The organism is Ectobacillus sp. (genome assembly GCF_056992975.1).
The window spans coordinates 1-57,671 of the sequence record NZ_JBXKMX010000057.1 but is presented as its reverse complement, the minus strand read 5'-3'; the positions used below and the strand labels follow the sequence as shown (position 1 = coordinate 57,671).

51 protein-coding genes, 1 pseudogene and 1 other annotated feature (1 of these 53 running past the window's edge) are annotated in these 57,671 nt (G+C 37.9%); of the genes and pseudogenes, 41 read left to right on the top strand and 11 right to left on the bottom strand.

What is annotated here, in order from left to right; translation table 11 throughout:
- From ytxJ to ccpA, 3 genes are all read left to right on the top strand, one after another.
- Positions 1-190, top strand: partial view of a bacillithiol system redox-active protein YtxJ gene (ytxJ, locus tag AC11ZT_RS02880; protein WP_484058165.1) — the 3' portion only. The gene continues 128 nt to the left of window position 1, outside the view; only the last 190 of its 318 coding nucleotides appear in the window; its start codon lies beyond the left edge, outside the window; the stop codon is at positions 188-190.
- A 61-nt stretch (positions 191-251) separates the two neighbouring features.
- Positions 252-1,319: a bifunctional 3-deoxy-7-phosphoheptulonate synthase/chorismate mutase gene (locus tag AC11ZT_RS02875; RefSeq protein WP_484058164.1), complete on the top strand. Its 1,068-nt coding sequence runs from the start codon at positions 252-254 to the stop codon at positions 1,317-1,319.
- A 361-nt stretch (positions 1,320-1,680) separates the two neighbouring features.
- Positions 1,681-2,679, top strand: coding sequence for a catabolite control protein A (gene ccpA, locus AC11ZT_RS02870; RefSeq protein ID WP_484058163.1), 999 nt, complete (start codon positions 1,681-1,683; stop codon positions 2,677-2,679).
- A gap of 350 nt (positions 2,680-3,029) precedes the next feature.
- Here the strand turns inward: ccpA and AC11ZT_RS02865 are convergent, their stop codons facing one another.
- The 3 genes from AC11ZT_RS02865 to AC11ZT_RS02855 are packed head-to-tail and all read right to left on the bottom strand — an operon-like array spanning position 3,030 to position 5,482.
- Positions 3,030-4,196 carry an acetoin utilization protein AcuC gene (locus AC11ZT_RS02865; protein ID WP_484058162.1) on the bottom strand — a complete coding sequence of 389 codons (1,167 nt, stop codon included), beginning with the start codon at positions 4,194-4,196 and terminating at the stop codon, positions 3,030-3,032.
- The gene (locus AC11ZT_RS02860; protein WP_484058161.1) at positions 4,196-4,834 is read right to left on the bottom strand and encodes an acetoin utilization AcuB family protein; all 639 of its coding nucleotides are present in this window, start codon (positions 4,832-4,834) and stop codon (positions 4,196-4,198) included. Before AC11ZT_RS02860 ends, AC11ZT_RS02865 begins: the two co-directional genes overlap by 1 nt.
- A gap of 15 nt (positions 4,835-4,849) precedes the next feature.
- Complete coding sequence (locus AC11ZT_RS02855) at positions 4,850-5,482, bottom strand: GNAT family N-acetyltransferase (RefSeq protein WP_484058160.1); 633 nt, start codon at positions 5,480-5,482, stop codon at positions 4,850-4,852.
- Positions 5,483-5,661: 179 nt separating this feature from the next.
- On the opposite strand from AC11ZT_RS02855, the gene acsA reads away from it, so the two are divergent.
- The 3 genes from acsA to tyrS all read left to right on the top strand — a co-directional run bounded on the left by acsA (position 5,662) and on the right by tyrS (position 9,502).
- Positions 5,662-7,380 carry an acetate--CoA ligase gene (gene acsA / locus AC11ZT_RS02850; RefSeq protein ID WP_484058159.1) on the top strand — a complete coding sequence of 573 codons (1,719 nt, stop codon included), beginning with the start codon at positions 5,662-5,664 and terminating at the stop codon, positions 7,378-7,380.
- A 140-nt stretch (positions 7,381-7,520) separates the two neighbouring features.
- Positions 7,521-7,751, top strand: coding sequence for a hypothetical protein (locus AC11ZT_RS02845; RefSeq protein WP_484058158.1), 231 nt, complete (start codon positions 7,521-7,523; stop codon positions 7,749-7,751).
- 216 nt (positions 7,752-7,967) lie between these two features.
- Positions 7,968-8,192: a binding site (T-box leader), on the top strand.
- 41 nt (positions 8,193-8,233) lie between these two features.
- Positions 8,234-9,502, top strand: coding sequence for a tyrosine--tRNA ligase (gene tyrS, locus AC11ZT_RS02840; RefSeq protein ID WP_484058157.1), 1,269 nt, complete (start codon positions 8,234-8,236; stop codon positions 9,500-9,502).
- A gap of 125 nt (positions 9,503-9,627) precedes the next feature.
- Here tyrS and rpsD read toward each other — a convergent pair whose 3' ends face one another.
- Both rpsD and AC11ZT_RS02830 read right to left on the bottom strand, forming a co-directional pair.
- Positions 9,628-10,230, bottom strand: a complete 603-nt coding sequence (gene rpsD / locus AC11ZT_RS02835; protein ID WP_484058156.1) for a 30S ribosomal protein S4 — start codon at positions 10,228-10,230, stop codon at positions 9,628-9,630.
- Positions 10,231-10,467: 237 nt separating this feature from the next.
- Positions 10,468-10,947, bottom strand: a complete 480-nt coding sequence (locus AC11ZT_RS02830; protein ID WP_484058155.1) for a GAF domain-containing protein — start codon at positions 10,945-10,947, stop codon at positions 10,468-10,470.
- A gap of 116 nt (positions 10,948-11,063) precedes the next feature.
- Between AC11ZT_RS02830 and refZ the strand changes: the two genes are divergently transcribed.
- From refZ to AC11ZT_RS02775, 11 genes are all read left to right on the top strand, one after another.
- On the top strand, positions 11,064-11,699 hold the full coding sequence (gene refZ, locus AC11ZT_RS02825; protein ID WP_484058154.1) for a forespore capture DNA-binding protein RefZ: 636 nt from the start codon (positions 11,064-11,066) through the stop codon (positions 11,697-11,699).
- 239 nt (positions 11,700-11,938) lie between these two features.
- Positions 11,939-13,648, top strand: coding sequence for a septation ring formation regulator EzrA (gene ezrA, locus AC11ZT_RS02820; protein ID WP_484058153.1), 1,710 nt, complete (start codon positions 11,939-11,941; stop codon positions 13,646-13,648).
- Positions 13,649-13,935: 287 nt separating this feature from the next.
- Positions 13,936-14,121 carry an alpha/beta-type small acid-soluble spore protein gene (locus AC11ZT_RS02815; RefSeq protein WP_484058152.1) on the top strand — a complete coding sequence of 62 codons (186 nt, stop codon included), beginning with the start codon at positions 13,936-13,938 and terminating at the stop codon, positions 14,119-14,121.
- A gap of 183 nt (positions 14,122-14,304) precedes the next feature.
- Entirely contained in the window at positions 14,305-15,888 is a 1,584-nt protein-coding gene (gene mbcS / locus AC11ZT_RS02810) for an acyl-CoA synthetase MbcS (RefSeq protein WP_484058151.1), read from the top strand.
- Between the two features lie 106 nt (positions 15,889-15,994).
- Positions 15,995-17,554, top strand: coding sequence for an amidohydrolase (locus tag AC11ZT_RS02805; protein ID WP_484058176.1), 1,560 nt, complete (start codon positions 15,995-15,997; stop codon positions 17,552-17,554).
- A 99-nt stretch (positions 17,555-17,653) separates the two neighbouring features.
- On the top strand, positions 17,654-18,292 hold the full coding sequence (locus tag AC11ZT_RS02800) for a DUF2953 domain-containing protein (RefSeq protein WP_484058150.1): 639 nt from the start codon (positions 17,654-17,656) through the stop codon (positions 18,290-18,292).
- 51 nt (positions 18,293-18,343) lie between these two features.
- Entirely contained in the window at positions 18,344-18,751 is a 408-nt protein-coding gene (gene ytfJ / locus AC11ZT_RS02795; protein WP_484058149.1) for a GerW family sporulation protein, read from the top strand.
- 149 nt (positions 18,752-18,900) lie between these two features.
- A complete protein-coding gene (gene tpx / locus AC11ZT_RS02790; RefSeq protein ID WP_484058148.1) occupies positions 18,901-19,401 on the top strand; it encodes a thiol peroxidase in 501 nt (166 codons plus the stop codon).
- A 136-nt stretch (positions 19,402-19,537) separates the two neighbouring features.
- Positions 19,538-20,533, top strand: coding sequence for a class I SAM-dependent methyltransferase (locus AC11ZT_RS02785; RefSeq protein WP_484058147.1), 996 nt, complete (start codon positions 19,538-19,540; stop codon positions 20,531-20,533).
- A 248-nt stretch (positions 20,534-20,781) separates the two neighbouring features.
- Positions 20,782-21,975, top strand: a complete 1,194-nt coding sequence (locus AC11ZT_RS02780) for an acetate kinase (protein ID WP_484058146.1) — start codon at positions 20,782-20,784, stop codon at positions 21,973-21,975.
- 72 nt (positions 21,976-22,047) lie between these two features.
- Entirely contained in the window at positions 22,048-22,884 is an 837-nt protein-coding gene (locus AC11ZT_RS02775) for an EcsC family protein (protein WP_484058145.1), read from the top strand.
- Positions 22,885-23,018: 134 nt separating this feature from the next.
- Here AC11ZT_RS02775 and AC11ZT_RS02770 read toward each other — a convergent pair whose 3' ends face one another.
- A complete protein-coding gene (locus tag AC11ZT_RS02770; RefSeq protein WP_484058144.1) occupies positions 23,019-23,336 on the bottom strand; it encodes a radical SAM protein in 318 nt (105 codons plus the stop codon).
- A 176-nt stretch (positions 23,337-23,512) separates the two neighbouring features.
- On the opposite strand from AC11ZT_RS02770, the gene AC11ZT_RS02765 reads away from it, so the two are divergent.
- Together AC11ZT_RS02765 and argH are read left to right on the top strand one after the other, a co-directional pair.
- Positions 23,513-24,721 carry an argininosuccinate synthase gene (locus AC11ZT_RS02765; protein WP_484058143.1) on the top strand — a complete coding sequence of 403 codons (1,209 nt, stop codon included), beginning with the start codon at positions 23,513-23,515 and terminating at the stop codon, positions 24,719-24,721.
- Positions 24,718-26,112 (top strand): argininosuccinate lyase, encoded by a 1,395-nt coding sequence (gene argH, locus AC11ZT_RS02760; RefSeq protein WP_484058142.1) that lies wholly within the window; start codon positions 24,718-24,720, stop codon positions 26,110-26,112. The genes AC11ZT_RS02765 and argH overlap by 4 nt, the downstream gene beginning before the upstream one ends.
- Before the next feature lie 73 nt (positions 26,113-26,185).
- On the opposite strand, the gene AC11ZT_RS02755 is transcribed toward argH, so the two are convergent.
- Positions 26,186-26,644: a universal stress protein gene (locus AC11ZT_RS02755; RefSeq protein WP_484058141.1), complete on the bottom strand. Its 459-nt coding sequence runs from the start codon at positions 26,642-26,644 to the stop codon at positions 26,186-26,188.
- A gap of 181 nt (positions 26,645-26,825) precedes the next feature.
- Here AC11ZT_RS02755 and AC11ZT_RS02750 point away from each other — a divergent pair, with 181 nt between their 5' ends.
- Both AC11ZT_RS02750 and ald read left to right on the top strand, forming a co-directional pair.
- On the top strand, positions 26,826-27,584 hold the full coding sequence (locus tag AC11ZT_RS02750; RefSeq protein WP_484058140.1) for an SDR family oxidoreductase: 759 nt from the start codon (positions 26,826-26,828) through the stop codon (positions 27,582-27,584).
- A gap of 151 nt (positions 27,585-27,735) precedes the next feature.
- On the top strand, positions 27,736-28,869 hold the full coding sequence (gene ald, locus AC11ZT_RS02745; protein WP_484058139.1) for an alanine dehydrogenase: 1,134 nt from the start codon (positions 27,736-27,738) through the stop codon (positions 28,867-28,869).
- Between the two features lie 63 nt (positions 28,870-28,932).
- Here the strand turns inward: ald and AC11ZT_RS02740 are convergent, their stop codons facing one another.
- The gene (locus tag AC11ZT_RS02740) at positions 28,933-30,030 is read right to left on the bottom strand and encodes a M24 family metallopeptidase (protein ID WP_484058138.1); all 1,098 of its coding nucleotides are present in this window, start codon (positions 30,028-30,030) and stop codon (positions 28,933-28,935) included.
- 128 nt (positions 30,031-30,158) lie between these two features.
- Between AC11ZT_RS02740 and AC11ZT_RS02735 the strand changes: the two genes are divergently transcribed.
- The 3 genes from AC11ZT_RS02735 (at position 30,159) to AC11ZT_RS02725 (ending at position 33,391) form a co-directional block, all read left to right on the top strand.
- Positions 30,159-30,842: a metal-dependent hydrolase gene (locus tag AC11ZT_RS02735; protein WP_484058137.1), complete on the top strand. Its 684-nt coding sequence runs from the start codon at positions 30,159-30,161 to the stop codon at positions 30,840-30,842.
- Between the two features lie 249 nt (positions 30,843-31,091).
- Positions 31,092-32,405 (top strand): DRTGG domain-containing protein, encoded by a 1,314-nt coding sequence (locus AC11ZT_RS02730; protein ID WP_484058136.1) that lies wholly within the window; start codon positions 31,092-31,094, stop codon positions 32,403-32,405.
- Between the two features lie 53 nt (positions 32,406-32,458).
- Positions 32,459-33,391, top strand: coding sequence for a DHH family phosphoesterase (locus tag AC11ZT_RS02725; protein ID WP_484058135.1), 933 nt, complete (start codon positions 32,459-32,461; stop codon positions 33,389-33,391).
- A 40-nt stretch (positions 33,392-33,431) separates the two neighbouring features.
- Here AC11ZT_RS02725 and ytrI read toward each other — a convergent pair whose 3' ends face one another.
- Complete coding sequence (gene ytrI / locus AC11ZT_RS02720; RefSeq protein WP_484058134.1) at positions 33,432-33,932, bottom strand: sporulation membrane protein YtrI; 501 nt, start codon at positions 33,930-33,932, stop codon at positions 33,432-33,434.
- Positions 33,929-34,264: a sporulation membrane protein YtrH gene (ytrH, locus tag AC11ZT_RS02715; protein WP_484058133.1), complete on the bottom strand. Its 336-nt coding sequence runs from the start codon at positions 34,262-34,264 to the stop codon at positions 33,929-33,931. The genes ytrI and ytrH overlap by 4 nt, the downstream gene beginning before the upstream one ends.
- A 121-nt stretch (positions 34,265-34,385) precedes the next feature.
- Here ytrH and dnaE point away from each other — a divergent pair, with 121 nt between their 5' ends.
- The 8 genes from dnaE to AC11ZT_RS02675 all read left to right on the top strand — a co-directional run bounded on the left by dnaE (position 34,386) and on the right by AC11ZT_RS02675 (position 45,525).
- Positions 34,386-37,730, top strand: a complete 3,345-nt coding sequence (gene dnaE / locus AC11ZT_RS02710) for a DNA polymerase III subunit alpha (protein ID WP_484058132.1) — start codon at positions 34,386-34,388, stop codon at positions 37,728-37,730.
- Between the two features lie 109 nt (positions 37,731-37,839).
- Positions 37,840-39,087: an NADP-dependent malic enzyme gene (gene ystJ, locus AC11ZT_RS02705; protein WP_484058131.1), complete on the top strand. Its 1,248-nt coding sequence runs from the start codon at positions 37,840-37,842 to the stop codon at positions 39,085-39,087.
- Between the two features lie 3 nt (positions 39,088-39,090).
- Positions 39,091-39,711 carry a FadR/GntR family transcriptional regulator gene (locus AC11ZT_RS02700; protein WP_484058130.1) on the top strand — a complete coding sequence of 207 codons (621 nt, stop codon included), beginning with the start codon at positions 39,091-39,093 and terminating at the stop codon, positions 39,709-39,711.
- 134 nt (positions 39,712-39,845) lie between these two features.
- Entirely contained in the window at positions 39,846-40,715 is an 870-nt protein-coding gene (gene accD / locus AC11ZT_RS02695) for an acetyl-CoA carboxylase, carboxyltransferase subunit beta (RefSeq protein WP_379965470.1), read from the top strand.
- Positions 40,703-41,677, top strand: coding sequence for an acetyl-CoA carboxylase carboxyl transferase subunit alpha (accA, locus tag AC11ZT_RS02690; protein WP_484058129.1), 975 nt, complete (start codon positions 40,703-40,705; stop codon positions 41,675-41,677). The genes accD and accA overlap by 13 nt, the downstream gene beginning before the upstream one ends.
- Positions 41,678-42,247: 570 nt before the next feature.
- Positions 42,248-43,207, top strand: coding sequence for a 6-phosphofructokinase (gene pfkA / locus AC11ZT_RS02685; protein ID WP_484058128.1), 960 nt, complete (start codon positions 42,248-42,250; stop codon positions 43,205-43,207).
- A gap of 48 nt (positions 43,208-43,255) precedes the next feature.
- Positions 43,256-45,010 (top strand): pyruvate kinase, encoded by a 1,755-nt coding sequence (pyk, locus tag AC11ZT_RS02680; protein WP_484058127.1) that lies wholly within the window; start codon positions 43,256-43,258, stop codon positions 45,008-45,010.
- A gap of 122 nt (positions 45,011-45,132) precedes the next feature.
- Positions 45,133-45,525, top strand: a complete 393-nt coding sequence (locus tag AC11ZT_RS02675) for an FxsA family protein (RefSeq protein ID WP_484058126.1) — start codon at positions 45,133-45,135, stop codon at positions 45,523-45,525.
- A 40-nt stretch (positions 45,526-45,565) separates the two neighbouring features.
- Here the strand turns inward: AC11ZT_RS02675 and ytvI are convergent, their stop codons facing one another.
- The gene (gene ytvI, locus AC11ZT_RS02670; protein ID WP_484058175.1) at positions 45,566-46,657 is read right to left on the bottom strand and encodes a sporulation integral membrane protein YtvI; all 1,092 of its coding nucleotides are present in this window, start codon (positions 46,655-46,657) and stop codon (positions 45,566-45,568) included.
- Positions 46,658-46,829: 172 nt separating this feature from the next.
- Between ytvI and AC11ZT_RS02665 the strand changes: the two genes are divergently transcribed.
- From AC11ZT_RS02665 to AC11ZT_RS02625, 9 genes and pseudogenes are all read left to right on the top strand, one after another.
- Complete coding sequence (locus AC11ZT_RS02665) at positions 46,830-47,288, top strand: DUF441 domain-containing protein (RefSeq protein WP_484058174.1); 459 nt, start codon at positions 46,830-46,832, stop codon at positions 47,286-47,288.
- A 238-nt stretch (positions 47,289-47,526) separates the two neighbouring features.
- On the top strand, positions 47,527-48,645 hold the full coding sequence (citZ, locus tag AC11ZT_RS02660) for a citrate synthase (protein ID WP_484058125.1): 1,119 nt from the start codon (positions 47,527-47,529) through the stop codon (positions 48,643-48,645).
- 121 nt (positions 48,646-48,766) lie between these two features.
- Positions 48,767-50,056: an NADP-dependent isocitrate dehydrogenase gene (gene icd, locus AC11ZT_RS02655; protein ID WP_484058124.1), complete on the top strand. Its 1,290-nt coding sequence runs from the start codon at positions 48,767-48,769 to the stop codon at positions 50,054-50,056.
- A 13-nt stretch (positions 50,057-50,069) separates the two neighbouring features.
- A complete protein-coding gene (gene mdh, locus AC11ZT_RS02650) occupies positions 50,070-51,008 on the top strand; it encodes a malate dehydrogenase (RefSeq protein WP_484058123.1) in 939 nt (312 codons plus the stop codon).
- A 272-nt stretch (positions 51,009-51,280) separates the two neighbouring features.
- Entirely contained in the window at positions 51,281-51,997 is a 717-nt protein-coding gene (locus tag AC11ZT_RS02645; protein WP_484058122.1) for a winged helix-turn-helix domain-containing protein, read from the top strand.
- Positions 51,990-53,750 (top strand): two-component system histidine kinase PnpS, encoded by a 1,761-nt coding sequence (pnpS, locus tag AC11ZT_RS02640; RefSeq protein ID WP_484058121.1) that lies wholly within the window; start codon positions 51,990-51,992, stop codon positions 53,748-53,750. Before AC11ZT_RS02645 ends, pnpS begins: the two co-directional genes overlap by 8 nt.
- A 280-nt stretch (positions 53,751-54,030) precedes the next feature.
- On the top strand, positions 54,031-56,664 hold the full coding sequence (polA, locus tag AC11ZT_RS02635; RefSeq protein WP_484058120.1) for a DNA polymerase I: 2,634 nt from the start codon (positions 54,031-54,033) through the stop codon (positions 56,662-56,664).
- Positions 56,665-56,676: 12 nt separating this feature from the next.
- Entirely contained in the window at positions 56,677-57,513 is an 837-nt protein-coding gene (gene mutM, locus AC11ZT_RS02630; protein WP_484058119.1) for a DNA-formamidopyrimidine glycosylase, read from the top strand.
- Between the two features lie 60 nt (positions 57,514-57,573).
- A pseudogene (locus AC11ZT_RS02625) lies at positions 57,574-57,671 on the top strand (sporulation membrane protein YtaF); the annotation flags it as partial.

Genomic DNA, 57,671 nt, shown 5'->3' with positions numbered 1-57,671 from the left:
AGAACAACAAACGATTCCCGCCTATTATTTGTATATTCAAGAAGCAAGACCGTTATCCAATCAAATTGCGGAACAATTTGGCATTCGTCATGAATCTCCGCAAGTATTATTTCTTAAGGATGGCAAGGTAGTTTGGAGCGAATCGCACTGGAATATTACCAAGAAATCCATGCAGGAGCATATTGGATAATTCGATACGATTAGATGATTAAAATGGGAAAACAATCTATCCAAGTAAGGGAGGGCTTTTTATGGCATCTAACAATTTAGAAACACTCCGTAATCAAATTGATGAAGTAAACTTGGAAATTTTAAAATTATTAAATAAACGAGGTAATCTTGTTCAAGAAATTGGAAAATTAAAAGAAGTACAAGGCGTAAAACGATTTGACCCGCTTCGGGAACGCGTGATGCTTGATTTAGTAGCAGAGCACAACAAAGGGCCTTTTGAAACTTCAACTTTGCAGCATATTTTTAAAACCATTTTTAAAACTGGTTTGGAATTACAGGAAGATGACAATCGGAAAGCACTCCTTGTTTCTCGTAAAAAGAAGCCAGAAGATACGGTAGTGGATATTAAGGGAGAAAAAATTGGCGATGGTGCGATGCACTTTATCATGGGACCATGTGCAGTTGAAAGCTATGAGCAAGTAAAGCTCGTTGCACAAGCAATGAAAGAGCAAGGATTACACGTAATGCGCGGTGGGGCTTATAAGCCAAGAACGTCGCCGTATGACTTTCAGGGGCTAGGTGAGGAAGGATTACATATACTTCGCCAAGTAGCTGACGAATTCGATATGGCGATAGTTAGTGAAATTTTAAATCCCAAGGATATTGAAATGGCGCTTAATTATGTAGATGTAATTCAAATAGGAGCTCGTAATATGCAAAATTTTGAGCTGTTAAAGGCTGCAGGTGCTGTAAAGAAACCAGTTCTGCTAAAGAGAGGGATTGCTGCCACCATTGAAGAGTTTATTTATGCAGCGGAATACATTATGGCGCAGGGAAATGACCAAATCATATTGTGTGAGAGAGGTATTCGCACGTATGAAAAAGCAACGCGCAATACACTTGACATATCTGCCGTACCTATTTTAAAAAAGGAAACCCATTTGCCGGTCGTTGTGGATGTGACACACTCAACAGGACGTCGTGATTTGTTACTTCCAGCTGCAAAAGCAGCTATTGCTATTGGGGCAGATGCTGTAATGGCCGAAGTGCATCCTGATCCTGCAGTTGCACTTTCTGATTCTGAACAGCAGATGAGCATACCGCAGTTTCATGAATTTATGAATGAATTGAAAACGTTTTTACAATAGTACTTCTTTATAGGCGCGATGATGTGCTTTATAAATATAAAATTGCCCGGCTTCCATTGTCTGCATTCTAGTTTTTGAAGGGGGAGGATAAGCTCATTGTAAAGAGCAAGAAAAATCTGAGTCTTCCATTCAATATAACGGAGAAAAGATAGCTTGGAAAGCTAGGCAATTTTATTATACAGATGGAAAAGAAAGAATTTTTTTCATACTTTAGTGGGAACATATTGTCTGAATACACATTTGTATCGTATGATAAAGAAGGCATGTAATATTTAATGACATCTTCATCCACTTGATGGTTTTTTCTATATATACATATTTTATACATAATTTTAGAATAAACAAAAGGAGCGAACAAACCATGAATATAACAATATATGATGTAGCACGTGAAGCCAATGTTTCCATGGCAACCGTTTCCCGTGTAGTGAACGGAAATCCAAATGTAAAGCCAACAACTAGAAAGAAAGTACTAGAGGCGATTGAACAACTAGGTTATCGTCCAAATGCAGTGGCGCGAGGACTTGCCAGTAAAAAAACGACGACTGTCGGTGTTATTATTCCTGATATTTCAAGTATTTTCTATGCGGAGCTTGCACGGGGAATTGAAGACATTGCAACTATGTATAAATATAATATTATTTTAAGTAACTCTGATCAAAATAAGGAAAAAGAAATGCATTTATTGAATACTATGCTTGGCAAACAAGTAGATGGTATTGTGTTTATGAGTGAAAATATTACTGAAGAACATGTGAAAGAGTTTGAAAAGTCACCTGTTCCTATTGTGTTAGCATCTTCTTTCGATGAACAAGGTGCTATTCCGTCCGTTAATATAGATTATGAACAAGCAGCCTATGATGCCGTATCTTATTTATTAGAAAAAGGACATCAAAATGTTGCGTTCGTCTCTGGTTCTGTGGATCATGCAAAAGCTGAAAATAAAAAATTAGACGGTTATAAACATGCGCTTCAAAAAAATGGGGTACTCTATAATCCTGACTTAGTCATTGAAGGAGATTTCACCTATGATTCAGGCATGGAAGCATTTGAAAAACTATGGGAAAATAATCAAAAACCGACTGCAATTTTCGTTTCTTCAGATGAAATGGCTCTAGGTGTAATTCACGGCGCGCAGGACAATGGTATTCGTATTCCAGAAGAAGTGGAAGTAATCGGATTTGATAATACTCGTTTAGCAACTATGGTACGTCCGCAGCTTACGACTGTTGTACAGCCTATGTACGATATTGGTGCGGTATCTATGAGATTGTTAACGAAGTTTATGAATAAGGAAATGGTAGAGGATCATACCGTTATCCTTCCACATCGTATTCAATTCCGTAAAACAACAAAATAACAATATTGTGAAAGAAATAAATTGTACGTAAAAAAAGGAAGCCTTATTGAGGCTTCCTTTTTTTATGAGAACTTCTGCCCTGAGTAAGCCGATTCCGCTTTTCGGGTAATCCAGCTTTTTCGGCTAGCTCCTCCGGTCAGAAAACCTCCGCACATAAAGGCAAAAAGCGCCTTTTTGTGCGGAGAACTTCTGCCCTATGGAGCTGAACAGCCGAAAAAGCTTTTTGTGTGATCTAGCTACATCGGCTAGCCCCTCCGGCCGGAGAACCCTCACACATAAAGGCAAAAAGCGCCTTTTTGTGTGAGGAACCTTCCGTCCTACGTGGCTGAACAAGCCGATTCCGCTTTTCGTTAATACACCGAGGTTTTCATGTTGTTTCTTATTATGGATAGTGATTTTGCTACGGTTAGGTAGTTTTTTTCTTCAATTTCTTTTTTTCTTGGTATGGGTGTGTACATATCTTTTGGATCTTCCCATGTGGTTGAGAGGGGGAGGCCCGATTTGTCCTTCCATTCTTCTATCCATTCGTTTGGAAGGGTTCCGGTTAGATTACGGATGTTGTTCATTTCGAGCCATACGAGAGACCAGGCTCTTGGGACGACACGCCAAATATCATAACCGCCTCCGCCTACTGCAATCCAGCGACCGTCACAAAACTCATGGGCAATTTCGTGTGCAATTTTAGGGATTTCTTTATAAATGTCGATTGTAGAGCAAAGATGTGTAAGTGGATCATAGTAATGTGCATCCGCTCCATTTTGCGTTACAATCACATCAGGTTTAAAATAGGCAGCAACTTCTCGTAACATATTCCGATAGGCATATAAAAAGGATTCATCCTCTGTAAACGCATCCAATGGAATGTTAAATGAATAGCCGTAGCCTGCACCCTGTCCTCGTTCGTTGACAGCACCTGTACCGGGAAATAAATAACGTCCTGTTTCGTGTAAGGAAAGGGTACATACGTTAGGATCGTCATAGAAGGACCATTGCACACCATCTCCATGATGTGCATCTGTATCTACATACAGAACGCGCAGTCCGTATTTCTTCTGAATATATTTGATAGCGATGGCGCTATCATTGTAAATACAAAAACCAGAAGCTTTTCCTTTAAAGCCATGATGCAAGCCGCCCCCTAAATTGAGCGCATGGGTTGCCTTTCCCTCAAGTACATAATCTACCGCTGTTAATGTACCTCCGACAAGAAGTGCACTTGCTTCATGCATATGTTTAAATACAGGTGTATCTTCTGTACCGATACTGTACTGCATTCCTTCTTGCTCTCCCAGTTTTCCTTCCCCAGCTCGCTTAACTGCGTCAATATATTTTTCATCGTGAATGAGTGCAATTTCTTCATCCGTAGCGATACGCGGTGGACGAATTTGTGATTCACTAATGAATCCCCCTTTAGTTAATAAATCAAACACAAGTTTTACGCGTAGCTGGTTGAAGGGATGCTCCCGGTTAAAGCGATAACCTTGAAACTTCTCTGTATAAATAAATACAGAGTCCATTAGGAAATACCTGCTACACTTGGCCACAGTACTTCATAGCCTGCTTCTCGAATGACTTGAATAATTCTAAGGGGATTCATCGTTTGAATTCGAAATACTAAGACCTTATGTTCATCTTTGTCTGGATAGACAAGGATTGTAATTATATTGATTCCTTCTTTAGCAAAAATGGCTACAACTTTACTTAAGACGCCAGGTTCATTGGATACTCGTACTTCAATTTGTGAGCCGGGTTGATAGGCCCCTGTTAATTTAACAAGTGTATGCAGTACGTTTGTTTCAGTAATGATACCAACGAGCTTTCCTTCTTTTGTAACAGGAAGGCAGCCGATTTTATTATCATAAAATATCGTTGCAATTTCCTCGACAAAATCAAGAGGATGACAGGTAATGACATACTTTGTCATAACCCGCTCAATAGGCTGTTGAAGTGAATCCATTGAAACAGGCTTGTCGAGAATTGAAGGACAAGCATCCCGAACGTCACGATCTGAAATAATCCCAACTACTTCGTGCTCGTTATTCACGATAGGGATGTGACGAATACCTTTTTCAGCTAGTGTTCTAAGTGCCGTTTCAATTGTGTCTTTTGGCGACAATGCAGTTGTGTTACGATTCATAATTTCTTCAACAATCATTTGGTTACCTCCTCATTAATACATAAAGCGATTCTGAAAGCGAATTCTATCAAATGCGCTAATGGAGTCTTGGTCTACACGTTTCCCAATCCGAACCATTAGACAGTTCGCAGGATGGGAGCAAATTTCAGGATCATCTGTTGCCATCCAAATTAAATCACCAGCACTCATCATCTTTTCCATGATTTTTCGGTACTCCCATACATTTAAACCCGATCCTTGTAAATCCCAATGCCAATAATACTCAGTTGTTATAATAATATAGTCTTCCATATTATCGTCTAGCATAGAAATTTGAAGCATTGTTTTCCCAACAGAACAGCCTCGAAATTCTGGTATTACTTCAATTGCTCCTAGTTCAATTAAATTTTCCATATTTCCTTCTGACCATCGTTCTAGCGGATCTGGGTATAGATACGTTGTATAGCCTATAATTGTTTGTTCAAAGCGTGCAATAATGAGACGTGCTTCTGGAAGTTTAGATATTTCGATAATTGCTTCTTGTTGTTGATCTGGAGGTCGAAATGCTACCAAATTCTTATGAAACTCATATGTTTCTAGCTCTTGTGTAGGCACAGGCCCTTCTATGATGAGAGTTCCTTTCGGGGTATGGAGTGTCCTGGAATGATAAACCTTGTTATGAATCAAATCGTTTCACCACCTCAATCGGGATTTCTCAATCTTACCTCAATAGTAGCTTATATTTTGCGTACTGTGAATGAAAACGCTTCTAAAAATTTGCAAAAATATATGAAAAGTTACTGAAAATTATAAATAGTGAAGTATAATAAGGTGTAGAGTTATATATAAGGAGGGAGAAGATTACAATGAAATTGGAAGCGCTTCCCGTTGTAAGTACAAATAATAACCTGGAAAACTACGAAGAGATGTATCAAACGTTTGATTGGAAAGAGGTAGAGAAACAGTTCTCCTGGTATGAAACGGGACGAGTGAATATGGCTTATGAAGCAATTGATAAGCATGCAAAGTCACATTTAAAAGATAAAATTGCATTGTATTATCAAGATGGGTCTCGAAAGGAAACTTATACGTTTGCAGAAATGATGGATTTATCAAATAAGGCTGGAAATGTGTTGAAGGAATCTGGAGATGTTAGCAAGGGTGACCGTGTGTTTATTTTCATGCCTCGTTCTCCAGAACTATACTTTACACTTCTTGGTGCATTAAAGCTAGGAGCAATTGTCGGGCCCTTATTCGAAGCCTTTATGGAAGGGGCTGTCCGTGATCGTTTGCTAGACAGTGAAGCAAAAGTACTTATTACAACCCCCGAACTTCTCTCGCGCGTTCCCATAAAAGAATTACCAAATTTACAAACCATTTTCTTAGTCGGTGAACCAATAGAAGAAAGTGAAAAAATCGTAGCATTTCTCCCACTTTTTGAACGTGCATCCTCTGAGCTTGAAATACAATGGCTAGACCGAGAAGATGGATTGATTCTTCATTATACTTCTGGATCGACTGGAAAGCCAAAAGGTGTGTTGCATGTTCAGAATGCAATGTTGCAACATTATCAAACAGCGAAATGGGTACTTGATTTGAAGGAAAATGATATATATTGGTGTACAGCTGATCCAGGCTGGGTTACAGGGACATCTTACGGTATATTTGCACCTTGGCTAACAGGTACATCCAATGTTATTTTAGGCGGACGATTCAGCCCTGATACATGGTATAAAACATTACAGGAATATGGTGTAACTGTATGGTATAGTGCGCCAACTGCCTTCCGCATGCTAATGGGTGCGGGACAGGATATTATAAAACAGTACGATTTGTCTAAGCTTCGTCATGTGTTAAGTGTAGGGGAACCTTTAAATCCAGAAGTAGTTCGCTGGGGAATGAACGTATTCCAAAAGCGAATTCATGACACATGGTGGATGACAGAAACAGGTGCGCAAGTAATTTGTAACTATCCATGTATGGATATTCGTCCTGGTTCGATGGGGAAACCAATTCCTGGTGTGGAGGCTGCAATTGTCGATAACGAGGGAAAGGAAGTTCCTCCTAATACAATGGGGAATCTTGCTATTAAGCAAGGTTGGCCATCGATGATGAAGACCATTTGGAACAATCAAGCTAAATATGAATCCTACTTTATGCCAAATGGATGGTATGTATCAGGTGATTCTGCGTTTATGGATGAAGATGGATATTATTGGTTCCAAGGACGCATTGATGATGTGATTATGACTGCAGGTGAACGCGTAGGTCCATTTGAAGTAGAAAGTAAAATAATCGAACATCCAGCTGTAGCAGAAGCTGGAGTCATCGGAATTCCTGACCCTGTTCGTGGGGAAATTATTAAAGCATTTATTGCACTTCGAGATGGGTATACACCGTCTGATGAATTAAAGGAAGATATTCGTCAGTTTGTAAAGAAAGGGTTAGCTGCTCATGCAGCGCCGCGTCAAATTGAATTTCGTGATAAGCTTCCAAAAACGAGAAGTGGTAAAATCATGCGCCGCGTATTAAAATCTTGGGAATTGAACCTACCAACAGGAGATTTATCCACATTAGAAGATTAAGAATAAGATGGTGAAAAGGCTTGAACGAATCGTTCAAGCCTTTTTTTTTCGAAATTAGTAAAAAGAATATCATTTGTTGTGCAATTTTCGTAATTTCTGCTTCTACATTTGATAGAATGAAAGAAAAGGGAGGGAATAGTATGAGAGGCGAAGATAAAGAATCATTAGTTGAAACAATGGATAAGTATGAAAAAATTATGAAAAAAATTGCTATAAATCGAGCAGCTCCTTCCAAACGAACTGAAATTAAAATCGAAGGAACCGTTTATACGCATTTAAGCCCAGAAGAATTTTTACGGGAATTTACTGAATGGCTTGAAAAGGACGAACAAAGTTCGCGTTTTATCGGAGAGATTCGTGAAAAAGAATGAATGGACATATCTTAGCCCAGAGTTCTTACCTTAGACTGTACGTCAAATAAAGATATTGTGATGATATTCCATTATGGACAATCTAATAGGCATCCTCTTCTTACATAACCATTTTATTTCTTCCTCACTATTTTAGTATGAATAAGACGCTTTCTCCTAACTCGATGGCATTGACATGGGGAGTATATTAATGTTATAAAGAATATTATATGAATACGTTGAGCTTGGAAAGGCTTTAGTAATGATCACTTCACTGTTTATAGAGAGCTGATGGTTGGTGGAAATCAGTACATATTTGATCGTGAAATACAACCTGGAGCATCTTTTTTCGATTGAGCAGTTGCTTGAAAGGGGAAAGACGGTGATGAGCCGTTAGCAAAATGAAGTGGTGAATACGATTCACAACTAGGGTGGTACCGCGAGCATTCCATCGTCCCTTTTTTAGGGGACGATTTTTTTATTTTTTCGAAGGGGTGAAACATATGGACATTTTAGAAGACTTACAATTTCGAGGGTTAATTAATCAACAAACAGATGAAGAAGGATTACGTGAACTACTTTCAAAAGAAATCGTGAAATTATATTGCGGATTTGATCCTACTGCAGATAGCCTTCATATTGGACATTTACTACCGATATTAATCTTGCGTCGTTTTCAGCAAGCTGGTCATCAGCCAATTGCACTTGTTGGAGGGGGAACGGGATTAATCGGCGACCCAAGTGGAAAAAAGGCAGAACGAACATTGAATGAAAAGGAAACGGTTGCAATGTTTAGTTCTCGTATTAAAGAACAGCTTTCCCGCTTTCTTGAATTCGATGAAAAAGTAAATCCGAATCCAGCTATTCTTGCAAACAACTATGATTGGATTGGTTCACTAGATGTCATTACTTTTTTACGTGATATTGGAAAAAACTTTGGTTTAAACTATATGCTCGCGAAGGATTCAGTTGCAACCCGTCTTGAAGCAGGTATTTCCTTTACGGAGTTTAGCTATATGATTTTACAATCTTACGACTTTTTAAATTTATATCAAACATACGGTTGTAAACTTCAAGTAGGTGGAAGTGACCAATGGGGCAATATTACAGCTGGACTAGAATTGATTCGTAAATCGGAAGAAAATGCAAAGGCCTATGGTTTAACGGTTCCGTTAGTAACAAAGGCAGATGGGACGAAATTTGGTAAAACAGAGGGCGGCGCTATCTGGCTTGATGCAGCGAAGACATCTCCATATGAGTTCTACCAATTTTGGATCAATACCGATGACCGCGATGCAGTAAAGTATTTAAAAATCTTTACGTTCTTATCTCATGATGAAATTAATGAGTTAGAAAAACAAACCGAAGAAGCACCTGAAAAACGTGCAGCTCAAAAAGCGCTAGCGGAAGAAGTTACAAAGCTTGTACATGGTGAAGAAGCATTGCAGCAAGCAATTCGTATTTCGCAAGCGCTATTTAGTGGATCGGTAGCGGATTTGTCAGCAGAAGAAATTAAGCAAGGATTTAAGGATGTTCCTTCTTTTTCAGCTGAGGATGAAGACGTTGCGCTTCTTGATTTGCTTGTAACAAGCAAAATTTCTCCGTCGAAACGGCAAGCGCGTGAAGATATTACGAACGGTGCCATTTATGTTAACGGTGAACGCGTTCAAGATTTAGATCGCGTGTTAACTAAGATAGACCGTATTGAAGGACAATTTACGATTATTCGCCGAGGAAAGAAAAAATATTTCTTAATTCAATACGAAGCGTAAGAATAGTGCGGTTTTTTTATACAAAAGGGAAGGAGCTGAAGAAATTTTCAGCACCTTCGCTTTATGTACAAATTTTCTTGGGGTATAAAAAAAGAGCTAATCGATTGATTAGCTCTTTTTTGCTATTAACGAGAATAGAATTCTACGATTAGAGATTCGTTAATTTCAGCAGGTAATTCAGAACGTTCAGGAAGACGAGTGAATGTGCCTGATAATGCTTCAGCATTGAAGTCTAAGTATTCAGGTACGAAGTTGTTAATTTCAAGAGATTCTTTAACAACAGTAAGGTTTAGAGATTTTTCACGAACACTAATTGTTTGACCTGGTTTTACGCGGTAAGATGGAATATCTAAGCGGCTGCCATCAACAAGAATGTGACCGTGGTTTACCAATTGGCGAGCAGCACGACGAGTGCGAGCAAGACCTAAACGATAAACTAGGTTATCAAGACGAGTTTCAAGAAGAATCATGAAGTTTTCACCGTGTTTACCGCTAAGTTTACCAGCGATATCAAATGTGTTACGGAATTGACGTTCATTTACTCCGTACATGTGGCGAAGCTTTTGTTTTTCTTGAAGTTGAAGACCGTATTCAGATAATTTCTTACGTTGGTTAGGACCGTGTTGTCCAGGTGCGTAAGGGCGTTTTTCTAATTCTTTTCCTGTACCGTTTAGGGAAATACCAAGACGGCGAGAAAGTTTCCAAGATGGACCAGTATAACGAGCCATGATGACTCCTCCTTGTGTTTTTATTTTTGTAAAATAAAAACAGACGTGAGTTGTTTTTTTATGAGTATTTTGTTTTCATGTATCCTCGCTCCAGCAGCAAGGAGTTACTCGATACACCTCGGTATGAGGAACAAAATACAAACATAAACTCATTCTCATAGGCTGCATATTTTACACAAATGCTATTATAACTTTTTATACATGTTAGGTCAAGAAAATATAAATTACTTTTAACTTTTACATTTGGCACATGAGTGCATCAACGAATAATTCTAAGTAATATTGATCGATCTCATCGAATCGTGCTAGGTCCGGGCTATCGATGTCAAGTACACCTATAACTTTCCCGTTTTTAATCATCGGGACTACGATTTCAGAGTTAGACGCAGCGTCGCAAGCAATATGACCAGGAAATTGGTGTACATCATTTACAACAAGTGTTTCTTTTGATTGGGCTGCTGCTCCGCAGACCCCTCTTCCGAGTGGAATTCGAATGCAGGCAGGTAATCCTTGAAAAGGTCCGAGAACAAGCTCTTGCTCTTCTAACATATAAAAGCCGACCCAGTTAATATGTTCTAGAAATTGATTCAACAATGCAGAAGCATTTGCCATATTTGCAATGACATTTTTTTCATCCTGAATAAGTGCCTTTAATTGATCAATGACTAGCTCGTAATTTTTCTCACGTGTCCCTTTATATCCTTGTGATGTAAACATGAACTTCCTCCTTATTATTGTAGAATCAGACCTATCTTTGTCGATAGAAAACTAAAGGGATTTCTGAGAAATGTCAAGAAATTAGTAATAAGAGCCTCTTTGAAAGGGTGAAAAATGTGACCTCAACCAAACAAAAAATCATTGATGCTGCAGTATTTTTATTTAATACACAAGGGTTTGATGGTACTTCTGTTCGAGATATTGCTAGGAAAGCTGATGTGAACGCAGCAAATATTTCGTATTATTTCTCAGGAAAACAAGGATTGCGCGAGTTTTTGGTCACTAATTTTCTGGAAAATTATATTCGTGTGTTAGAAGCTGGGTTCGAAAGGTTGTCTACATTATCCCCTAAGGAAACTTTATTCGTAATCGTAGATAACATTTTACAATATCAATCAGATAATCGTCATCTGTCTCGTTTTTTTTATCGAGAAATTTCACTTGATAGCATACTTATTCGTGAAATTATGACGACGTATTTTATTCGTGAAAAATATTATTTTTATACGATTATTCAAAGTGGAATTGAACAACGGAAATTTCGAAAGCTTCCTTTTCCTATTTTTATGGCACAGTTGAAAGGGATGATAAGTGTTCCTTACTTGTATTCGCAATATGTTTCGGAAGTATTGCATACCTTCCCTTCTGAAAGGTATTTTGTAGAGACCTATAGAAAAGAGGTGAAAGAATGGTTAGATCAAACGATTACAGTAGGTGAAGTAGTACAATCCAAAGCAGGGACTTTTTTTTAAATATATAGTAAAAGTACGATTGGATAAAAGTGGCTTATCAAACATACTATGAGTTGTTGAGCCACTTTTTTGTTTGGAAAAACGGGAATAATACTGGAAAAATTCAAAAAAATTAGGTTAAAAATAATGAATTACATGGTATCATAGATACATTGAGAACACCTATTTCTACACACTTATATAGATTACGCCTTCCACAAAGCGGAACGGATAATAAACGAGAATGAGGAGGGTACAGAATGGATTCATTTTTGACGATTATCATCATTGTTGTGAGCATTGTTATTGCGTTGCTCATGATACAACTTTTGATAAAAAATCGTTTATATAAGGAAATTGATCAATTACAGGTATGGAAAGAAGAAATTAAGAATAAACCGGTAGCTGATGAATTGAAACGGGTAAAGGATTTAAATTTAACCGGTCAAACAGAAGAACTGTTTGAAAAGTGGCGGAATGAATGGGATGAAACAGTTTCGAATGTCATTCCACAGGCTGAAAAGGAATTGCAAAATGCTGAGTCTGGTACGGCACAGTTTTCATTTCGAAAAGCGCGCTTTTCCATACAGCAAGCTGGAACTACCTTAGCAGAAGCTGAGAAAAGTATTGAAGCCATTCTTGCTGAATTGCAGGAGCTAATGGAAAGCTTCGAGAAAAACAGTACAGAAATTGAACAGCTTCGTAATACATATAGGGAATTAAAGAAGAACGTACTCGCGTATCGACATACGTTTACACTGGCAGAGCAAAAGTTAGAAGAACTTCTAGATGAAGAACAAAAGAAGTTTCAATTATTTGATGAAGCAACAGACAAAGGAAATTATTTAGAGGCTAGAGATATTGTAAAAAATTTAGAACAAGGAATTTCATATTTACAAGAATTACTGAAGCAGATACCAATTCTTCAAACCGAGTGTCAAACAAATATGCCAACGCAGCTGGAAGATTTATTGCAAGGCTATGAACAAATGAAAAAGCAGGGATATGTACTCAATCATTTGGAAATTCCAAGAGAGGTAAGGGAATTACGAACGCAATTGCAGCATTGTCTTGATGATATTAAAAATGTGAAAATCGAAGATGCGAAGCAGCATATCGAATTAATAAAGAGCAAGATGGATACCCTTTATGATCAGCTTGAAAATGAAGTGACGGCAAAGTATTACGTTGAAAAAGATATTGATTCAATGAATGAAGAGTTACACAAAATTCGTGAGCAATCCTTAAAAACGAAGGAAGAAACACAGTTTGTCAAACAAAGCTATCAATTAAGTGATGAAGATGTGGAAGTACAAAAGTACGTAGAAAAACAAGTGAATATACTTACAAAGCGTTTCGATACGTTGCAACTTAAAATCGCAGATGAAGATGTTGCATTTTCAGTTATTCGTGAACAACTTGAAAGCATTCGCCGTCAAATGGACGAGTTGCAAGAGCTTCATAGCCAATATAAGGATATGATGCAAACATTGCGAAAAGAAGAATTTGAAGCACGTGAGAGTCTACAACGAATGAGAAAAATGATCATGGAAACAAAGCGTGTTATTCAAAAATCAAATTTACCTGGTTTACCAGAAGAAACGTTAGAAAGTTTAAAGAGCGCACAGCAAGCTGTTCAACAAGTATATGAGGAGTTAGAGCAAAAACCATTAAATATGGGCACAGTAAATCGTATACTGGGTGAGGCAGAGACTCTTGTAACGAATATGTATGAATATACAAACGAAATGATTGAACAAGCGAACCTAGTGGAACGATTAATACAATATGGTAATAGATATCGTAGTCAACACAATGAGATAGCATCAGGTTTATTTAGTGCTGAAAAGCTATTTCGTGAATACCAGTATAAAGCTTCTTTAGAGATGGCAGCTTCTGTATTAGAAAAAGTGGAACCAGGCGTTGTACAAAGAATAGAGGAATTTACAAAAGAAGAACAACAGATATGAAGACAAGAGAGAATGATTGGATTAGAGGAGAGAAAACTTATCCAATCATTTTTTTTTCGTTAAAATATAAATGTTTTAACATATTTCTTCCTTTTTGGGTAATAATGAAATTTGTGAATGTAAGTAATCAGGTATTCCTTTATTAAACTTCAATAACATGTGGCTTTTTCGTTTTCATTTTTAAAAAGCGTATAGATCAAGTAATATAAGGTATAAATTACCATGAAAACATATGTATGATGCAATGTGTTTCGTCACATTCTATAGTCACAAGGAGGTGATTACACATGGCAAATACAAATAATTTAGTAGTACCAGGATCAGAATCAGCAATCGATCAAATGAAATATGAAATTGCTTCTGAATTTGGTGTCACTCTTGGACCTGAAGCAACATCTCGTGCAAATGGTTCTGTAGGTGGCGAAATTACAAAGCGTCTTGTTTCAATGGCGCTTGGTGGATATACAAAATAATGAAATATATATGGATATGAGGACGGGACTTCTCCCCGTCCTCTTTTAGTTGTTAAAAATACGTTGCATAGTTCAATGTCGAAATATAAAGATGTTTGTTGTAAAAAAAAGGGTATTTTCTAAAGGATTATGACTTATATATACAGAATATTCCTAATTATGAAAAGTAAAGGGGGATGAGGAATGAATCGTGAACAATTGATAGCACCTATGCAGTATAATCTTGTGGAAGAATTTGAAAAATATGCTGTGCAAAAGAATAAGCTTGCTCTAATTTGGAGAGATGAAACAGGGGAAACAAAGCAGGTAACGTATGAAGAGTTAATACATGGTGCAAATAAAATTGGAAACGCTTTAGTAAAGGAAGGTCTAAAGCAAGGAGACACAATTTTAATTATGGTACCGCGTCTTATTGAAGCATATATGATTTATATTGGAGCACTTAAAGCTGGGCTTGTTGTCATTCCTAGTTCAGAAATGCTTCGGAAAAAGGATATTGAATATCGAATTGCCCATGGTGAGGTAAAAGCAATTGTCAGCTATGCTCCTTATGTAGGACAATTTGAAGGTATTGAGGCATTATCTACTATACGTACATTTGTTGTAGGTGACGATCCAATAGATGGATGGATTAGCATAAAGGAAAAGCTTCAAACAGAAAGTGAGATTTTAGTTGCTGCACCGACAAAACGCGATGACATGGCGTTCTTGTCATATACTTCTGGTACGACAGGGAATCCCAAAGGCGTTGTACACACTCATGGTTGGGCGTTTGCGCATTTACGTACGAGTGCACCAAATTGGCTTGCTATTGAAGAAAACGACATTGTATGGGCGACTGCTAGCCCAGGTTGGCAGAAATGGATATGGAGTCCGTTCCTAGCTACCCTCGGTTCAGGCGCAACGGGATTTGTATATTTTGGTAGATTTGAGCCGAAAACGTATCTAACTTTATTAAGTGAATATAATATTAATGTCTTATGCTGTACTCCAACTGAATATCGCTTGATGGCGAAGGTTGAGAACCTTGAAACCTATCAGCTTCCTGCTCTTCATAGTGCTGTTTCGGCAGGAGAGCCATTAAATAGAGAAGTTATTGACACATTCCGACATCATTTTGGGGTGAGTGTGCGTGATGGATATGGTCAAACAGAAAATACATTACTGGTGGGTGCATTGAAAGGAATGGAAATTAGACCGGGATCTATGGGTAAACCGACGCCTGGTAATAAAGTACAAATCGTAGATGAGGATGGACAGCCTGTAGGTGTTGGAGAAGTTGGAGATATTGCAGTACATGTTAGTACGCCGGCTTTATTTAAGCATTACTATAAAGATGCAGAACGAACTGCTATGCAATTCCGCGGGGATTATTACATTACGGGAGATAAAGCAAAAATGGATGAGGATGGTTACTTTTGGTTTGAAGGGCGTGGGGATGATATTATTATTTCCTCCGGATATACAATCGGGCCATTTGAGGTTGAAGATGCCCTTGTAAAACATCCGTATGTAAGGGAATGTGCGGTTGTTGCAAGTCCGGATGAAGTAAGAGGGCATGTGGTAAAAGCGTTCATCGTATTACAGGAAAATATTACTGAAAATGAAGAACTAATTCTTTTGCTGCAAAATCATGTTAAAGAATTGACAGCACCATATAAGTACCCGCGCAAAATTCAGTTTGTCAATGAACTACCGAAAACAACATCGGGGAAAATACGCCGAATTGAGCTTCGTAAACGTGAATTAGAGCCAGCTGCAGAGTAAGGCAATATAAATAGAAAATTATCAAGATGAAAAGGTAAACAGGAAAATATTTCTTTCCTGTTTACCTTTTCTTTTTTATACTGGGAAAAAAAGAGGAGGGCGTATGATGGGAGAATTGTGGTATGGGGGAACGATTTATACGATGCGGGCAGAACGAGAAACGGTAGAAGCTGTATATGTAAATAATGGAAGGATTATAGACATAGGGACGAAGGAAAGATTATGCAAAATCTATCATATTGACACCTATCACGATATACAAGGAAATACGATGTTTCCGGGTTTTGTAGATAGTCATCTACATCTCATTGGTCATGGTGAGCGTTTATTACGACTTGATTTAACAGACTGTACATCCTATGCCGAGATGGTAGCGCTTGTAGAAGAGAGAGTGAAAGAAACGCCAGAAGGAGAATGGATTATTGGAGAGGGCTGGAATGAAAATAGATTTGTGGATACGAAAATCATTCATAAAAAAGACATAGATGCCATATCGCATAAGCATTTTATTGTATTAAAACGAGTATGTAGGCATGCTATGCTTGTAAATTCAAATGTGCTAAAGCAAGCGGAAATCACGTTCGTGACAGACACAAAGGGCGGAGTCATTGCCAGAGATGAGCAAGGATTAACTGGTGTATTACATGATAATGCACAGCAATTGGTATACAATATACTTCCGAAAAATAGTCAACAATATGTTAGACATGCCCTGCAGATAGCTATTCAGGATTGTTATGAAAAGGGGCTTGTAGGAGGACATACGGAGGATTTGCACTATTACGATGGATTTGAAAATACGTATGAAGCGTATCGTCGTTGTATGAAGAACACACCGTTTAAAGCTCATTTGCTCGTTCATTATGCTGAAATGGCACATCTCCACGACCATTCAGATGAACATTATATTGAATTCGGAGCAATTAAAATGTTTGTAGACGGCTCTTTAGGAGGACGAACTGCACTTTTAAGTAAACCGTATTCTGATATGCCTAACACCCAAGGCATCGCTGTATTGGAGCGGGAAGAAGTAGCGATGCTTGTAAAACAGGCACGACAAGTCAATAGAACGGTAGCCATACATGCAATTGGGGATTTAGCATTCCAATACGTGGTAGAAGCAATAGAGGCGTATCCACCTCCATACGGTATGCGTGATCGAATTATCCATTGTCAAGTGCTGCGTAGTGATTTAATACAACGGGCTAAACATCTTTCCGTTGTATTAGACATTCAACCGATTTTCGTCAGCTCGGATTTTCCATCTGCTATTGAAAAACTAGGATCTGAGCGTTTGCGCTATTCGTACGCGTGGAAAACATTGTTGCAGGAGGGATTGGAATGTGCAGGGGGATCGGATGCACCCATTTCTGATGTAAGTCCGATCGCCTCTATTCATGCAGCGGTTACACGACTAGATGCAGAGGGAAGATGCTATCAACCAGAGGAATGCTTATCCTCATTTGAAGCAATCTCACTCTATACAAAGGGAAGTGCTAAGGCTATCCATAAAGAAAAGGTAAGAGGAATCATTGGCTTAGGATATGAGGCTGACTTTACAATTGTAGATAGCGATCTAGTCACGATGCCGCCGAATAATATTGCAAATGCCAAGGTTACAATGACGGTAATTGATGGAATGATTGTATATAATAAATTACAGTAAATGGCATATGAGTTTGTTCTTGAAACCATGATGCACGAATGAGGTTTATTTCGAATAGAATCAGTCAATAATGGGAACGGAGTGAAAGGGTGAGCGGATATGCATTGGTTTGTACTCGTACTTATACTGTTACTTACACTTTTTCTAGTTCTATTAATTACGACCATTTCCATCAAATTGATGGCATTCTATTCGGAAGAAAAACAACAGCTACACGTACAAGTGAGAATTTTGTTCATTCGTTATACATTTGATGTAATTGCACTTGTGAAAAAATTTCAAAAGAAAGAAACGGAATCCAGGGAAAATGATACGAAACAAGATATGCCTCATGAACCTTTCTTATTGTATACCATTGAAAAAATATCAGACCTGATAAAAAGCATGGTAGATATCCATACTATAAGCAAAGACTTCTTTCGCAAAGTCAAAGTGAAACAATTTTCATGGTGTTCTCATATTGGAACAGGGGATGCAGCTAGCACGGGACTGTATTCAGGATTCATATGGTCTGTAAAGGGGCTGATGGTTGGAATTCTTAGTACGTACACAAAGGTGAAAACATTGCCTAAGCTTGCAGTTACTCCTGTATATGATAGAACGCTAACCATTTCAGAGCTAACGTGCATTCTTTCTTTTCGCACATTTCATCTGCTCTATTTTGTACTTTGCCTATTTCGTTATATGCATAAACGGCATACAATCGTTGTTCATGCAAATGAAAATAAAAATATTTGAAATTGAAAATAAAGTGGTCTGTGTAATGGAAAGGTAGAAGGAGGTAATGGTATGACAGTACATCCTATTCAAGGGTTAATGACAACTGCCATGGAACATGTAAAACAAATGGTTGATGTGAATACAATACTTAGCGAGCCGATTCTATCTCCGGATGGAAGTGTTATTATCACCGTTTCAAAGGCAAGCTTCGGATTTGCAGCTGGTGGAAGTGAATTTGGAAAGCAGGATGAAGAAGGCGATTTTGCATTTGGTGGTGGGAGTGGTGGCGGTGTTTCTATCTCACCGGTTGCTTTTCTAATTCTAACTGGACAAGGAATAAAATTGTTACATCTAGATGAACATTCCCATTTACTAGATAAAATAGTTGAATACGCTCCCGAGGCTATTGAAAAAGTACAAGAGCTTTTTCAAAAACGTGGAGATGTATCCAAAAGTGTGGATGACACTTTACTTTAAAAATAACGAACAAGGATGGAGAAACTCGCTTCATCCTTGTTCGTGTGCTTGCTTTCTAATTATAAAAATGAAGCTGTTTTATTTGCATTCTATTTATAATATCTCTATCATTTATAATGTACATATTTGTTTATAAGGAGGATGTCGAGATGGCAACAGTTACGTTTAAAAAGAATCCAGTTACATTACTTGGTACAGAAGTAAAAGTAGGGGACAAAGCACCTAATTTTACAGTTTTAGCAAATGATTTATCTCCCGTTACATTGGATTCATACAAGGGTGCAGTAAAATTAATTAGTGTAGTTCCTTCAATTGATACAGGAGTATGTGACGCACAAACTCGTCGTTTCAATGAAGAAGCTTCTAAAATTGGTAACGTTAAAGTATTAACTATCAGCAATGACCTACCATTTGCACAAAAACGTTGGTGCGCAAATAGTGGCTTAGAAAACGTTGTAACTCTTTCAGATCACCGTGATTTATCATTTGGTGAAGCATATGGAACTGTTATGAAAGAACTTCGTTTATTAGCTCGTGCTGTATTCGTTGTAGATAGTGAAGATAAAGTAACTTACGTAGAATATGTAAGTGAAGGCACAACTCATCCTAATTATGAAGCTGCGATTGAAGCTGCAAAAGCTGCAAAATAATCGTACTTTGATTGAGAACGTCCTCTTCTAGGAGGGCGTTTTTTTGTCTAGTAATTCATCTGCATCTATTCTGTTGCTGGTTGTATCGTGATATGATATAACCTATGTGTATGATTTGGACAGGGAGGTTTATGTAATGAGTACAGCGGTAGAAACGCTTTTTTCAATCTTTGATACATCATCGATTTTACTTCGTAAAGAACTCGATGTGACATATTTAGAAGCATTAATTGAAACGGGAGACAATCTGTTTGAAGGGTCCATTCTCCAACATGGACTGCATACGTCTACCAGTGAACGATTACAAACGGAGTACAATACATATCAAAACAGTTCCTATACGAGTGAGGATATTCGAAAGGCATTTCAGCTTTGCTTGCTAAAAGGAATGAAAGAAGGCATACAAGCTCATCATGAAATGACACCAGATGCAGTTGGGTTATTCATAAGCTATTTGTTTTCTCGGTTTTTTGAAGGAAAGAAACAGATTTCAATCTTAGATCCGGCAGCAGGAACGGCAAATTTACTGACAACTATTTTTAATACACGTGATCAGGAAACATCCGTTTCGGGATATGCAGTAGAAGTGGATGATGTATTATTACGCCTTGCTTATGTAAATGCCAATTTACAAAAGCATGCCATTGAATTTTTTAACCAGGATGGATTAGCTCCGCTATATATTGATCCAGTAGATGCAGTCGTGTGTGACTTACCTATAGGGTATTATCCAAACGAAGAACGGGCGAAAGAATTTTCTTTACGCGCAGAAAATGGTATGTCCTTTTCTCATCATCTATTTATGGAGCAAAGTATGAAATATACGAAAGAGGGAGGATATTTGTTCTTTCTCATTCCAAACTCTTTATTTGAGAGTGAGCAAGCTCAAAAATTACACACATTCTTACAGGAAACGTGCTATGTACAAGGTGTGATGCAATTGCCGGTATCCATGTTTGCAAATGAAAAGCAGGCGAAAAGTATTTTTATACTGCAAAAGAAAGGGGATTATGTAAATCCTCCGAAACAAGCGATGCTAGCGGAATTGCCAAAGTTTACGAACCGAACTGGAATGGAACAAATCATGGCGCAAATTACTGCTTGGTTTCAAGATAATAAGCAAGCAAAATAATGAAGTCGTGTATATAAAAAACAGATTTCATACGTTCAGTATAGAAATGAGATAAGGTGAAACTCGAGAATTTGTGTAGTTTCACCTTTCTTTATACCCTTCACAAATCTAACATATGTGTATATTTTGTTTTGATTTCGTAATCATGATTGAATTAAAAGGATTACGATGTTTATATTTTAATAGGGATGTTTTTTAAGGGTAGATTGTTTCAATAAAGACATGGAAAAGAAGGGGATGAAACAAGTATGTCAAAAATTATTGCGATAAATTCTGGAAGTTCTTCTTTAAAGTTTCAGTTATTTGAAATGCCTAGTGAGAATGTTATTACAAAAGGTTTGATTGAACGAATCGGCATGAAGGATAGTATTTTTAAAATGACGATAAATGGAAATGAAACGACTGCGGTCTTTGATATAGCTAACCATGGTGAGGCTGTACAAGTGTTAGTAAACGCTTTAACAAGTTCTCATATTATTCAGTCGCTAGATGAAATTCGCGGTATTGGCCATCGTGTTGTCCATGGCGGAGAAATATTTCAGGATTCTGCTTTGATCACAGACGAGGTTATTCATGAGATTGAGGTGTTAGGCGAACTAGCTCCTTTGCATAATCCAGCGAATATTACAGGTATTGTAGCATTTAGGAAGGTACTACCTCATGTTCCTTCTGTCGCAGTTTTTGATACTGCCTTTCATCAAACAATGAAGGAAGAGGCATTTTTATATAGCGTGCCTTATGAATATTATGAAGACTTTCGTGTTCGTAAATACGGTTTTCATGGTATTTCTCATAAATATGTTACGCAGCAGGCGGCATTATTCTTACATAAGCCATTAAAAAGTTTGCGGCTTTTATCATGCCATGTAGGGAGTGGTGTGAGTATCGCGGCGGTAGAAGATGGAAAATCCATTAATACATCGATGGGGTTCACTCCACTTGCAGGAGTACCGATGGGAACGCGTTCAGGGAATATTGATCCGGCATTAATCCCTTATATCATGAAAAAAACAAACCAATCAGTTGAAAAAGTGGTAGAAGTGTTAAATACGAAAAGTGGTTTACTTGGAATTTCGGGTATTTCAAGTGATTTAAGGGATATTATTGAAGCAGAGAAACAAGGAAGTAGACGAGCGAAATATGCAATCGATATATTTGTTAATCGTATTCATCAGTATGTAGGTTCCTATGCAGCTAGAATGAAAGGGATGGATGCAATTATTTTTACTGCAGGTATTGGAGAAAACAGTGCAATGATACGTGAACGTATTCTCGAAGGGTTAGAATTTATGGGAGTATATTGTGATCAGAAACGAAATTACTATGTGAATGGGGAAGAAGCATGCATTTCATATCCACACTCACCTGTAAAAATACTTGTGATTCCAACGAATGAAGAAGTAATGATTGCACGGGATGTGATGCGAGTAGCTAATGTATAACTGGACTATCTCCTCTATTTTTCTCTATGGTATAATATAGAAAAATGTCTTCGTGACAAGGGGTGGTTTCTTGTGGGGCTTTCTTTGCGTGAACAGAAACTTTGGAATGAAATCCAGCATTGGGAAAACCAGTTGGAAGAACAAGAGGTAACAGACTTTCAACTCGCGTTTGATAAATGGCTAAACCGTACTTTCTCTCAGCTTTCAAGTAATCAGCAAAATGAATTTTTTGCAAGGATAGATGGATGGCTTTTCCATCTCCATGCATTGATTCATAGCTCACAATCCCAACTAGATGCGCGAAATAGAATTCTTTCTAGCGCTCGCCTTTTTGATGAAACGATAGAATATATTGAGGATTTACGCAAACTATCTATCGACCAACTTATGTATATTGCTGAGAATCAAATTGCTCGGCATCGTTTGTACTCGTTTGTACAGGGCGGGGCAACTGGTGCAGGGGGCTTTCTATTTCTATCTATTGATTTTCCTGTTATGATTGCTATTAACCTAAAGGCTGTTCAAATTATTGCAACTTCATATGGGTATAATGTAAATCGACCGTATGAAATGATGCTTGCTCTTAAAGTATTTCATGCATCCATTTTACCACTACGTATGCAACAAGCTGCATGGTATGACTTAGTGCATGATATAAAGCACTATGAAGAAGAGCCGTTTTTCTATGAAGGAGTCGATGAAGTTATCGACAGTGGATCTTTATTAGTAGTATTAAAACAAAGTATAAAAATGTTTGTCATTCATTCTGCAAGAAGAAAACTTATCCAAGGAATTCCAATGATTGGCGTTGCTGTAGGATCAATTTTTAATTATAGACTGACACGAAATGTAACAGATTTTGCTCATCGTTTTTATCAGATGCGTTATTTATATGAAAAACAATCTTAAGCGGTATCATACAATGAAAAAGGCTCCACGGTAGCTTACTGTAAGCTACTAGGGAAGCCTTTTTCATTATTTTTAAATGGGTAGTAAGCATTGGTAGCTTCCTGTGAAACGATTATCGTTCTAATTATGTGTTTCTATGCATGTGTTTTCCCAGTTGATATATCCTGGTTCGTTCGATACCAAAGCCATAGGTCATTAATGATAGAAGCAAGTTCTGCAATTTCGCTATTTAACATACAAGAAATTTTGAAATTTTCTTCGTTATCTAGCTGGTTTTGCTTCGAGCGGATGTTGTTTTCTAAATCTGCAATTCGATCCGGTATTCTTCCTCGTATCATTTCCCATTTCAGCAAAATCCCTTGTTGTGTATACACAGAAATCTCGTCCCAATCTTCAACAATGTGAGGTGTTGCAATTCCAAGTCGTTCATTGAATATGAAATAATGTTCCATGATTTCTCCCCCTTGCTTCTTTTATTCTATACGATGTTAGGAAAAACTTCGAAGGAATTGTTTAAAATTCTCAAAAATAATTGTTGCATCTTAAGTTGAAAGTTGTTAAAGTATGATTATGAATTTAAATAACATTTAATGAATATTTATTCTTTTTTATAGAGGAGGATTTATAAATGGAAAATAAAAAAGTCGTGTTAGCATACTCTGGAGGCTTGGATACCTCCGTTGCAATTAAATGGTTACAAGACAAAGGATACGACGTAATTGCATGTTGTCTTGATTTAGGTGAAGGAAAAGATTTAGCCTTTGTACAGGAGAAAGCCCTTTCTGTCGGAGCAATTAAATCTGTTGTTTTAGATGTACAAGAGGAATTTTCAAATGATTATGCACTTATCTCTTTGCAAGCTCACACATTGTATGAAGGAACATACCCACTAGTTTCTGCTCTATCCCGTCCGTTAATTTCTAAAAAATTAGTTGAAATTGCTGAACAAGAAGGAGCAGATGCAGTAGCACATGGTTGTACAGGAAAAGGAAACGACCAAGTACGATTTGAAGTTTCTATTACAGCATTAAATCCTTATTTAGAAATTATTGCTCCAGTACGTGAATGGAAATGGTCTCGTGAAGAAGAAATCGAATATGCAAAACAAAACAATGTGCCTATTCCAATCAATTTAGACAGCCCATTCTCTATCGACCAAAACTTATGGGGACGTGCAAATGAATGTGGAATTCTAGAAGATCCATGGGCAGCTCCTCCTGCAGATGCATATGAAATGACAGCAGCTCTTGAAGATACTCCTGATACACCAGAAATGGTTGAAATTGGTTATGAAGCTGGTGTTCCAGTATCATTAAATGGTACTTCTTACACAGTTGCTGAAATGATTAAACAGTTAAACACGATTGCTGGAAAACATGGAATTGGACGTATTGACCATGTTGAAAACCGTCTTGTTGGAATTAAATCTCGTGAAGTGTATGAATGTCCAGGGGCAATGACATTAATTACAGCTCACAAAGAACTTGAAGATTTAACACTTGTAAAAGAAGTTGCTCACTTTAAACCAATTGTTGAAAAACAATTAACAGAACTTATTTATAATGGATTATGGTTCTCTCCTCTTCGTACGGCTCTTGTTGCATTTTTGAAAGAAACACAAAAAAATGTTACAGGTACAGTACGTGTAAAATTGTTTAAAGGTCATGCTATTGTAGAAGGCAGAAAATCAGAGTTCTCTCTTTATGATAAAAACTTAGCTACGTATACAAAAGAAGATCAATTTGATCATGCTGCTGCTGTTGGTTTCATTTCATTGTACGGTCTGCCAACAAAAGTATACAGTCAAGTAAATAGTAACAAGAAGGTGGAAGCGTGAAAAAACTTTGGGGTGGCCGATTCACTGAAACTGCAGAGGCGTGGGTAGATGAATTCGGCGCCTCTATCTCCTTTGATAAAGCCCTTGTTATCGAGGATATTGAAGGAAGTATAGCTCATGTGACAATGCTTGGGAAATGCGGCATACTGCCCTCTGAAGACGTTGAAACAATTAAAATAGGTCTTCAGGAGCTTCTAGAAGAAGCAAAGCAAAATAAGCTAACGTTCACCGTAGAAAATGAGGATATTCATTTAAATTTAGAAAAAATGCTAATTGAAAAAGTTGGGGAAGTCGGCGGGAAGCTACATACTGCTCGTAGTCGTAATGACCAAGTGGCTACCGATATGCATTTGTATTTACGTAAAGAAGTAAGAAATACGATTCCCCAAATTGAAGCATTTCAACAAGTTCTCGTTGAAAAAGCAGAGAAGCATATTGAAACAATTATGCCAGGATATACGCATTTGCAGCGTGCACAGCCTGTATCCTTTGCACACCATCTTCTAGCTTACTTCTGGATGCTAGAACGTGATAAGGAACGCTTAGAAGATTCATTAAAACGGATTAATGTTTCTCCGTTAGGAGCGGGTGCGCTCGCTGGTACGACATTTCCTATTGATCGGTCTTATAGCGCCTCACTACTAGAATTTGATGGCATTTACGAAAATAGTATGGATGCAGTAAGTGATCGTGATTTTATTCTAGAATTTCTAAGTCATTCATCGATTCTTATGATGCACTTATCCCGTTTCTGTGAAGAATTAATTTTATGGAGCAGTCAGGAATTTCAATTTATTGAAATGAGCGATCAGTATTCAACGGGAAGTAGTATTATGCCGCAAAAGAAAAACCCTGATATGGCTGAGCTCATTCGTGGTAAGTCTGGACGTGTATATGGAAATCTGTTCGGCTTGCTAACGATTATGAAGGGTCTTCCACTGGCTTACAATAAAGATTTACAAGAAGATAAAGAAGGCATGTTTGATACGGTGAAAACGATACAAACAAGCCTACACATTATGTCTGGTATGATTGAAACGATGCAAGTAAAAGAAGAACATATGAAACAAACGGTTCAGAAGGATTTTTCAAATGCTACTGAAATTGCAGACTATTTAGCAAATAAAGGTTTGCCGTTTCGTCAGGCACATGAAATTGTTGGACGACTTGTTTTACTTTGTATCGAAAAAGGTATCTATTTACTTGATCTCCCTCTTGAAACGTATCAAGACATTTGTCCATTGTTTGATTCGGATTTATATGAGGTGCTATCACCTTATGCAGCCGTTCAGCGTCGTAATAGCGAAGGTGGAACTGGCTTCGCACAAGTAGAGGCAGCTTTACAAAAAGTAAAAATGATCTTGAAACAAAGCAATACGAAAAAAGCGTGACGCATACGTCACGCTTTTTTCGTATTGAGCGAATAAGAAAGCGGGGCTAATAAATCAGCTCCGCTTTTTGTAATTACAATTCGCCTTTTCCATCTTCTCCTCTTACGACAAGGACATCGCAAGATGCGTAGCGAATAATATGTTCAGATACACTACCGATTAAGAAGCGTTCTACTGCATTTAATCCTGTAGCACCGCAAACGATTAAATCTACTTTGTTGTTTGGCGCGATTTCTTTAGAAATTTTAGATTTTGGATTTCCGAATTCTAGAACGGTTTCTACGGATTGAACTCCTGCTTCTACGGCAATTTTTTCATAATCTTCAAGCAAATCTTCGGCGAATACATTTGCCCGTTCTGCGATTGCTCGACTATATGCTTCAACTGCTGAATATGCTTTAACATCAACAACATGAGTGATAGTCAATTTTGAGTTATTACGTTTTGCAACTAGAATGGCCTTTCTGAATGCTTTTTCAGCTTCTTTCGAACCATCAACTGCAACCAGAATATTTTGGTATTGTGTTGACATATTGGAGTCCCCCTTATTTCACTAGAAATAACTTTCTACACTTTTATTATACAACTAAACTGACTAATTGTATTGACAGAAATGTTACAGAATTCAAAAAAAGAAAATCAAGGCATCTTATTTGTAATTTTCATGACAAATTGTTACATATGATGTATATGATAACGAGGAGGGGCTTTAGTTGAGACATGCGCTCATTACAGCCGGTTCAAAAGGATTAGGTAGAAAGGTAACGGAAGCGTTTTTAAAACAAGGATATTCCGTTACGGTTACATATCGAAGCGATCAAGAATCAGCTAATTTGCTTAAACAAGACTTTTCTAGTATGCCGCAAAATTTACAACTTATACAGGCAGATGTTACAAAAAAAGAAGACTTATATCGGGTGGTAGAGGAAACGATTAGTAAATTTGGTAGAATTGATTGTTTAATAAATAATGCAGGACCCTATGTGTTTGAAAGAAAACGACTAGTTGATTATACAGATGATGAATGGCACTCTATGATTGATGGAAATCTGCATGGGGTATTCTACTTGTTAAAAAAAGTGATCCCTATTATGCGAAAACAAAAATTTGGCCGGATTATAAACTATGGATTTCAAGATGCTGAGAGTGCACCTGGCTGGATTTATCGTTCGGCTTTTGCAGCTGCCAAGGTTGGACTTGTTTCATTAACGAAAACCATTGCCTATGAAGAGGCTGAATATGGAATTACTTCAAATATGGTCTGCCCAGGGGATATTACTGGGAAAATGAAGGAAGCGTCGATTGACATGGCGAGGCTGCAAAAGGATAGTCACACCCCAATTGGAAGATCTGGAACAGGTGAAGATATTGCACGTGCCATTCTCTTCTTATGTAATGATGACTCTGATATGATAACTGGAACTTGTATGGAAATTACAGGCGGCATTGATGTCATTCATCGACATAGATAAAAATTAGAATGTCAGAAAATCTTACGTTCAATACATGTCCAATTGATCTAAGTGTTACAATTTATAGCATATTAATTAAATGCAATTTTCTACGGTAATCTACAATGGGTGTAGAAAAAATAATATTGCACAACTTGGAGGAGGACAAAACATGCGTATTGGGGTTCCTAAGGAAATTAAAAACAATGAAAATCGTGTCGCGCTTACACCAGGTGGAGTTTTGCATATCGTTCACAGTGGGCATGAAGTATATATGGAACAAGGTGCCGGTCTCGGATCAGGTTTTAAAGATGAGGAATATGTGCAAGCAGGCGCAACGATCGTAGATTCTGCAGCAAAAGCATGGGATATGGAAATGGTGATAAAAGTAAAAGAACCTGTTCCTAGTGAGTATGGCTATTTTAGAGAAGGGTTGATTTTATTTACTTATCTTCATTTAGCCCCTGAGCCTGAGCTCACAAAAGCGCTTCTCGATAATAAAGTGGTTGGTATTGCATATGAAACGGTACAGCTTGAAAATAAAGCTCTCCCACTTCTTACACCTATGAGCGAAGTTGCTGGTCGTATGGCTGCACAAATTGGAGCTCAATACTTAGAAAAGCAAGAAGGCGGAAAAGGAATTTTACTAGGAGGAGTTTCAGGAGTAAAACGAGGAAAAGTTACAATTGTAGGCGGGGGTGTTGCAGGTACAAATGCAGCCAAGGTTGCAGTAGGTTTAGGAGCGCATGTAACAATTATCGACTTGAATGCTGCAAGATTACGTCAGCTTGATGATATGTTTGGTCATAGCGTTACAACTTTGATGTCAAGTCCTTATAATATCGCAGAAGCGGTTAAAGAATCTGACCTTGTTATTGGAGCTGTATTAATTCCGGGTGCTAAAGCTCCAAAACTTGTAACAGAAGAAATGATTGTTTCAATGGAACCTGGTTCTGTAGTGATTGATATTGCAATTGATCAAGGTGGTATTTTTGAAACAACCGATCGTATTACTACACATGATGAACCTACTTATGTAAAACATGGCGTTGTACATTATGCGGTAGCTAATATGCCTGGTGCCGTTCCACGTACGTCTACGCTTGCATTAACGAATGTTACCGTGCCTTATGCTCTTGAGATTGCAAACAAAGGGTATAAAAAGGCTTGTTTAGAAAATAGCGCTCTTTTGAAAGGTATTAACACGTTGAACGGATATGTTACATTCAAGGCTGTAGCCGATGCACATGGAGTTCCTTACTTATCTGCAACAGAAGCATTAGAGAAAATGCCAGCACTATCTTAAACAAAAAAAGTGTCCAAAAAAAACTCTTCTTTTTGGACACTTTTTTTGATTTACTCTGTAAGGTTACTTTATTATTTGCAATTCTTTTGGATACTTAGTTAGCACTTCCACACCTGTGTCAGTAATGTACACATCATCTTCAATGCGAACACCACCCACATTCGGTACGTAAATACCAGGTTCAATTGTAAAGACCATTCCCTTGCGCAACGTATTCTTATTAACATTGGTTAAGGATGGATATTCATGAATGCTAATTCCTAATCCATGACCAAGGCGGTGAGGGAAATAATCTCCATAGCCTGCATTTTCGATGAAAGAGCGTGCTGCTCGGTCGACATCAGCGATGCTAGTTCCTGGTTTACAAATGTCAATTGCATGTAATCCAGACGTAAGAACAGTATTGTAGATACGGGATTGTTCTTCTGATATGTTACCGAAAGCAACAGTACGTGTAATATCAGAACAATAGCCATCAATCACAACGCCAAGATCAAACAGTACAAAATCTCCGCGTTTAATCTTATTATCTCCGGGCTCTCCATGAGGCAACGCAGAATTGGCACCAGTTAGGACCATGGTGCTAAAGGACATTTTGGTAATGCCACGTTTCTTTACTTCGTATTCAATGGTAGATAGAATTTCCATTTCAGATTTGCCTTCAGCAATTTGACTGACACCAAGTTCCACTGCATAGTCGGCCATTTGAGCTGCTTGTCTAAGAATAGAAAGTTCTTTCTCATCTTTGATGAGACGTAATTCTTGCAATTTTTCTTCGGCTGCTGTAAAAGTAGCAGATGGAAATAAAGAGCATAAGGCTTCGTATCGTTGGACATTCATATGTTCCTTTTCAATTGCTAATGTATGAACTTGAATGCCTTGTGCGCGTATAGAATGTGATACCATTTCCCAAGGGTTGTCTGTATCATTAAATCCAATGATTTCATAGTTCCATCCTGCAGTTCTTGCCTTGCCTTCCTCCATTTTTGGACAGATGAGGATGGGTTCTTTTTCTTGGAACACGAATAAACCAAGCAATCTTTCATTTGGTTCACAATAAAATCCACTTAAGTAAAATACATTAGAAGTAGAAGTAATAAAGGCTGCTTCTTTCTCTGTTGTTTGTAACCAATTCATTACATGCTGCAAGCGTTGTTGCATAAGTAGTCCCTCCATTTCAGTGTACGTATTAACTTTACATCGTTTTTCTCTTTTGTTACAAGTAACCACTATAAAAAAAGACAAGAACGCTAAGTTTTAGGTAAAATAGAAAGTAAGGAGGGATTAGAATGTTAGTTTCGTACCATGGTCATTCGGTTGTAAAAATTCAGACAGGATTAACCACTATTTTAATTGATCCGTTTATTACAGGTAATCCTAAAACAGATTTGCACGTAGAGGATGTAAAAGTGGATGTGATTTTACTTACACATGGACATGGCGATCATGTAGGGGATACGGTGTTACTTGCCAAGCGAAATGATGCACTTGTTATTGCGCCGTTTGAACTTGCAACATTTCTTTCATGGCAAGGCGTTCGTACACATGCTATGCACATTGGCGGCAGGCACGAATTTGAATTTGGCACAGTCAAATTTACACAAGCATTCCATGGATCTAGTTACATTGATGAGACATCTAAGACAATTATGTATACAGGGATGCCGGCAGGAGTCTTATTTACAGCAGAAGGGAAAACTATCTATCATGCAGGGGATACAGCTCTGTTTTCTGATATGCAGCTTCTTGGGACTTTGCATACCATTGACATCGCATTCTTACCCATTGGTGATAATTTTACGATGGGGCCCGCAGATGCATTAGTTGCAGCAGAATGGATAAAAGCGAAGATTATAGTTCCTATTCACTACGATACATTTCCTCTTATTAAGCAAGATGCCTTTGCGTTTGTTTCAAAACTTAAGGCTGGCAATGGAAAAGTGTTAGCGCCATCGGAATTCATACAGTTATAAAAGAACAGGATATCCTGTTCTTTTATAACTGTTATACACATAATTTCGAATCTTCCCACTACAATACATGCTACATACCAATTTGTACCTTACATAGGAGTTCTAATCCTAACCAGAATGATATTCATTTGTTATAAAGAAAAATAATACAGACATAGGGAATAATAGTGTAACAGTTTAAAAAATATAGTATACTGTAAATAAGTAGTAACGGAAAATAGAGCGGAATGGAAAGAATGGTGAGGCTATTTGGCTACAAAACATGATCAAATTTTAGAATATATCAACAGCTTGCCGGTAGGAAATAAAATCTCCGTACGTCAAATTGCAAAGGATTTGACTGTAAGCGAAGGAACGGCATACCGTGCTATAAAGGATGCAGAGAATAAAGGTTATGTTAGCACAATCGAACGAGTTGGAACGATTCGTATTGAAAAAAAGAAAAAAGAAAATATAGAACGACTTACCTATGCAGAAGTTGTAAATATTGTAGATGGACAGGTACTTGGCGGACGTGAAGGATTGCATAAAACATTAAATAAATTTGTGATTGGTGCAATGAAGCTAGAAGCGATGATGCGATATACGGAAGCAGGGAATTTACTAATTATCGGCAATCGTACACAGGCGCATCAACTGGCTCTAGAAGCAGGGGCAGCCGTACTGATAACAGGTGGCTTCGATACGGAAGATTATGTGAAACATTTAGCAGATGAACTGAAATTGCCGGTTATTTCAAGTAGCTATGATACATTTACCGTAGCAACGCTGATTAATCGTGCTATTTACGATCAACTGATAAAAAAAGAAATCGTTCTTGTGGAAGATATTTTAACACCGCTTAGTAAGACGATTTATTTAAAGCCTTTCGATAAAGTAGAACAATGGCATAATCAGAGTGAACAATCTATGCACGGACGTTATCCTATCGTGGATGAGACGATGCGAGTAATTGGGATGATTACACCAAAAGATATTATTGATGTTTCAAAGGACGTTCCACTTGATAAGATTATGACGAAGAATCCAATTACTGTAGGTGGGAAAGTTTCGGTTGCATCTGCAGCAAGAATGATGGTTTGGGAAGGCATTGAATTGTTGCCGGTAGTAGATGCGGGCGGAAGATTACAAGGAATTATTAGTCGCCGTGATGTATTGCAAGCTTTGCAAATGATACAAAGACAGCCTCAGGTAGGGGAAACGATTGAAGACATTGTAACCAATCAATTTCTATCACAAAAGGAAGCAAGACCCGATAATATATACCGCTTTTCCGTTACACCACAAATGACAAATAGCATTGGTACATTGTCGTACGGTGTATTTACTACAATCTTAACGGAATCCGCGAGCCGTGCCTTACGTGCACAGAAAAAGGGCGATTTAGTTGTAGAAAGTTTAACGATTTATTTTGTAAAACCAGTTCAAATTGATTCGATTATTGAAATACATCCAAAAGTAATGGAAATTGGCCGGAAATTTGGTAAGGTCGACGTAGAGGTACAACAAGAAGGGGCGATTGTCGGAAAAGCGCTTCTTATGGTGCAATTTATTGACCGATAGAAGGAAGGAATAATTGTATTAATAAACTAACAATCTGAAGGAGAAATATGGACATGAAAGAACAAATAGTGCAAGCAATTAAAGAATATGACACAATCATTATACATCGCCATGTTCGTCCAGATCCTGATGCCATTGGGTCACAATGTGGGCTAGGAACCATCCTCCAAGAATCTTTCCCTGAAAAAAAGATTTACATGGTAGGTGCAAATGAGAAGTCTCTTTCGTTTTTACGAGACATGGATGAAATTGACGATCAAGTATATGAACAAGCTCTTGTTATTGTTTGTGATACAGCAAATGAAGAAAGAGTATGTGATCAGCGCTATAAGCAAGGAAAGAAAATAATTAAAATTGATCATCATCCGAATGAAGATCCATATGGTGACATTCTTTGGGTAGATACGACTGCAAGTTCATGCAGTGAAATGATATATGAACTTTATGAGTACGGAAAAGATAAAGGTTTTGTTCTATCTCAAGAAGCGGCACGATTACTATATGCAGGTATTGTGGCAGATACCGGAAGATTTTTATTTCCTAATACAAAGCCAAAAACCTTTCGATATGCAGCAAATCTAATCGAAACGGGTCTTGATTTTCCTAATCTTTATAATCAAATGTATAAAACAAATCCGCGCTTAGCAAGATTAAATGGTTACATTTTACAGCATTTTGAATCAACAGAAGAAGGGGCAGCATATATAAAAATCACGCCAGAAATTTTGGAACAATTTCATGTAAAGGCAAATGAAGCATCTAGCATTGTGGGTGTGTTAGGTAATATAGAAGGAATTAAAGCGTGGGTACTATTTTTAGAAGAAGAAGATTCCATTCGTGTGCGGTTACGTTCAAAAGGACCTGTTATTAATACCTTGGCAATGAAATATAACGGCGGTGGTCATCCACTTGCTTCCGGTGCGACTGTATACACTTGGGAAGAGGCAGAACAAGTCATTTCAGATTTAAGAGAGATTTGTAAGTAAGGGTACGAGATGACTCAAAGGAGAGACTATTCCTTTTGAGTCATCCTCTTTTAATTTGCAAGGTAATTTCTAATACGGTATCAAAGTAAATACTGCGAACGAGAAAATGATAGGTAACATTGTCACGTGTATACGTTTTGTTTTCGATTGCTTTAAGCAATAATTCCTTATTCTCTGAAACACTTTGTACACTTTTTGTTAGCAGGTTTTGTAAATCTTTTTTCACGTCACTTGATAAGCTATGAACCGCCAATAAATCTAAGTCGTATTGCTCATGATTGATAATATCGATTTTCACATCTTGTATCGTTAATATTTTTTTTGTCTTTTCATTTATCGCTTTTTGATCCTCTTGTAAAATATGATTTTTTCGTTTTAAATCTGTAATTTCATTTTGTTGCTGCCAGATAAGTGCACGTTGTTCTTCATGAAATACGCCATAAATATATAAGAATATAATCCAGCTTATGATTCCCCCTACTGCCATGCCGCCAAAAATTGTTTGCCAAGTCCTAGATTTATATAGGGGTGGGATTCTCATGCGCGGTCCTCAGTCAACCATTTCACGATAATGAGTCCAGTCTGCATACCACCTGTTGCAAAGACAATTAAGAGCGCTTGTTTGACGATATCCTTCGTTTCACCTTGAAAGATTCCTCGTTCTAAACTGTAGAATGTGTCAAATGTTCCGCCGATAGCAGCCACGAGAGCCCAAATTCGAAGGCTTTCTGCAAATCGTCTAATCATGGTCATAGGCGGTTGCCCTACGAGAAATGAGCCAATTCCTCCGATTAGTGATCCTCCTAGTATGACGCCAAATGCGATGAAATAGCTTGTAATGAGGAGTGAAAAAAACGTTTGCTTAACTTCCATTTCCTCAGCTCCCTTCTCATTCATATGTATATGGACAGAATATAGAGAGTATGTTTTGATTTATGATTGCTTGTTCTCATATAATAAAAAAAACAAGATTGAAAAAGGTGATGGTATACAAGTGAAGTTTGTACATTTGCAATGTCAAACCGTTTATAGTCTATTAAAAAGCACATGTACGATTGATATGCTTGTAAAGCAAGCGAAGAGTCTTGGTATGGAGGCATTGGCGATCACAGATGAAAATGTAATGTACGGGGTTATTCCGTTTTATAAAGCATGCAAACGAGAAGGAATTCAACCAATCATAGGCTTAACTGCCTCTGTACTAGAAGAAGAAGGATCCTATCCGCTCGTCCTATTGGCAGAAAATGAAATGGGTTATCGTAACCTATTAAAAATTTCTAGTACCATTATGACAAAAGCAAAAGCCGGTATACCCAGAAAATGGCTCATGCATTATACAGATGGAATTATTGCTCTATCTCCCGGACGTAAAGGAGAGCTTGAACAGTACATCTTACAAGGTGACGAAGAAAAAGCTCGCGAATCTATTCGTAAAAACAAATCTATGTTTGTTAAATTCTACATAAGTTTACAAAACCATCTCATTCCAGGTGAGGAAGAGCTTCTCACGAAACTGTTAGCTTTAAGCAAGGACGAAGGAGTACCGGTCGTAGCAACAAACGATGTACGGTACTTAAATAAAGAAGATAGTGTAGTTCATGAATGTCTTCTTTCTATTGAAAATGGCACAAAGCTAACAGATACGGGTCGTCCACGCTATGAGAGTAGTGAGTATGAGTTAGCCGCACCATGTGAGATGGTGGAGCGTTTTTCTTCTGTTCCCGAAGCAATTTCTAACAGTGTGGATATTGCTAAAAGCTGCCAAGTACATATCCCATTTCATCAAAATCGATTGCCTAGATTTCCAATTCCCACAGATGAATCGCCTGAATTGTACTTACGCCGCATATGTGAAGATGGATTAAAAAAACGATATGCTGATATTACCAAATTACATCAGCAACGTCTTGTATACGAGCTGCAAATTATTTCAAACATGGGCTTTAGCGATTATTTTTTAATTGTATGGGATTTTATGCAATATGCTCATAGTCACAACATTACGACGGGGCCGGGTCGTGGTTCGGCAGCCGGCTCACTTGTAGCGTACGTCTTAGAAATAACTGATATTGACCCGATCGCCTATGATTTGTTATTTGAACGATTTTTAAATCCGCAGCGGGTTTCTTTACCTGATATTGATATTGATTTTCCCGATGTTCGTCGTGACGATATGATTCGGTACGTTAGTGAAAAATATGGAAGTATGCATGTGGCACAAATTGTGACATTTGGAACATTAGCAGCCAAAGCTGCGATTCGTGATGTAGCTCGCGTCCATGGTCTTTTGCCAAGAGAAATCGATGAACTTGCTAAACTTATTCCCTCGCGTATCGGAATATCTTTAGAAGAAGCCTATAAAGAATCAGAACCATTGCGAAGACATATTAATAGTACACCACTCCTTGAGAAAATTTATACAATTGCTCGGAAAGTAGAAGGGCTTCCTCGGCATACGTCCGTTCATGCTGCTGGAGTTATAATGAGTGATATGCCCCTTACAGATCATGTCGCTATTCAAGAGGGGCATACGGTTTATATTACCCAATATCCTGCCGACGTATTGGAGGAGCTGGGATTGTTGAAAATGGACTTTCTAGGCTTGCGTAATTTAACCATTCTTGATCGAATTCGTAAGCTCATTCACGAAATGACTGGAGAAACGATTCGTTTTAATCATATTCCTCTTCGGGACCAGCGAACCTTTTCCCTACTAAGTAAAGGAGATACGACAGGTGTCTTTCAATTGGAATCGGCAGGAATGAGAAGCGTATTGCGTTCACTGAAGCCGACAGAATTCGAGGATATTGTTGCAGTGAATGCACTCTATCGTCCAGGTCCTATGGAGCAAATTCCATTGTTCATCGATTCAAAGCATGGAAAGCACGAGATTCATTACTTACATAAAGATTTGGAGCCTATACTGTCTAGAACGTACGGTGTAATTGTTTATCAAGAGCAAATTATGCAAATAGCCTCGGTCATGGCGGGTTTCTCCTTAGGAGAAGCAGATATGCTTCGAAGAGCAGTTAGTAAGAAAAAACGTGATCTGTTAGATAAAGAGCGAGAGCACTTCGTATTGGGCTGTATAAACAAAGGATATGAAGAAAAGATTGCACATGCTGTATATGATTATATCGTCCAGTTTGCAAATTATGGATTTAATCGCAGTCATGCGGTTGCTTACAGCATGATAGCTTATCAGCTTGCCTATGTAAAGGCCAACTACCCTCTTCCGTTTATGACAGCTTTATTGTCCAGTGTAATTGGAAGCGAGGATAAAATTGTACAATATGTACGAGAAGCAACGCAAAAGGGGATTTCCATTTTACCTCCATCTATTCATACAAGTGGCTTTCGTTTTCAAGTAGAGGGAGAAGCGATTCGATTTAGTTTATTGGCAATTCGAAATGTAGGGGTCGCCACAGTGAAAGAAATACTGCAAGAGCGTAATAAACGCCCCTTTACGGATTTGTTTGATTTTTGTATCCGACTGTCAAGCCGCGTTATAACAAGAAAGCTAGTAGAAACTCTCATTTGTTCTGGATGTTTTGATGATTTTGAGGATCGTGCAACGCTTTTAGCCAGTATTGAAACCGCACTTGCTTATGTGGAGCTAGTGAAACCAGATGATGCTAGTCAAATGGACATGTTTTTAGACGAGGATCTCGTTCCAAAGCCACAGTACGTATCAGTAGAGCCCATCCCTTTTCTTGAAAAGCTAAAGCTAGAAAAGGAAATGCTCGGATTATATGTATCTAGTTACCCTACATTTATGTACAAGGAGCTTATGGAAAAGGTACAAATACCGACGGTAGGAGAGGCGCTCCGCCAACGCGAGAAGCATGTACGATCTATTGTATATATTTCAAAGACAAGAATCATTCGGACGAAAAAAATGCAGAAAATGGCTTTTTTATCTATTTGTGATCAAGGGGAGGAAATGGAAGCAGTTATGTTTCCTGATACATATTTGCAGTTTGCACCCTTTGTTCAAGAAGATCAAATTATTCTCGTTGTAGGCACTATTTCGCTTCGAAATAATAAGAAACAATGGGTAATTGAAGGATTATATCCGCTAGACAGTATGGATAAATATAAAAAAATGGATACTTCTTCTGTATATTTAAAACTCCATTCTCAGCATGATACCGCGGTTTCTACGCAAATAATGAAGACCATTTTTAGTTATCCAGGCTTTGCAAATGTTTTCATGTATTATGAAAAAGAGCATAAAATGGTACAATTATCTTACAGATTTTCCGTGCATCCCAATGAAGAGTGCTTACAAGCGCTTATTAACATCCTAGGCCAAGAAAATGTTGTGTGTAAAATATAATGGACTTTTTCCTCCCTTATCTATTATAGTAGTAGTGGTAAGTTGTGGTCTGACCACTACAATTAACCGGTAAGGAATGGCAGGATGGTCTTCAAGGAGAGTGTATATTATGTCAACACTTCGTGAAGAAGCACTTCACATGCACCGTGTAAACCAAGGAAAGCTAGAAACCATTTCAAAAGTTAAGCTTGAGAATGCTAAAGATTTAAGTCTTGCATATTCTCCAGGAGTAGCAGAACCTTGTAAAATCATCTATGAAGACAAAAGCAAAGTATACGAATATACGATGAAGGGTAACATGGTAGCAGTCGTTACAGATGGAACCGCCGTATTAGGGTTAGGCAACATCGGTCCAGAAGCATCATTGCCGGTTATGGAAGGAAAGGCTGTTCTTTTTAAAAGTTTTGCAGGCGTAGATGCATTTCCACTAGCATTACAAACGAATGATGTAGATAAAATTGTGGAGACGGTTAAGTTACTTGAACCTTCATTTGGTGGTGTGAACTTAGAGGATATTGCATCTCCAAATTGCTTTATCATCGAAGAACGATTAAAAAAGGAATGCAATATTCCTGTATTTCATGACGATCAGCATGGAACGGCAATTGTAACAGTAGCTGGTTTACTTAATGCACTAAAGCTAGTCAATAAAAAGATGTCGCAAATAAAGATTGTTGCGAGCGGAGCAGGAGCGGCTGGAATTGCTATTATAAAGTTATTATATCGCTACGGTGTTCGCGACATCATTATGTGTGATACAAAAGGCGCTATTTATGAAGGACGTCCAGATGGAATGAATGCACTAAAGAATGAGGTTGCGAAGTTTACGAATCGTGACAAATTAGCGGGTTCATTGCACGATGCCTTGCAAGGTGCAGATGTATTTGTAGGCGTATCTGCTGAGGGTGCACTTACGAAAGAAATGGTTCGATCTATGAATCATGATCCTATTATTTTCGCAATGGCAAATCCGATGCCGGAAATTATGCCAAAAGATGCATTAGAAGCTGGAGCTGCAGTGGTTGGTACGGGTCGCTCAGATTTCCCAAATCAAGTGAATAATGTCCTTGCATTTCCTGGTATATTCCGAGGAGCGCTTGATGTATATGCGACGCAAATAAATGAAGAAATGAAACTAGCTGCTGTGGAAGCTATTGCATCCCTCGTATCAGATGAAGAATTATCGGCTACATATATTATCCCTACTCCTTTTGACTTACGTGTGGCTCCACGAGTTGCTGAATTTGTTGCAAAGGCAGCCATGGAAACAGGGGTAGCACGTCGTAATGTAGATCCGAAAGAAGTAGCAGAAAAAACAAGAAGATTAGCAACTATCGGCAAAGCGAGTGAGGAGTAAAGTGTGACGGTTCAAACGAAGGTATATCTCGAAATTGTCCAAAAAATTCGTGCTATTATTGACGAAGACCATTTGAAGGCTGGAGATCGATTGCCTTCAGAAAGAGAGCTTAGCGCACGTTTAAGTGTTGGACGTTCTTCTGTTCGTGAAGCACTTCGCTCACTAGAACTGGTTGGATTGATTGAAACGCGGCGCGGAGAAGGAACCTTTATTAAAAATATATATGAGCATAGTCTTGTAAATGTACTTGCTACATTTCTATTGCAGGATGAAAAAACGAAGAATGATTTACATCAGGTTAAGCAACTTATAGAGCAGGATGTTCTTCGTATTCTTTGTTCTTTTGATAGCCATATTGAATGCAACGATATATTGTTACAAGATGATCTTTCTATTAAAGCGTTTCACGATGTCTTTTGGAGAAAAATGACAGAAAAAACAAATAACTATTTATTGTACAGAATTTGGGTAATTTTACAAGCGTATGATTCCACAATGACATATGAGCTACAGCTTGAGAATAGAAGGTTGTACCATCATATTTGTCAGGCTGTTGAAGATAAAAATGAGACTAAGGCATTACATTATTATAATCAATTGGCCTCATGCATTATGTATTCTTAGAATTCTCATCATTGCCTTTTTTCTTAGACAAATAATTGCACATGCAATTAGCTACAATTTGAATTGTTATGCTTTTTGCTCTTGATTTATATAAATATTTCTGTGTTCTTTGCAAGTAACAAAGGAGGTCCAACATGCTAAGAGATTTATTCTCAAAGAAAAAGAAATATGCTGTAATTCCTTCAGAACAACTTCGAAAAGATGTACCTGACGGTGTAATGACAAAATGTCCTAGCTGTAAAAAAATTATGTATTCGAAAGAACTTCGAAAGAACTTAAAGGTTTGTGCGAATTGCGGCTATCATCATCAAATGAATGCGTATGAACGAATTGAAAGCTTACTAGATGAACATACATTTCTTCCCTATGATGAGGAAATGATATCTGTAAATCCCTTGCAATTTCCTGGTTATGAAAAGAAACTAGAGGGAGATCGTCAGAAAACAGGACTTAATGAGGCAATTGTAACTGGAGAAGGAACAATTGATAATATGCTTGTTGTTATAGCTGTAATGGATTCTCGCTTCCGTATGGGAAGTATGGGTTCGGTTGTAGGAGAAAAAATTGCAAGAGCTGTTGAGAAAGCGAGAGAATTAAAGGTTCCTTTTCTTATTTTTACCGCATCAGGAGGGGCCCGTATGCAAGAAGGCGTTCTTAGCCTAATGCAAATGGCAAAAACGAGCGTTGCCTTAAAACGCTTTAGTGAAGAAGGTGGGCTCATTATTTCTGTTATGACCCATCCGACTACCGGAGGAGTTTCAGCAAGCTTTGCTTCACTAGGAGATTATAATTTTGCAGAGCCGGGTGCATTAATAGGTTTTGCTGGTCGCAGAGTAATTGAACAAACTGTACGCGAGGAATTGCCGGAAAACTTCCAAACAGCTGAATTCTTATTAGAACACGGTCAGCTAGATAGCGTAATCGATCGATCGAAATTAAAGGAAACACTACGAGTGATTATAGAGATTCACCAACGGGAGGAAATAGCTCAATGGCAGAACTAGAATTTGAAAAACCAATTGTAGAGCTGCGGGGGAAGATAGATGAATTAAAGGAATACACAAAAAATAGTAGTATGGACTTTACGGATGAAATTCATATTTTAGAAGTAAAGCTAGAAAACTTACAAAAGGAAATATACAGCAATTTAAAAGTGTGGGATCGCGTACAAGTTGCACGTCATCCTCAACGTCCTACAACATTAGATTACATTGCAAATATTTTCACTGATTTTATTGAATGTCATGGTGATCGTTTCTACGGAGATGATGAGGCAATTGTCGGTGGAATTGCAAAATACCAAGGTATGCCGGTTACGGTTATAGGGCACCAACGCGGTAAGGATACGAAGGAAAATATTCGTCGTAATTTTGGAATGCCACATCCAGAAGGCTATCGCAAGGCATTACGTCTTATGAAACAAGCTGAGAAGTTTCGGCGTCCCATTATTTGCTTTATTGATACAAAGGGTGCATATCCAGGGAAGGCAGCTGAAGAACGAGGGCAGAGTGAAGCAATCGCTCGAAATTTGTTTGAAATGGCTGGCATCACTGTACCTATCGTTTGTATTGTCATTGGAGAAGGTGGTAGTGGTGGTGCATTAGGTTTAGGGGTGGGTAATTACGTACATATGTTGGAAAATGCTACGTACTCTGTTATTTCTCCTGAAGGTGCCGCTGCTATTCTTTGGAAAGATGCAAGCAAAGCAAAGGAAGCTGCAGAAGCAATGGGTATTACCGCACCGCAGTTAAAGAACTTAGATATTATTGATGAAATTATTACTGAAGTACCTGGTGGCGCTCACCTTGATGCAAAGCAACAAGCTAGGTACGTTGATCAAGTGATTGCCTCGTCCCTAGAAGCTTTAAAAGGGATGACAAAAGAACAAATCATAGAGCAGCGCTATGATAAATATATGAAAATGGGTAAAATTTCGTTTTTAGAAAATACTATAGTAAATGGATAAAACGTGCATTCTTTGCACGTTTTTTTATTAAATGATATGTGGTTTTATTGGATTATGCCCTCCGTAGCAAAGCAAGCCGGTTCCGCTTTTGGTGTCTAGCTGCACCGGCTAGCTCCTCCGGTCAGAAAACCTCCGCCCATAAAGGCAGAAAGCGCCTTTTTGTGCGGAGAACTACTGTCCTATGGAGCTAAACGAGTTGGTTCCGCTTTGTTGTCTAGCTGCACCGGCTAGCTCCTTCCGGCCGGAGAACCTTCACCTATAAAGGCAAAAAGCGCCTTTTTAGGTGAAGAACCACCGACCTCCGGAGCTAAGCGAGCCGGTTCCGCTTTTCTAGTTAATTGACACATTATCTTCATTGTTTTTTGATGGTATTTCATGTAAGGTATCTGTGTGGCATGATGTCTGATCTATTTACAAGGCGACGGGACATTAATTGCACAACTGTTAACTGTAATGATAAAATGATACTGGACAAACGTCTTTATCATGAACACTACTGCGTGTTATAGGCGTATAGAGAAAAAAGCCGCAGTTCACGAGAAGATGAATATTCTTTAGAGGTGAGTACAGATGAAACGAATTGGAGTTTTAACAAGTGGTGGAGATTCACCTGGCATGAATGCAGCAATTCGTGCGGTTGTTAGAAAAGGCATATATCATGACTTAGAAGTATACGGTATTTATCACGGATATGCAGGTTTAATTTCTGGACACATTGAAAAACTAGAATTAGGATCAGTAGGCGATATTATTCACCGTGGTGGAACGAAGTTATATACAGCAAGATGTCCTGAATTTAAAACATTAGAAGGACAAATGCAAGGAATTGCACAATTGAAAAAGTTTGGCATTGAAGCCCTAGTTGTAATTGGTGGAGATGGTTCTTATCAAGGTGCGAAAAAATTAACAGAACATGGATTCCCATGTATAGGTGTTCCAGGAACGATTGATAATGATATTCCAGGAACAGATTTTACTATTGGATTTGACACGGCATTAAATACAGTAATTGATGCAATTGATAAAATTCGGGATACTGCCACTTCACATGAACGTACATATGTAATTGAAGTTATGGGACGCCATGCAGGTGATATAGCGCTATGGACAGGTCTTGCAGACGGAGCAGAAACGATTCTTATCCCTGAAGCTAAATACGACATGGAAGAGATCATTTCGCGTTTGAAACGCGGAACTGAGCGCGGTAAGAAACATAGTATTATTGTGGTTGCCGAAGGTGTTGGAAGTGCAATTGAAATCGGTAAAGACATTCAAGATGCGACACAATTTGATACACGCGTAACCGTATTAGGCCACGTCCAACGTGGAGGTTCTCCAAGTGCGTTTGACCGCGTATTAGCGAGCCGTTTAGGAGCAAGAGCAGTTGAACTTCTTCTTGAAGGTAAAGGTGGACGTTGTGTAGGTATTCAGAACAATAAAGTAGTTGATGAAGATATTATCGAAGCATTATCTCATAAACACGAAATTGATTTAGATATGTATCAACTGTCTACAGAATTATCAATCTGATTTTCTTTAGTGAATGGGAACGTTTTCAAAAAAAAGCGGAGGTATTTTATGCGAAAAACTAAAATTGTTTGTACAATAGGTCCAGCTAGTGAAAGTATTGAAAAGTTAGTGGAATTAATACAATCTGGTATGAATGTAGCACGTTTAAATTTCTCTCACGGAAGTCATGAAGAACACGCTGCACGTATTATCAGTATTCGCGAAGCTGCAAAACGTACAGGTAAGACGGTTGCAATTTTGTTAGATACGAAGGGACCAGAAATTCGTACACATGATTTCGAAAACGGAATGGCTGAGTTAGTAACAGGTGCAGAGGTTATTATTTCGACTGAGCAAGTACTAGGGACAGCAGAAAAATTTTCTGTTTCTTATGCTGGACTTTATGATGACGTAGATCCTGGCTCAAAAATTTTAATTGATGATGGTCTAATTGAGCTTGAAGTACTAGAAAAAGCAAATGGTGAAATTCGTACGAAAGTACTAAATAGCGGAATTGTTAAAAATAAAAAAGGTGTTAACGTACCAAATGTAAGCATAAAGCTTCCTGGTATTACAGAAAAAGACGTAAGTGACATCGTATTTGGTATTGAACAAAAAGTTGATTTTATCGCAGCATCATTTGTACGTAAAGCCTCTGATATTTTAGAAATTCGCGAATTACTAGAGGGGCATGATGCACAATACATCCAAGTTATTCCTAAAATTGAAAACCAAGAAGGAATTGATAACATTGATTCTATTCTAGAAGTTTCTGATGGTTTAATGGTTGCTCGTGGTGACATGGGTGTTGAAATTCCACCAGAAGAAGTACCTCTTGTACAAAAACGTCTAATCAAAAAATGTAACGCACTTGGCAAGCCTGTTATTACTGCAACGCAAATGTTGGATTCCATGCAACGCAACCCACGTCCAACACGTGCTGAAGCAAGTGACGTTGCGAACGCTATTTTCGATGGAACAGATGCTATTATGCTTTCTGGAGAAACTGCTGCGGGATCTTACCCAGTTGAATCTGTAAAAATGATGGCTTCCATTGCAAAACGTGTGGAACAATCCTTACAATACGAAGATTTGTTCCGTAAACGTATGAAAGAAGCTAAATCTACGATTACAGATGCAATTAGTCAATCAGTAGCTCATACAGCAGTTGCTTTAGATGTTGCTGCCATCGTAACCCCAACAGAAAGTGGTTATACTGCAAAGATGATTTCGAAGTATCGTCCGAAATCTCCAATCGTAGCCGTAACATTTAATGAAATGATTTGCCGTCGCTTGGCACTTGTATGGGGCGTTCAAGCATATTTGGCAAAAGGAACGGTAAATTCAACAGATGAATTGCTTGAAACTGCTATCGATACAGGTATGGATGCAGGCATTATTAATTTTGGAGATACGGTTGTCATTACAGCAGGTGTTCCAGTTGGTGAAACAGGAACTACAAACTTAATGAAAATTCACGTTGTTGGGGAACAAGTAGCTAACGGTCAAGGAATTGGACGTAAATCAGCAACAGGTAAAGTGGTATCTGCAAAAAATGCTGCTGAAGCATTAGCAAAAATGAATAAAGGCGATGTACTTGTTACAATTGCAACAGATAAAGACATGATGGAAGCTATTCATATGGCCTCTGCATTAGTGATTGAAGAAGGCGGATTAACGAGTCATGCAGCTATCGTAGGTGTATCGATTGGAATTCCAGTTGTTGTAGGGGTACAAAACGCTACTTCTATCCTGCAAGATGGACAAGAGGTAACTGTAGATGCAGCAAGAGGAATTATTTACAACGGTCACGCTGTACTTTAATTAATATAAGTAAAAAAAGAAGAAGGATTGATTCCCTCTTCTTTTTTTTATGTTATAGTATGGGAAATTCCTATTTCTATATAGGGCATGCATGACATGATACGTATAAACGGAGGAAACATATGATAAAATTTTTGGCTATTCTATTTATTGTGGTTCCTGCAATAGAGGTAACCTTACTGGTAGCCTCCAGTCACTGGATTGGTGTATTTCCTACATTTATTATAATGATAGCAACAGGAGTAATGGGAGCTTATATAGCAAGAAAACAAGGCTTAGCTGTAGTTCGTCAAGCAAATGAACAGATGCGCCAAGGAATCCTACCAGCAGATTCAATCCTAGATGGTATTTGCATATTATTTGGGGGAATTCTCCTCATGACACCTGGCTATGTAACAGATGTACTTGGATTGATCTTATTAGTACCGATCAGCAGAAAACGAATAAAATTCATGGGAATGAAATGGATTCAGAGAAGAATGAGAGGGAACACAACAATTATTTGGAAACAATAAACACCGTCTGGTAAACGAGACGGTGTTTATTGTTTTGTATTTATTTTTCTCCTTTAACATAAGTCCATAGATCTTGAAATACGTGTGCTTTGTATAGAGTAGAAATGAGGACTAGTGTTGTTGGCCCTATAATTAAACCTAGAACTCCAAATAATTTAAAGCCAACAAATAATGCAATTAGTGTAGCAAGAGGGTCCACTCCGATGTTCGAAGAAAGAATTTTCGGTTCGATTAGCTGACGCTGTACAATAACTACTATATATAATATGAGCAGTCCAAGCGCAAAGGATGTGTCTCCGGTGAACCATACATATAAAATCCAAGGGACAAATACTGTACCCGTTCCAAGGTAAGGAAGCAAGTCTACAATTCCAGTAATTAAAGCAACTGTAATTGCATAAGGAACACGTAAAATTAAAAATCCGAGTAAAACGATAACAGTCGTCATAGATATAAGGGTAAACTGTGCTTTGATATAACCGAAGAGCGCTTTTTGAAGATCCTTAAAAATTGTTATGCCATAACCATGCATTTTTTTAGGAACAATTTTTTTAACCGTATTTCCGATTCTGTGCCAGTCATTAGCGATAAAGAAGGTTGCTAATAGGATAAAGATGAGCACGGTAACCGTTGTAGGAAGAGCGCTTATAAAATTCGTGAGCCACGTCAATATCGTTGTTAAAATATCTTTCACACTTTGTGTTAACGATGTGCCGATATTTTGGATATTCGTAGTAATGGTTTGTTGCTGAGATACGCCGAGACGATTAAATTTAGTTGATAAGTCATCATAGAGCGGCATAATATTGTGTACGAGTATGTCTTGTAAATAAGAAGCGAATTTTGGAAATTTGTCTGGTAAAATAATGAGTAAATAATTAGCTGCCGCAATCGCTTCCGTGACGAGAAGAATAACTAAGCCAATGATTGCCCCGAATACTAGAATAAGTGTAACAAATACCGCAAGAGGCCTTGGAAACCTTAACTTTCTATCTAAAAAATTTACAATTGGATTAATCATATATGCTATGATCAGTGCAATAATAAACGGATAAACAAGTCCTGAAACGTACATTAAAAGAAATATTCCAAGGTAAGCTACAGCCAGTATTAATAAAATGCGTAAACCGATAAAAATATATGTTTTGTTCAAAAAAAATCCTCCCATTCGCTACTGAACGCAATATGTAAGTGCTCCATAAAATGTGGGTAATTTCTAGCTAAACTACCTGTATTTTAACATGGAAATTAAGGGAAAAGAAAGTTACTTCCGTATGGAATTAGGAAAGGGTGATGGAAAGCGTATGAGTCAATCTAGTTTGTTTTTACTTGTTTTGCTAGTGATAGGAATTGTTGCTAAAAACCAATCGTTAACAGTTGCGGTAATGATTTTATTTGTTTTGAAACTCACATTTATAGGAGAGAAAATATTTCCTTACTTACAGCAAAAAGGAATAAATATAGGTGTTACTGTTATTACCATTGCCGTACTTGTTCCGATTGCAACAGGAGAAATTGGGTTTAAACAGCTGATTGACGCAATGAAATCTTATTATGCCTGGATTGCCCTTGGTTCTGGGATTGTTGTTGCTTTGCTTGCGAAAGGAGGTTTGCAACTTTTAACACAGGATCCGCAAATGACGGCAGCACTCGTATTAGGAACGATTTTAGCGGTTACGCTATTCAACGGTGTTGCCGTCGGACCGCTCATTGGAGCAGGGATTGCTTATGCAATTATGCAGCTTATAGAACTTATAAAATAGAGTTTTTTGTCATTAAATTCATTAAACCAATTCTTTTCATTTCCAAATATCAGATAATTGTTTATAATAGTAATTAAAGAGGTGCCAAACTACCATTTACCTAGGAATGCATTTAATGATGAGAAAAGTAACAACCACATAAAATAATACCTTTTTCCACGTTTGTTTTATGTTCTGTTGTTTTTCTATGGGCACTTCCTGTGGGCTGGGAGAATTATGAGAAAAAGGAGAGAATATTATGACAAGTACGAAAGGTCTTGAAGGGGTAGTAGCAACAACATCATCAATCAGCTCCATTATTGATGACACATTAACATATGTAGGTTATGAAATTGACGATTTAGCTGAACATGCTTCTTTTGAAGAAGTTGTGTATTTACTATGGCATCGTAAACTGCCTAACAGAGCAGAATTAGAAGAGTTAACATCTCAACTGAAGGAATTTGCAGAAGTACCAGCAGAAGTGTTAGCATACTTAAAAATCACAAACTTAGATAATGCTCATCCAATGACGGTTTTACGTACAGCTATTTCTATGTTAGCTTTGTATGATGAAAATGCTGAAGCTATGGATGAAAATTCAAATTATTTGAAAGCGGTTAAATTGCAGGCTAGAATTTCAACACTTGTGGCAGCCTATGCAAGAATCCGTAAAGGCTTGGAAGCTGTTGCACCAAATAAGGAACTTACTTTTGCAGCTAATTTCTTGTACATGCTAAATGATAGACTTCCAAAAGATATTGAAATCGAAGCTTTCAACAAAGCACTTGTACTTCATGCTGATCATGAACTAAATGCTTCTACATTTACTGCTCGTGTATGTGTGGCTACTCTTTCTGATGTATATTCTGGTATTACATCAGCAATTGGAGCTTTAAAAGGTCCTCTTCACGGTGGTGCTAATGAACAAGTAATGAAAATGCTTTCTGAAATTGGGGAAGTAGCGAACGTAGAATCTTATATTACAAACGCTTTAAATAACAAAGTGAAAATTATGGGATTCGGTCACCGTGTATACCGCAAAGGAGATCCTCGTGCTAAGCATTTAAAAGAAATGTCTAAGCAATTGGGTCAATTAACTGGTGAAACAAAATGGTATGATATGAGTGTGAAGATACAAGACATCGTAACTTCTACAAAAGGATTACCACCAAATGTAGATTTCTACTCTGCATCAGTGTATCATTGTTTAGGAATCGAACATGATTTGTTTACACCAATCTTTGCTGTCAGCCGTACTTCTGGTTGGTTAGCTCATATTTTAGAACAATATTCAAACAACCGTTTGATTCGTCCTCGTGCAGAATATACTGGTCCTGTAAATCAAAAATATGTTCCAGTTGAAGATAGAATCTAATATCTGCATAGTAAATTTAGTAATAAAGTAAGACAACACTATAGTTGATCAAAAGAAGGTCTTTATGCAGACTTTTAGACCTTCTTTTGTTTCATACATATTTTATATGGGGGTAATTGCATTGACTACTGGACAAAAAATCACTGTTACTAACAGCATCTTGAATGTACCAAATAACCCAGTAATTCCTTTTATTGAAGGTGACGGAATTGGTCCTGATATTTGGGCCGCTGCTTCACGCGTACTAGACGCAGCCGTAGAAAAAGCTTATAACGGAGAAAAGAAAATTGTTTGGAAAGAAGTACTTGCTGGAGAAAAAGCATTTAACCAAACTGGCGAATGGCTTCCACAAGAAACTCTTGACGTAATTCGTGAATATTTAATTGCTATTAAGGGACCTCTTACAACTCCAATCGGTGGCGGTATTCGTTCTTTGAACGTTGCACTTCGTCAACAATTGGATCTTTATGTTTGCTTACGTCCTGTTCGCTACTTTGAAGGAGTTCCTTCACCAGTTAAGCGTCCACAAGATACTGACATGGTAATTTTCCGTGAAAATACAGAAGATATTTATGCTGGTATTGAATGGGAACAAGGTAGTGCTGAAGCTCAAAAAGTACTAAATTTCTTACAAAACGAAATGGGCGTTACGAAAATCCGCTTCCCAGAAACTTCTGGTTTTGGTATTAAACCAGTTTCTGAAGAAGGAACAAAACGTCTTGTTCGTGCTGCAATCAACTATGCCATCTCTGAAAACCGTAAGTCTGTAACGCTTGTTCATAAAGGTAACATTATGAAGTTCACAGAAGGCGCATTCAAGAAATGGGGCTATGAAGTAGCAGAACAAGAATTTGGTGATAAAGTATTTACATGGACTGAATATGATCGCATTGTTGAAAAAGAAGGAAAAGAAGCAGCAAACAAAGCGATGGCTGCAGCAGAAGAAGCTGGAAAAATCATCGTAAAAGATTCTATCGCTGATATTTTCTTACAACAAATTTTAACTCGCCCACGTGAGTTCGATGTTGTAGCAACAATGAACTTAAACGGCGATTACATTTCTGATGCACTTGCTGCTCAAGTAGGTGGTATTGGTATCGCTCCTGGAGCTAACATCAACTATGTGACTGGACATGCTATTTTCGAAGCAACACATGGTACTGCTCCTAAATATGCTGGCATGGATAAAGTAAATCCTTCTTCTATCCTTCTTTCTGGTGTTCTTATGCTTGAACACTTAGGCTGGAACGAAGCAGCTCAGCTTGTTACAGCTTCAGTTGAAAATACAATTGAATCTAAAGTTGTAACATATGACTTTGCTCGTCTTATGGAAGGCGCTACAGAAGTAAAATGCTCTGAATTTGCAGATGAATTAATTAAGAATATGGATGCAGTGAAAACCGTTAAATAAGGGGAGAAACAGAATGACTCGCTCACGTAAGAAAATTTCTGTTATCGGTGCTGGATTTACTGGAGCAACTGCTGCTTTCTTCACAGCTCAAAAAGAGCTAGGTGACGTAGTACTTGTAGATATTCCACAAATGGAAAACCCTACAAAAGGGAAAGCATTAGATATGCTTGAAGCTAGCCCAGTTCAAGGATTTGATTCTAACATTATCGGTACTTCTGACTATGCAGACACTGCTGATTCTGACGTAGTAATCATCACTGCTGGTATCGCTCGTAAACCAGGAATGAGCCGTGACGATTTAGTTGCTACAAACTCTAAAATCATGAAGAGTGTAACAAGAGAAATCGTTAAATATTCTCCAAACACAGTAATCATTGTATTAACAAATCCAGTTGATGCTATGACTTACACTGTATACAAAGAATCAGGTCTTCCTAAAGAACGCGTGATCGGACAATCTGGTGTTCTTGACACAGCTCGTTTCCGTACATTCGTTGCACAAGAACTTAACCTGTCTGTTAAAGATGTAACAGGTTTTGTATTAGGCGGCCACGGTGATGATATGGTACCTCTAGTTCGTTACTCTTATGCTGGCGGTATTCCATTGGAAAACCTAATTGCTAAAGAACGTTTAGAAGAAATTGTAGCACGTACTCGTAAAGGCGGGGGCGAAATCGTTAACCTTTTAGGTAACGGTAGTGCATACTATGCTCCTGCTGCCGCTTTAGTTGAAATGGCTGAAGCTGTTCTTAAAGACCAACGTCGTGTTCTTCCAGCTATCGCTTACTTAGAAGGCGAATATGGTTACAGCGATCTTTACCTAGGAGTTCCTGTCGTACTTGGTTCTAACGGTATCGAAAAAGTAATCGAACTTGATCTTTTAGACGAAGAAAAAGCTGCATTAAATAAATCTGTTGAATCTGTACGTAACGTAATGAAGGTTCTTGCATAAGAAACAGATTTTACAATTTTCACTTAAAAAAGATTCGGGACCAATCCCGAATCTTTTTTTTTGCTTAAAAGCAAAATAAAAATGTAAAATATTTTAAATAACAATCCAATTTATGGGTAAAATGCAGTTTTTGTCGAGAATACGTGAGAAAAGCTTGCTTACTATAACGAGTTGACTTGAGCATCCTAGTATTATCTAGTATCATAAAAAGGATAGTATAAATAAAATATATGGATGAAGCTCGGTTTTACTTTATCGCTTGGAGGAATACAATGAGTAACCGAATACTAGTGGTGGATGACGAAGAATTTATTTTAACGTTGATTGAATTTAATCTTCAACAAGCTGGGTTTGAAGTCATAACCGCCATGGACGGAGAAACGGGGCTTCAGAAGGCAACGGAAGAACGTCCAGATTTGATTATACTAGATTTAATGCTTCCGAAGATGGATGGTATGGAAGTATGTAAGGAATTGCGTCTTCAACGCGTTATGACTCCAATTTTAATGCTTACAGCTAAAGATGATGAATTCGATAAAGTTCTTGGGCTTGAACTTGGTGCAGATGATTATATGACCAAGCCATTTAGCCCAAGAGAGGTTGTTGCGAGGGTAAAAGCTATTTTACGCCGAACAAAAATACAGGAAGAGCCTGTACAGGAAGAAAAGGATTCCGGAAATATTCTCATTGCAGATTTAAAAATATTACCTGAGTACTACGAAGCCTTTTTCCTAGAAGAAAAACTTGAATTAACTCCGAAAGAATTCGAACTTCTTGTATATTTAGCAAAGCACAAAGGCCGTGTATTAACACGAGATCAGCTGCTCAGTGCTGTTTGGAATTATGATTTTGCAGGTGACACACGGATAGTAGATGTACATATTAGTCATCTTCGCGACAAAATTGAAAAAAATACAAAGAAACCAGTTTATATTAAAACGATTCGTGGATTAGGCTATAAGTTAGAGGAGCCAAAGGCAGATGAATAAGTTTCGTTCGAGGCTTATGTTTGCCTTAATCTCTTTAATTGTTACCGTCCTAGTTGGGTTAGGTCTTTTACTAGGGCAGCTCTTTAAAGGGTTTTACATGGACAACTTCAATAAACGGATGGAAAATGAACTACGATATGTTGCCTCGGTTGTAGAATGGGAAGGAATTCGTTATTCACTCTCCTATCCAGAAACGCTGAATCGTGTGGAAACGAGCTTACAGGAAAGTATAAGCTTATTGGATGAACATGGTAAAGTGTTGTATGACTCAAAGGGAAGAAAGAGTGAGATTGAATCAAATGCTGCCATTTCAGATATTATCTCGAAGCTTGATAATCGAACAGATGTTGTAGAAGGTAGGAGCGGGGATTCCCAGTTGTATTACTATGGCGTGCTACTGCAAGATAAACATGATGATCGGGCATATTTGATTGTTGATTTTTCCTACAGTGCATTAAATGATATTCATAAAAAAATATGGGGCGTACTAATTACCAGTTTTATTATTGCATTTGGGGTTATTGTATTTTTAGGGATTAAAATAACAGCACAATATACAAAGCCTATTGAAAACGTAACAAAGGTTGCTATTGAACTTGCAAAGGGGAATTACAAAGCAAGGGCATATGGAAATCAGGCAGATGAAACAGGTATGCTTAGCCAAGCGATGAATATTCTTGCGCGTAATTTACAAGAAATGACGTCGGCACAGGAAATGCAGCAGGACCGACTTCATACGCTGATAGAAAATATGGGTAGCGGCATGATATTAATAGATAGTCATGGTTATATAAGCTTAGTAAACCGTTCTTATAAAGAAATTTTCCACGTTACAAATGAGCAATTTTTAAATCGACTGTATTATGAAGCATTTGAACATAAGGAAATTATAGCTTTGGTGGAAGAAATATTTATGACAGAGGTAAAAGTGAGGAAGCAAATGCTATTGCCTCTTCAAATTGAAAGAAAGCATTTCGAAGTATATGGGGCGCCTATCATTAGTACGAGTCATGAATGGAAGGGAATTGTTCTTGTATTTCATGATATTACGGAACTCAAACGATTAGAGCAAATGAGAAAGGATTTCTTAGCAAACGTTTCTCATGAGCTAAAAACCCCTATCACCTCGATTAAAGGGTTTTCTGAAACACTATTGGACGGAGCAATGGAAGATGAAAAACTACGTGTCTATTTTCTTTCTATCATTTTAAAAGAAAGCGATCGGATGCAAAGTTTAATTGAGGATCTATTAGATTTATCCAAAATTGAACAACAAGGATTTAGGCTGAATATGAGTACGGTAGATATTAAGCAACTATTAGAAGAAATTGGTGTTATATTGCAAGGAAAGGCTGAAGGAAAACCTATTTCTCTAACTATACAAGCTGACGAGCATATTATTATTCCGGGCGATCCTCATCGGTTAAAGCAAATTTTCATAAATTTAATGAACAATGCAATTTCATACACACCAGCAGGTGGCAATGTAACTGTGCATGTAAAGGATGAACCTAAGTGGATTTCTATTACCGTATCAGATACAGGGATTGGTATTAATAAAGAAGAAATACCAAGAATTTTTGAGCGCTTCTATCGAGTAGATAAGGCTCGTAGCCGAAATACTGGGGGAACTGGATTAGGTTTATCTATAGTAAAGCATTTAGTAGAAGCACACAGTGGATATATTACGGTGCAAAGTGAGATGGGCAAAGGAACCACTTTTACCGTTCGACTTCGTAAAGTTTTAAACTGATGTTTTACATTATATTAACACTAAGTTCACTATTGATTAATAATACCTTGCTATATTATTAGTTGAAAACCCCTTCATCCAAGGAGTAGTTTTGGGCGAGAATACACGTAGTTTTTCTCGTCCTTTCCCTATCTTTTCTATCAATGATATGTAGTTTTAATATATTTTTCGGCAAAAGCCGTTATGTTCCCTCTCTACTAAGGTCATGCTATTATAGAGAGTGGATATAACGGCTTTTATTGGTTGTTAACTTATCGAACATATGGGGAGGTACAGCCACTTGAGTAAAAAGGTTGTCTTACTGGACGGAAATAGTATTGCTTATCGTGCGTTTTTTGCACTTCCACTGTTAAATAATGATAAAGGAATACATACGAATGCTATTTACGGCTTTACTATGATGTTAATGAGAATTATAGAAGAAGAAAAGCCAACACATATACTGGTAGCATTCGATGCAGGAAAAACGACATTTCGTCATCAAACATTTGCTGATTATAAAGGTGGACGGCAAAAAACTCCATCGGAGCTATCAGAACAGTTTCCTTTTATTCGAGAAGTATTGGATGCTTTTCATGTAAAACGATACGAACTTGAGAATTATGAAGCGGATGATATAATTGGAACGCTTGCGCTGGAAGCAAGTAAGCAAGGAGCAAACGTGAAGATTATTTCAGGAGATCGTGATTTATTGCAGCTTGTTTCTACACAAACAACTGTAGCCATTACACGTAAGGGAATTACAGAAGTAGATGAATTTACGCCAGAAACATTGTTTGAAAAGTACAGTCTAACCCCTTCGCAAATCATTGATATGAAAGGATTGATGGGGGATTCATCGGATAACATTCCAGGGGTGCCAGGTGTAGGAGAAAAGACTGCGATTAAGCTTCTAAACGAATTTAAAACCGTTGAACAGGTTTATGAAAATATAGAAGGTGTTAGTGGAAAGAAGCTAAAGGAGAAGCTTGAGCTAAATAAGGATCAAGCTATGATGAGTAAGGAGCTTGCTACTATTAATCAGCATTCACCTATTCAAGTATCCATAGATGAAATGGAATTTAACGGATATACCGTCGATGATATAGTACCGATATTTAAAAATCTAGGTTTTCATTCGTTGCTAGATAAATTAGATGTAAAGGAAGAAGCAAATGAAGCGGTAGAGCTGGATCAAATCTCGTTTGCAATTGTAGATGAGCTTAGTAGCGATATGTTACAAAATGAAAGTGCTCTTATTGTGGAAGTACAGGAAGATAATTATCACCGTGCATCCATTCAAGGGTTTGGTATTCAAAATGAAACGGGCTGTTATTTTGTTCCTGCTGATCTTGCCTTGCAGTCTGAATTGTTTCGTAACTGGCTGGCAGACGAGGATATGAAGAAATACACGTTCGATGTAAAGCGTGCCTCTGTTGCGTTAAAATGGAAAGGAATAGAGCTACGCGGCATTGTGTTCGATTTACTTATTGCAGCATATTTGCTGGATCCTGCTGAAACCGATAAGGACTTTCGAACAGTAGCAAAAATGAAGGCCCATCATGCTGTATCCTCTGATGAAGAGGTGTATGGAAAAGGCGCAAAGCGTATGGTGCCAGATGATAGCGTTGTAGCGGAGCATATTTCTCGTAAAGCACATGTTCTGTATGAAGTGAAGCAATCATTTGTGGATGAGCTTCAGAAAAACAATCAATATGATTTGTTAACAGATTTAGAATTGCCGCTTTCCATTGTACTAGCTGACATGGAATATACAGGCGTGCATGTAGATAGCAGTCGGTTACGTGACATGGGAGAGGAGCTATCTAAAAAACTGAAACAAATGGAAATAGATATTCACCAATTAGCAGGAACAGAGTTCAATATAAACTCGCCTAAGCAGCTCGGGGTTATTCTTTTTGAAAAGTTAAACCTACCTGTCATGAAAAAAACAAAAACGGGATACTCTACCTCGGCGGATGTGCTAGAGAAATTAAAGCATCATCATGAAATCGTAGAGAAAATTTTACAATATAGACAAATCGGCAAGTTGTATAGTACGTACATTGAAGGCTTATTAAAGGTTGTGTATGAAGATACATCTAAAATTCATACCAGATTTAACCAAGTGCTTACGCAAACAGGGCGATTAAGTTCTACAGAGCCGAACCTACAAAATATACCGATTCGACTAGAGGAAGGGCGTAAGATTCGACAAGCCTTTGTACCTTCAGAAGAAGGTTGGATAATCTTCTCTGCAGATTATTCGCAAATTGAATTACGTGTACTGGCGCATATTGCGAATGATAAAGGTCTGATGGAAGCATTTCATCATGATATGGACATTCATACGAAAACAGCAATGGATGTATTTGGTGTAGCGAAGGAAGAAGTGACAGCCAATATGAGAAGACAAGCAAAGGCTGTTAACTTCGGAATTGTATATGGCATTAGTGATTATGGATTATCGCAGAATTTAAACATTACCCGTAAAGATGCGGCATCTTTTATTGAAAAGTATTTTGAAAGCTTTCCTGGTGTAAAAGAATATATGGAACGTATTGTGCAAGAAGCAAAGCTACAAGGATATGTCACAACGTTGTTAAATCGTCGAAGATATATTCCAGAAATCACAAGTCGTAATTTTAATTTACGCAGCTTTGCAGAACGTACGGCTATGAACACGCCTATTCAAGGAAGTGCTGCAGATATTATTAAAAAAGCGATGATTGACATGTATGCACGCTTACGAACGGAAAAAGTTCGTGCTAAGTTACTTTTACAAGTACATGATGAACTCATATTTGAAGCTCCGAAAGAGGAGATAGAAATCTTGAAAACAATTGTTCCTGATGTTATGGAACATGCAGTTGAATTACATGTGCCCTTAAAAGTGGACTATGCATATGGTCCTACATGGTATGATGCGAAATAAGGAAGTGTAGAGATGCCAGAATTACCAGAGGTTGAAGCTGTAAAACATACATTACAGCAGCTTATCATTGGGAAAAAAGTAGAAAATGTAAGTGTGACGTATCCGAAATTAATCAAGAAACCTGATGATGTACAGCAGTTTCAAACGATGCTTCAAAATGAAATCATCGAGGGAATCGGAAGAAGGGGGAAATTCCTCCTTTTTTATACAACGAATTACACACTTGTATCCCATCTTCGGATGGAAGGAAAATATAGATTGTTTGATGCTACTGAAGAACAAGCTAAACATACTCATGTTGTCTTTCGTTTTACAGATGGTACAGAATTACGTTATCAGGATGTACGGAAGTTTGGAACGATGCATTTATTTCAAAAGGGGGACGAAAAAATTAGCCATCCCCTTATAGAACTTGGTCCAGAGCCGCTATCTCCAAATCTAACTGTTTCATATTTGCAAGAAATCCTTCAAAAATCTCATCGGAAGATTAAAGTCATTCTTCTCGATCAGCATGTTGTGGTAGGACTAGGTAATATATATGTGGATGAGGTTCTTTATCGCTCTCAGATTCATCCTGAACGCGAGGCAGCCTCCCTACTTAAAGAAGAGATTCAGACGTTATACCAAGAAATAGTGCATACGTTATCAGAAGCTGTCGCCAAGGGTGGGAGTACCATTCGTACTTATGTGAACTCACAAGGGGAAATTGGCACATTCCAACAGCAATTATTTGTATACGGCCATCAAGGGGAACCATGTAGTGTATGCGGATCTCCAATTATAAAAACGGTAGTCGGTGGCCGAGGTACTCATTATTGTGCGGTCTGTCAACAGAAGGAAAAAGATTAACATCGGATAGGCATACGTCATATACATACGGTAACGGTGTATATGGAAAGGAGCCTACCGATGCAAAGCTATCTTTCTCTTTTTCTTTTAGCTTTCACGCTAAGTTTGGATAGTTGTAGTGTGGGACTAACTTACGGGCTTAGAAGGCTGACGATTTC

What these genes read in the sequence shown, in the direction of transcription:
- AC11ZT_RS02875 (WP_484058164.1), top strand. Translation starts at nt 252, where the DNA reads ATGGCATCTAACAATTTAGAAACACTCCGTAATCAAATTGATGAAGTA.
- ccpA (WP_484058163.1), top strand. Translation starts at nt 1,681, where the DNA reads ATGAATATAACAATATATGATGTAGCACGTGAAGCCAATGTTTCCATG.
- AC11ZT_RS02865 (WP_484058162.1), bottom strand. Translation starts at nt 4,196, where the DNA reads ATGGACTCTGTATTTATTTATACAGAGAAGTTTCAAGGTTATCGCTTT.
- AC11ZT_RS02860 (WP_484058161.1), bottom strand. Translation starts at nt 4,834, where the DNA reads ATGATTGTTGAAGAAATTATGAATCGTAACACAACTGCATTGTCGCCA.
- acsA (WP_484058159.1), top strand. Translation starts at nt 5,662, where the DNA reads ATGAAATTGGAAGCGCTTCCCGTTGTAAGTACAAATAATAACCTGGAA.
- AC11ZT_RS02845 (WP_484058158.1), top strand. Translation starts at nt 7,521, where the DNA reads ATGAGAGGCGAAGATAAAGAATCATTAGTTGAAACAATGGATAAGTAT.
- tyrS (WP_484058157.1), top strand. Translation starts at nt 8,234, where the DNA reads ATGGACATTTTAGAAGACTTACAATTTCGAGGGTTAATTAATCAACAA.
- rpsD (WP_484058156.1), bottom strand. Translation starts at nt 10,230, where the DNA reads ATGGCTCGTTATACTGGTCCATCTTGGAAACTTTCTCGCCGTCTTGGT.
- AC11ZT_RS02830 (WP_484058155.1), bottom strand. Translation starts at nt 10,947, where the DNA reads ATGTTTACATCACAAGGATATAAAGGGACACGTGAGAAAAATTACGAG.
- ezrA (WP_484058153.1), top strand. Translation starts at nt 11,939, where the DNA reads ATGGATTCATTTTTGACGATTATCATCATTGTTGTGAGCATTGTTATT.
- AC11ZT_RS02815 (WP_484058152.1), top strand. Translation starts at nt 13,936, where the DNA reads ATGGCAAATACAAATAATTTAGTAGTACCAGGATCAGAATCAGCAATC.
- mbcS (WP_484058151.1), top strand. Translation starts at nt 14,305, where the DNA reads ATGAATCGTGAACAATTGATAGCACCTATGCAGTATAATCTTGTGGAA.
- AC11ZT_RS02805 (WP_484058176.1), top strand. Translation starts at nt 15,995, where the DNA reads ATGGGAGAATTGTGGTATGGGGGAACGATTTATACGATGCGGGCAGAA.
- AC11ZT_RS02800 (WP_484058150.1), top strand. Translation starts at nt 17,654, where the DNA reads ATGCATTGGTTTGTACTCGTACTTATACTGTTACTTACACTTTTTCTA.
- ytfJ (WP_484058149.1), top strand. Translation starts at nt 18,344, where the DNA reads ATGACAGTACATCCTATTCAAGGGTTAATGACAACTGCCATGGAACAT.
- tpx (WP_484058148.1), top strand. Translation starts at nt 18,901, where the DNA reads ATGGCAACAGTTACGTTTAAAAAGAATCCAGTTACATTACTTGGTACA.
- AC11ZT_RS02785 (WP_484058147.1), top strand. Translation starts at nt 19,538, where the DNA reads ATGAGTACAGCGGTAGAAACGCTTTTTTCAATCTTTGATACATCATCG.
- AC11ZT_RS02780 (WP_484058146.1), top strand. Translation starts at nt 20,782, where the DNA reads ATGTCAAAAATTATTGCGATAAATTCTGGAAGTTCTTCTTTAAAGTTT.
- AC11ZT_RS02770 (WP_484058144.1), bottom strand. Translation starts at nt 23,336, where the DNA reads ATGGAACATTATTTCATATTCAATGAACGACTTGGAATTGCAACACCT.
- AC11ZT_RS02765 (WP_484058143.1), top strand. Translation starts at nt 23,513, where the DNA reads ATGGAAAATAAAAAAGTCGTGTTAGCATACTCTGGAGGCTTGGATACC.
- AC11ZT_RS02755 (WP_484058141.1), bottom strand. Translation starts at nt 26,644, where the DNA reads ATGTCAACACAATACCAAAATATTCTGGTTGCAGTTGATGGTTCGAAA.
- ald (WP_484058139.1), top strand. Translation starts at nt 27,736, where the DNA reads ATGCGTATTGGGGTTCCTAAGGAAATTAAAAACAATGAAAATCGTGTC.
- AC11ZT_RS02740 (WP_484058138.1), bottom strand. Translation starts at nt 30,030, where the DNA reads ATGCAACAACGCTTGCAGCATGTAATGAATTGGTTACAAACAACAGAG.
- AC11ZT_RS02735 (WP_484058137.1), top strand. Translation starts at nt 30,159, where the DNA reads ATGTTAGTTTCGTACCATGGTCATTCGGTTGTAAAAATTCAGACAGGA.
- AC11ZT_RS02725 (WP_484058135.1), top strand. Translation starts at nt 32,459, where the DNA reads ATGAAAGAACAAATAGTGCAAGCAATTAAAGAATATGACACAATCATT.
- ytrI (WP_484058134.1), bottom strand. Translation starts at nt 33,932, where the DNA reads ATGAGAATCCCACCCCTATATAAATCTAGGACTTGGCAAACAATTTTT.
- ytrH (WP_484058133.1), bottom strand. Translation starts at nt 34,264, where the DNA reads ATGGAAGTTAAGCAAACGTTTTTTTCACTCCTCATTACAAGCTATTTC.
- ystJ (WP_484058131.1), top strand. Translation starts at nt 37,840, where the DNA reads ATGTCAACACTTCGTGAAGAAGCACTTCACATGCACCGTGTAAACCAA.
- accD (WP_379965470.1), top strand. Translation starts at nt 39,846, where the DNA reads ATGCTAAGAGATTTATTCTCAAAGAAAAAGAAATATGCTGTAATTCCT.
- accA (WP_484058129.1), top strand. Translation starts at nt 40,703, where the DNA reads ATGGCAGAACTAGAATTTGAAAAACCAATTGTAGAGCTGCGGGGGAAG.
- pfkA (WP_484058128.1), top strand. Translation starts at nt 42,248, where the DNA reads ATGAAACGAATTGGAGTTTTAACAAGTGGTGGAGATTCACCTGGCATG.
- pyk (WP_484058127.1), top strand. Translation starts at nt 43,256, where the DNA reads ATGCGAAAAACTAAAATTGTTTGTACAATAGGTCCAGCTAGTGAAAGT.
- AC11ZT_RS02675 (WP_484058126.1), top strand. Translation starts at nt 45,133, where the DNA reads ATGATAAAATTTTTGGCTATTCTATTTATTGTGGTTCCTGCAATAGAG.
- AC11ZT_RS02665 (WP_484058174.1), top strand. Translation starts at nt 46,830, where the DNA reads ATGAGTCAATCTAGTTTGTTTTTACTTGTTTTGCTAGTGATAGGAATT.
- citZ (WP_484058125.1), top strand. Translation starts at nt 47,527, where the DNA reads ATGACAAGTACGAAAGGTCTTGAAGGGGTAGTAGCAACAACATCATCA.
- mdh (WP_484058123.1), top strand. Translation starts at nt 50,070, where the DNA reads ATGACTCGCTCACGTAAGAAAATTTCTGTTATCGGTGCTGGATTTACT.
- AC11ZT_RS02645 (WP_484058122.1), top strand. Translation starts at nt 51,281, where the DNA reads ATGAGTAACCGAATACTAGTGGTGGATGACGAAGAATTTATTTTAACG.
- pnpS (WP_484058121.1), top strand. Translation starts at nt 51,990, where the DNA reads ATGAATAAGTTTCGTTCGAGGCTTATGTTTGCCTTAATCTCTTTAATT.
- mutM (WP_484058119.1), top strand. Translation starts at nt 56,677, where the DNA reads ATGCCAGAATTACCAGAGGTTGAAGCTGTAAAACATACATTACAGCAG.